Raw genomic sequence first — 57671 nt, 5'->3', positions numbered from 1 at the left:
ATGGACGCCCAGTTCGCCGGCGAGGAGGAGCCCGAACTGCGGGCGACCGTGATGTCCTTCGGCTTCAAGTACGGCCTCCCGGTCGACGCCGACCTGGTCGCGGACATGCGGTTCCTGCCCAACCCGCACTGGGTCCCGGAGCTGCGCCCCTACACCGGCCTCAACGAGGAGGTCGCCGCCTACGTCTTCAACCAGCCCGGCGCGAAGGAGTTCCTCGACCGGTACGCCGAACTGCTGCGGCTCATCGCGGCCGGCTACCGGCGCGAGGGCAAGCGGTATGTGACCATCGCCATCGGCTGTACCGGCGGCAAGCACCGCTCGGTCGCGATGTCGGAGAAGCTCGCCGCGCGCCTCGCGGCCGAGGGCGTGGAGACGGTGGTCGTGCACCGGGACATGGGACGGGAATGACGCAACGTACACCGCGGCTGAGCAGGCTGCGCCGGATGGTGCCCGACGCGCGTGCCGGCCGCCCGGCCGAGGCCCGTGGGGCGCGGCCCCGCCGGCGCGGCGCCCAGCCCAAGGTGGTCGCGCTCGGCGGCGGCATGGGCCTGTCCGCCTCGCTCGCCGCGCTGCGCCGGATCACCGGCGACCTCACCGCCGTCGTCACCGTGGCCGACGACGGCGGCTCCAGCGGCCGGCTCCGGGACGAGCTGGGCGTGCTGCCGCCCGGCGACCTGCGCAAGGCGCTGGCCGCGCTGTGCGGGGACGACGACTGGGGCCAGACCTGGGCCCGGGTCATCCAGCACCGCTTCCAGTCCCAGGGCGAGCTGCACGAGCACGCGGTCGGCAACCTGCTGATCGTCGCCCTGTGGGAGCAGCTCGGCGACCATGTGCAGGCCCTGGACCTGGTCGGCAAGCTGCTCGGCGCGCACGGACGCGTGCTGCCCATGTCGGCCGTGCCGCTGGAGCTGCAGGCCCTGGTCAAGGGGCATGACCCGGAGCGCCCGGACGACGTGGACACGGTGCGCGGGCAGGCCACCGTGGCCCTGACGCCCGGCGAGGTGCAGTCGGTGCACCTCGTGCCCAACGACCCGCCCGCCGTCCCCGAGGCCGTGGCGGCGGTCCTGGACGCGGACTGGGTGGTCCTCGGCCCCGGTTCCTGGTTCTCCTCGGTCATCCCGCACCTGCTCGTCCCCGAGCTGCTGGACGCCCTCACCGAGACCAAGGCGCGCCGGGTGCTCTCGCTGAACCTGGCGCCGCAGCCGGGAGAAACCGAGGGCTTCTCCCCGCAGCGTCATTTGGAGGTTTTGGGGCGACACGCCCCTAAACTCGCCCTGGACGTGGTGCTGGCCGACGTGGCCGCCGTGCCCGACCGCGACTCGCTCACCGAGGCCGCCGAGCGGCTGGGAGCCGCGGTCGAGCTGGCCCCGGTGGCCCGGACCGACGGAACACCCCGGCACGATCCGGAGCTGTTGGCCGCCGCGTACGACCGTATTTTTCGGATGCATGGAAGGATCGGCCCATGGCGATGACGGCAGCGGTGAAGGACGAGATCTCCCGGCTACCCGTCACCCGGACCTGCTGCAGGAAGGCGGAGGTCTCCGCCATCCTGCGGTTCGCCGGAGGCCTCCACCTGGTGAGCGGGCGCATCGTGATCGAGGCGGAGCTGGACACCGCGATGGCGGCGCGCCGGCTCAAGCGGGACATCCTGGAGATCTTCGGGCACAGCTCCGAGCTGATCGTGATGGCGCCCGGCGGCTTGCGCCGAGGCTCACGGTATGTCGTACGGGTCGTCGCGGGCGGTGACCAGCTGGCCCGGCAGACGGGTCTCGTGGACGGCAGAGGCCGCCCGATCCGCGGTCTGCCCCCGCAGGTGGTCTCGGGGGCCACCTGCGACGCTGAGGCGGCCTGGCGCGGGGCCTTCCTGGCGCACGGCTCGCTGACCGAGCCCGGCCGTTCCTCGTCCCTGGAGGTCACCTGCCCGGGCCCGGAGGCGGCGCTCGCGCTGGTCGGTGCCGCCCGCAGGCTGTCGATCGCCGCGAAGGCCCGCGAGGTGCGCGGAGTGGACCGGGTGGTCGTCCGGGACGGTGACGCGATCGGTGCCCTGCTCACCCGGCTGGGTGCGCACGAGTCGGTGCTGGCGTGGGAGGAGCGCCGGATGCGCCGCGAGGTGCGGGCCACGGCCAACCGGCTGGCCAACTTCGACGACGCCAACCTGCGCCGTTCGGCCCGTGCCGCCGTGGCCGCCGGGGCCCGGGTCCAGCGCGCGCTGGAGATCCTGGGCGACGAGGTGCCCGAGCACCTGGCCGCGGCGGGGCGGCTGCGCATGGAGCACAAGCAGGCCTCCCTGGAGGAGCTGGGCGCGCTCGCCGATCCGCCGCTGACGAAGGACGCGGTCGCCGGCCGTATCCGCCGGCTGCTGGCCATGGCCGACAAGCGCGCGGCCGATCTGGGCATCCCGGGCACGGAGGCCAACCTCAGCGAGGAGCTGGCGGACAACCTGGCCGGCTGACCGGACGACGCGTCACACGGGCCGGTGCCGACGGCCGTTCGGGTGGTCGGCACCGGCTTTTGCGTGTCCTTGTGGCCGTCTTGACTGGATCATGAAGTGACATGAGCCTGGCAACCTGTTCGTCGCTGTGGCGGACCACCGCTAGGGGGGTTCATGAGACACAGAGCGAGATCGATCCTCGCTGTCGGCGCGCTTCTGATCGGCGGAGCGAGCCTCGCACCCATCGCCCGGGCACAGAACGCAGGCCCGGTGCCGTCCGGGCCGGAAGAGGTCAGGGTCTACCGCGCCGAGGTCACCAGGCAGCAGGTACCCCTGCTGCTCAAGGCCGGCCAGGACGGCCAGGAGCTCGGGGAGCAGGTGAGCGGACGCGGCCGGACCGAGGTCGAGGTCTACCTCACCGGCAGGCAGGCGGCGCACCTGCGCGAGCAGGGCGTCGGCCTCACCGAGCACGCGCTCTCGGCCAAGGCGCAGGCCAGGGTCGAGGACGCCGGCCAGGGCGTGTTCCGCCCGTACAGCGGACGCGGCGGGCTGAAGGAGGAGATCCTCCGGACCGCCCAGGCCCACCCCGGCCTCACCAAGGTCGAGTCCATCGGCAGGACCCTGGGCGGTCAGGACATCCTCGCGCTCAAACTGACCAGGAACGCGGGGAAGGCGAAGGACGGCTCCCGACCCGCCGTGCTCTACATGTCCAACCAGCACGCGCGTGAGTGGATCACGCCGGAGATGACCCGGCGCCTGATGCACTACTACCTGGACCGCTACACGACCGACCGGCGCGTCAAGAAGATCGTCGACACGACCGAGCTGTGGTTCGTCCTGTCGGCCAACCCGGACGGCTACGACTACACCTTCAAGGACTCCGGCACCCGCCTGTGGCGCAAGAACCTGCGCGACGTCAACGGCGACGGGGTCATCAGCACGGGCGACGGCGTCGACCTCAACCGCAACTTCCCCTACAAGTGGGGCTACGACGACGAGGGTTCGTCGCCCAACCCCACCAGCCAGACCTACCGCGGCGCCGGCCCGGGCTCCGAGCCCGAGACCAAGGCCCTCGACGCCTTCGAGAAGCGCGTCGGCTTCCGGTACGGCATCAACTACCACTCCGCCGCCGAACTCCTCCTCTACGGCGTCGGCTGGCAGGTGGCCACCCCGACCCCCGACGACGTCCTCTACAAGGCGCTCGCCGGCACCCCGGGCAACTCCGCCGTCCCGGGCTACCACCCGCAGGTCTCCTCGGAGCTGTACACCACCAACGGCGAGGCGGACGGCCACGCGTCGAACGTCAACGGGATGGCGATGTTCACCCCGGAGATGTCGACCTGTCAGACCGCGTCGGACGCCGACCCGGACGACGCCTGGAAGAGCCAGGACTGCCAGTCCGTCTTCAACTTCCCCGACGACGAGAAGCTGATCCAGCAGGAGTTCGCCAAGAACGTCCCGTTCGCGCTCTCCGTCGCCGAGACCGCCGTGCACCCCGACGAGCCGGTCTCCTCGGTCGGTCTGAGCGCCGCCGACTTCACCCCGGCCGCGTTCTCCACGTCGTACTCCCGCGGCGCGGACCAGGAGGTCTCGGTCGTCGTGCGCAAGGCGCTCCGGGACAAGCGGCTCAGGTACCGCGTCAACGGCGGCCGTACGCGCGACCGGGCGCTGAAGCACTGGAAGGGCGGAGAGACGTACGGCGGTGAGGACGACCTCTACTTCGACGAGTACCGGGCGAAGGTGCGGGACGGCGAGCCCGGCGACAAGGTCGAGGTGTGGTTCACCGGCCGGACCGGGCGCGGGAAGAAGGTCTCCAGCACCCACTTCACCTACACCGTCGCGAAGCGGGCGACGGCCGACACCCTGGTGGTCGCCGAGGAGGGCACGGCCGCCGCGCGGGCGCGGACGTACGTGGACGCGCTGAAGGGCGCCGGGCACCGGGCGCTGGTGTGGGACGTGGCCACGCAGGGCGCCCCGGACGCGCTCGGCGTGCTGGGGCACTTCCGGACGGTCGTCCACTACTCCGGCGCGGGCGGCCCCGCCAACGCCACCCAGCTCCAGCTGCGCGCCTACCTCAACGAGGGCGGCAGGCTGGTCGAGGCCGGCGAGCTGGCCGGCGGCAGCGTCGACCTAGGCGACGGCACCCTGTCCGACGACTTCAGCCAGTACTACCTGGGCGCCTACAGCCGTACGTCGACCAAGGGGGCCACCGGTTTCACCGGCTCCGGCGCGCTCGACGGCTTCACCGGGGCCCTCGGCGACGCGCCCGGCAACCCGCTCGACAAGGCCGGCACCTACGGCGTCACCTCCGACGAGCTGCCGGTCGCAACCCACCCGCAGTTCAAGAGCGCGGGCGCGGGCACCTTCGCGGGCACCGTCAACCCGTACGGTCCGTACACCGGCGCCTCGATGGCCGCCGCCGTGCACACCGACGACGCCTACAAGCGCCTCTCCCGCACCGTCGACCTCACCGGGGTCACCGCCGCCGACAAGCCGGCCCTGACCACCCGGCTGCTGTGGGACACCGAGCCCGGCTACGACCACGCGGTGTTCGAGGCGCACACCGCCGGCGCGGACGACTGGACGACCCTGCCGGAGACCGGCGGGGCCACGCAGGCGGCCGTGCCGGAGGACTGCGGGGCCGGCTTCCTGATCGGTGAGCACCCGTGGCTGAAGCACTACCTGACGCTCACGGGCAACACCTGCACCGCGACCGGCACCACCGGCGCGTGGCACAGCCTCACCGGCAGCTCCGGCGGCTGGCGGCAGGTGAGCTTCGACCTGAGCGCGTACGCCGGGAAGTCCGTCGAGATCTCCATCAGCTACATCACCGACCCCGGCAGCGGCGGGCACGGTGTCCTCGCCGACGACGCCTCGCTGGTCGTCGGCGGCACGGCACGGGAGACCGAGGGCTTCGAGTCACCCCTCGGCGCTTGGAAGGCGGCCGGACCACCCGCCGGCAGCCCGGCGGTGCTGAAGGACTGGACGCGCACGGGAACCCTGTTCCAGACGTACGGAGCGGTCACCACGGACGACACCGTGCTGCTCGGTTTCGGGCTGGAACAGGTGCCGTCGGCGGCCGATCGGACGGCGCTGCTGCGCAAGGCGTTCGACTCGCTCGACAGGTGAGCGCGCCCCCCTCTCAGGGGTGCGCGCGAGGGGTGCGCATCAAGTGAGCCGACCCGCTCACGAACGAGTGAAAACGGCGTCGGAAGCGCCCCGCGTTCCGTAGCAAATACGGGTGAATCCATTGCCGATCCGAGGCGGTCCGTACCCCTACTGACAGGTACGGACCGCCTGCCCGTGTATGGGACATCTCGATGTCACCTCGGGGCCCGCAGAGAGGTAGGGTCGGTGGTGGTCGGGGACATCCCAAACAGAGCTCGCCGGCACCGCATGGCCGGCGTACCAACGAGGAGATCGGTTCGTGACGATCCGCGTAGGCATCAACGGCTTCGGCCGCATCGGGCGTAACTACTTCCGCGCGCTGCTGGAGCAGGGAGCGGACATCGAGGTCGTGGCTGTCAACGACCTGGGTGACACCGCGACCACCGCTCACCTGCTCAAGTACGACACGATCCTGGGCCGCCTCAAGCAGGAGGTCACCCACACCGCCGACACCATCACGGTCGACGGCCACACCATCAAGGTGCTGTCCGAGCGCAACCCGGCCGACATTCCGTGGGGCGACCTGGGCGTCGACATCGTCATCGAGTCGACCGGCATCTTCACCAAGAAGGAAGACGCCGCCAAGCACATCGCCGGCGGCGCGAAGAAGGTCCTCATCTCGGCTCCGGCCAAGGACGAGGACATCACCATCGTGATGGGCGTCAACCAGGACAAGTACGACGCGGCGAACCACCACGTCATCTCCAACGCCTCCTGCACCACCAACTGTGTGGCGCCGATGGCGAAGGTCCTCGACGAGAACTTCGGCATCGTCCGGGGTCTGATGACCACGGTGCACGCGTACACGAACGACCAGCGCATCCTGGACTTCCCGCACAAGGACCTGCGCCGCGCCCGTGCCGCCGCCGAGAACATCATCCCGACCACCACTGGTGCCGCCAAGGCCACCGCCCTGGTCCTGCCGCAGCTCAAGGGCAAGCTGGACGGCATCGCCATGCGCGTCCCGGTCCCGACCGGCTCCGTCACCGACCTGGTCGTGGAGCTGGGCCGCGAGGTCACCAAGGAAGAGGTCAACGCCGCCTTCCAGAAGGCCGCCGAGGGTGAGCTGAAGGGCCTCCTCGACTACACGGAGGACCCGATCGTCTCCTCCGACATCGTCAACGCCCCGGCCTCCTGCACCTTCGACTCCTCCCTGACCATGGTCCAGGAGGGCAAGAACGTGAAGGTCATCGGCTGGTACGACAACGAGTGGGGCTACTCCAACCGCCTCGTCGACCTCACGGTCTTCGTCGGCAACCAGCTCTGATCGCCGAAGCAGGACCCCGAAGTGGGAGCAGGGCCCGTGCAGCGCACCGCCGCGCTGTCCGGGCCCTGTCCCACGTACTGACCACGTCCTTTTACGATCAGGTGCACCACGAGCCCTCCTGTAGGAGTCCACTCCCATGAAGACGATCGACGAACTTCTCGCCGACGGCGTGAGCGGCAAGCGGGTCTTCGTCCGCGCCGACCTCAACGTGCCGCTCGCCGACGGGACGATCACCGACGACGGCCGCATCCGCGCCGTGCTGCCCACCGTCAAGGCCCTCGCGGACGCGGGCGCCAAGGTGATCGTCGCCTCGCACCTGGGCCGCCCCAAGGGTGCCCCGGACCCCGCCTTCTCGCTGCTGCCCGCCGCCGAGCGCCTCGGTGAACTGCTCGGCGCCCCGGTCGCCTTCGCCCAGGACACCGTCGGTCCCGCCGCCCACGACGCCGTCGACGGCCTCCAGCCCGGCCAGGTCGCGGTCATCGAGAACCTGCGCTTCAACCCCGGCGAGACGTCCAAGGACGACACCGAGCGCGGTGAGTTCGCCGACCGGCTGGCCGCCCTCGCCGACGTCTACGTCGGTGACGGCTTCGGCGCCGTGCACCGCCGGCACGCCTCCGTCTACGACCTCCCGGCCCGGCTGCCGCACTACGCCGGCTACCTGATCGCCACCGAGGTCGGCGTCCTGAAGAAGCTCACCGAGGACGTCAAGCGGCCCTACGTCGTCGCGCTCGGCGGCGCCAAGGTCTCCGACAAGCTCGCCGTCATCGACCAGCTGCTCGGCAAGGCCGACCGGCTCCTGATCGGCGGCGGCATGGCCTACACCTTCCTCAAGGCCAAGGGCTACGAGGTCGGCATCTCCCTCCTCCAGGAGGACCAGGTCCCGGTCGTCGCGGAGTACATGGAGCGCGCCGAGAAGCAGGGCGTCGAGCTGTTGCTCCCCGTCGACGTCGTGGTCTCCCGGACCTTCCCGGACCTGAAGACCAAGGCGCCCACCGAGAACACCGTGGTCGACGCGGACAAGATCCCCGCCGACCAGGAGGGCCTGGACATCGGCCCGAGGACCCGAGAGCTCTACGCCTCGAAGCTCGCCGACGCCGCAACCGTCTTCTGGAACGGTCCCATGGGCGTCTTCGAGCACCCCGACTACGCCGAGGGCACCAAGACGGTCGCCCAGGCACTCGTCGACACGGACGGCTTCACCGTCGTCGGCGGCGGTGACTCCGCCGCGGCCGTGCGCACGCTCGGCTTCGACGAGAACGCATTCGGCCACATCTCGACCGGTGGCGGCGCCTCCCTCGAATACCTCGAGGGCAAGACGCTCCCCGGCCTCGCCGCACTGGAGGACTGACCCTTGAGCACGCGCACGCCGCTGATGGCGGGCAACTGGAAGATGAACCTCAACCACCTGGAGGCCATCGCACACGTCCAGAAGCTCGCGTTCGCCCTGGCCGACAAGGACTACGACGCCGTCGAGGTCGCCGTCCTGCCGCCCTTCACCGACCTGCGCTCCGTGCAGACCCTGGTCGACGGCGACAAGCTCAAGATCAAGTACGGCGCCCAGGACATCTCCCCGCACGACTCCGGCGCCTACACGGGCGAGATCTCCGGCCCGATGCTGGCCAAGCTGAAGTGCACTTACGTGGCGATCGGCCACTCCGAGCGGCGCCAGTACCACAACGAGACCGACGAGCTGGTCAACGCCAAGGTCAAGGCCGCGTACAAGCACGGCCTCACCCCGATCCTGTGCGTCGGCGAGGAGCTGGACGTCCGCGAGGCGGGCGACCACGTCAGCCACACCCTCGCCCAGGTCGAGGGCGGTCTGAAGGACCTGCCGGCCGAGCAGGCCGGGACGATCGTGATCGCCTACGAGCCGGTGTGGGCCATCGGCACCGGCAAGGTCTGCGGAGCCGGGGACGCCCAGGAGGTCTGCGCCGCCATCCGCGCCAAGATCGCCGAGCTGTACTCCCAGGACGTGGCCGACCAGGTCCGCATCCAGTACGGCGGCTCCGTGAAGTCGGGCAACGTCGCCGAGATCATGGGGCAGGCCGACATCGACGGCGCCCTGGTCGGCGGTGCCTCGCTGGACGCCGACGAGTTCGTCAAGATCGTGCGTTTCCGCGACCAGTGATCACGTCCGTGAGTAGGCGGTAGCGGCGATACGTCGTACTCTTGCGGGGGCACAGCCGGGTGCTGTGCCCCCGTCGTCCATCCGAGTCCGAGGAAGTTGGTCCAGCCGTGGTTTTGGGGTTCTCGATCGCCCTGATCATCTTCAGCCTGCTGCTGATGCTGCTGGTGCTGATGCACAAGGGAAAGGGCGGCGGCCTCTCCGACATGTTCGGTGGCGGCATGCAGTCCTCCGTCGGCGGCTCCTCGGTCGCCGAGCGCAACCTCGACCGGATCACCATCGTGGTCGGCCTGCTGTGGTTCGCGTGCATCATCGTCCTCGGCATGCTGATCAAGACGAACAGCTGACACGCGAGCAGTACATTCCGCACGTAAAGCCCCATGTTCGGTACGCGCTCCTGAGCGCGGCCTATCATGGGGCTTGCGTCTTTGTGTGGGGGCCGGTAACTCCAATCACTGGACGCGCGTTGGGCCTTACGTAGACTGAGGCGCTCGCGGCGAAGCGAAACGCCGACTCGCTTCGCGGCACCATCACGCAGGGAGTTACGACCGTGGCAAGTGGCAACGCGATCCGAGGAAGCCGGGTCGGGGCGGGGCCGATGGGCGAGGCCGAGCGCGGCGAGTCCGCGCCGCGTCTGCGCATCTCCTTCTGGTGCTCCAACGGGCACGAGACGCAGCCCAGCTTCGCCAGCGACGCGCAGGTGCCCGAGACCTGGGACTGCCCGCGCTGCGGCTTCCCGGCCGGCCAGGACCGGGACAACCCGCCGGACCCGCCGCGCACCGAGCCGTACAAGACGCACCTGGCGTACGTGCGGGAGCGGCGCAGCGACGCGGACGGCGAGGCGATCCTCGCCGAGGCGCTCGCCAAACTGCGCGGCGAGATCTAGGAGTTGTGACCGGCCGGGTGCCCGCGGGCGCCTGGCCGGAGCCGTTCCCGCCCCGCCGCGGACGGCCCGTTGTCAGTGGTGCCCTCTACGGTGTGCTCATCGGTGCATCGTGAGGGGGCGGGCATGGCTGCGGTCGGGACGGCGAGCAGGGGGGCACCCGCCTGGCGCGGGGGATTCGGCCGGCTGTGGACGGCGGCCGTGGTCTCCCGGTTCGGTGACGCGTTGCGCACGACCGCGCTGCCGTTGCTGGCCGTGAGCCTCACCGACGAGCCCCTCGTCATCGCCTCCGTCACCGCCTCCGTCACCGCCTGCGGCTATCTGCCCTGGCTGCTGTTCGGGCTGTTCGGCGGTGCCGTGGCGGACCGCGTCGACCAGCGGCGGGCGATGTGGCTCGTGGACACGGTGCGGGGTCTGCTCGTCGCCGGTTTCGCCCTCGCCGTGGGCCTCGGGCACGCCGCCGTCCCCCTGCTGATCGCCCTCGCCTTCTCCCTCACCGCGCTCCAGACGCTCTTCGACAACGCCTCCACGGCCCTGTTGCCCTCCCTGGTGGAGCGGGAGGCCCTGGGCGGCGCGAACGCCCGGCTGATGACGGGTCAGCAACTCGCGGGCGGACTGCTCGCGGGCCCGTTCGTGCCGCTGTTGCTGGCGGCCGGGGCGTTCATGCCGTTCGCGGCGGACGCGGGCACGTACCTGGTGGCCGCCGCGCTGGTGGCGTCCCTGCGGATACGGCCGCCGGAGCGGGAGCCCCGCCCGGCCGGGAGCACCCTGCGCACGGAGATCGGGGAGGGCCTGCGCGCGCTGTGGCACGACCGGGTGCTCCGTGCGGTGTGCGCGGCCACACTGCTGTGCAACATCGGGATGGGCGCCCTGATCGCCACGCTGACCCTGCACGTCACCCGTTGGCTGCACGCGGGCGGCACCGGCTACGTCGCCGCCATGACGGCGTACTCGGCCGGCAGCCTGGCCGGCGGTCTCGTCGCCCAGCGGATCGCCCGCCGCACCGGCCGGGTGCGGGCCCTGCTGCTCGGCGGCACGCTCCAGACGGGGTCGCTGCTGCTCATCGGCTCCGTGCGGCACGTCGCCGCCCTGGTCGCCGGGATGCTGATGCTCGGTGCGATGACCATGGTCTGGAACGTCAACCAGGTCACCCTGATGCAGCAGCGCAGCCCCGAGTCCATGGTGGGCCGCATCGCCTCGGCCTTCCGTACGTCCTCCACCTCCGGTGCCCCGCTCGGCGCGTTCCTCGGCGGGGCCGTGGCCGGGCTGTACGGCCTCAACGCCCCCGCCCTGCTCGCGGCCGTCCTGTTCGCCGCGGCCGTCCTCGCGCTGATACCGAAACGCGAGCCGGACGTTTCCGTCGCTGCCCGCGCGGACAGCGTCTCCACCGCTCGTCCCGCGCGCTGATCAATTAGGTTGGAACGGCTGGGACAGGCACGAAAGAAGGCGGAAGTCGGACATGAACGCAGACGGCCGTACCAGGCTCAACCAGACGCCCGAGTGGACCGCTCTCGCCAAGCACCGGGAGGAGCTGGCGGACACCCATCTCAGGGACCTGTTCGCCGCCGATCCGGCGCGCGGCACCGGGTACACGCTCCAGGTCGGCGACCTGTACATCGACTACTCGAAGCACCTGGTCACCGACGAGACCCTGCGCCTGCTGCGCGAGCTGGCCGCGGCGACGGACGTCTTCGGCCTCAGGGACGCCATGTTCCGTGGCGAGAAGATCAACGTCACCGAGAACCGGGCCGTGCTGCACACCGCGCTGCGCGCCCGGCGCGACGCGGTGGTCGAGGTCGACGGCGAGAACGTGGTCCCGGCCGTGCACGCCGTGCTCGACAAGATGGCCGGGTTCGCCGAGCGGGTCCGCTCGGGCGAGTGGACCGGCCACACCGGCAAGCGCATCAAGAACGTGATCAACATCGGCATCGGCGGCTCGGACCTCGGGCCCGCGATGGCCTACGAGGTGCTGCGCTGCTTCGCCGACCGCGACCTCACGGTCCGCTTCGTCTCCAACGTGGACGGCGCCGACCTGCACGAGGCCACCCGGGACCTCGACCCGGCGGAGACGCTGTTCATCGTCGCCTCCAAGACCTTCACCACCATCGAGACCATCACCAACGCCACCTCGGCGCGGAAGTGGCTGCTGGCCGCGCTCGGCGACCAGTCCGCCGTGGCCAGGCACTTCGTCGCCCTGTCCACGAACGCCGAGAAGGTCGCCCAGTTCGGCATCGACACGGCCAACATGTTCGAGTTCTGGGACTGGGTCGGCGGGCGGTACTCGTACGACTCCGCGATCGGGCTCTCCCTGATGATCGCCATCGGCCCGGACCGGTTCCGTGAGATGCTGGACGGCTTCCGGATCGTCGACGACCACTTCCGCACCGCGCCGGCCGAGGACAACGTCCCGCTGCTGCTGGGGCTGTTGGGTATCTGGTACGACAACTTCCACGACGCCCAGTCGCACGCCGTGCTCCCGTACAGCCACTACCTCTCCAGGTTCACCGCGTACCTCCAGCAGCTGGACATGGAGTCCAACGGCAAGTACGTCGCCCGCGACGGCAAGCAGGTGGAGTGGCAGACCGGGCCGGTCGTGTGGGGCACGCCCGGCACCAACGGCCAGCACGCCTACTACCAGTTGATCCACCAGGGCACCAAGCTGATCCCGGCCGACTTCATCGGCTTCGCCCGGCCGGTCGCCGAGCTGAGCGGGGAACTCAAGGCCCAGCACGACCTGCTGATGGCCAACTTCTTCGCCCAGACCCAGGCGCTGGCCTTCGGCAAGACCGCCGAGGAGGTCCGTGCGGAGGGGGTGCCCGAGGAGCTGGTCCCGCACAAGACCTTCCAGGGCGACCGGCCGACCACGACGATCCTCGCCCGTGAGCTGACCCCGTCCGTCCTCGGCCAGCTCGTCGCCCTCTACGAGCACAAGGTGTTCGTGCAGGGCGCGGTGTGGAACATCGACTCCTTCGACCAGTGGGGCGTGGAGCTGGGCAAGGTGCTCGCCAAGCGCGTCGAGCCCGCGCTCACCGAGGGCGCCGACGTGCCCGGCCTGGACGCGTCGACGAAGGCACTGGTCGCCAAGTACCGGGAGCTGCGCGGCCGGAGCTGATCCGCGGCCGGAGCGGGCCCCGGCCGGAGCCGGTCCCGGCCGGGGCCCGTGGCGGCGATGTCCCCGCGCGCCTGGCCGCGCCCGTCCCCTAGGGTTCGGCTGGACCAGGGGAGGGGTGGCGCATGGTGCGCAGGGTGTTGGCCACGGCGGTCGCGGTGGCCGTGGCGGGAGTGGCGGCGGTGGGCTGCGACAGCGGACAGGAGCCGGCCGGGTCCAAGGACGGCCGGCCGCACCCCACGGCGACGGCGACGGCGAGGGCCGTACCGTACACCGGGCCGGCGGACATGCCGGAGCGGCTGGGGAACGACGGCACGACCATCATGGTCGGGGACGAGGCCGCCCCGCTGACCGTGCACCTGTACGAGGATCCGCGGTGCCCGGTGTGCGAGAGGTTCGAGACCACCGGTGGTGCGCCCCGGCTGCGCGAGGCGACCGTCCGGCGTGAGGTGAAGACCCAGTACACCCTCGCCTCCTTCCTGGACGCCCGGCTCGGCGGCACGGGGTCGCGCAAGGCGGTCAACGCCCTGCGGGCCGCGCTGGACAAGGGGAAGTTCGCCGAATACCACGACGTGCTCTACGCCCACCAGCCCGCCGAGAGCGTGGACGGGTTCACCGACACCTACCTGCTCAAGCTGGCGGGGCGGGTCCCGGGGCTGCGCGGACCGGACTTCGACTCGGCCGTCCGGACCATGAAGTACCGGACGTTCGTGACCAACAGCGAGGACGCGTACGAGAGGGCGGGCGGGCCGCGGGATCCCGAGGGCCCCGGCACCCCCACCGCCGAGATCAACGACGTACGCATCCCGGTGCGGTACAACGGCCTGCTGTTCGACGGGACGGCTTTCGGCAGCCTGCTGAAGAAGATCCGCGAAGACCCGGGAAGCTGGCGAGCCGCGTCCCCCTGAGCCGGCTGACGCTCCTGGGCCGGCTCAGGCCACCGCGCTCAGCGTGTCCGCGAGGCGCCGGCGGGCCGCGCGGGACGCGGGCAAGGCGGCCAGGGCCGCCGCCCCCACAACGGCGGCCGAGCCCAACAGGAGAAGCAGGCCGGGGGAGGGGGACTGGGCGATCCCGGCGCCGATGCCGCTGGAGCCGCCCTGGGCGTCGATCAGCCGGCGGGCCAGCGGCAGCCCCAGCGCCGTACCGGTGACGACCGCCGCGAGGGCCGTGCAGCTCGTCGCCGTGACGGTGATCGCGGTGATCTGCCGTGGCGACATGCCGATCGCCCGGAGCGCCAGTACGTCCCGCTCACCCTCGCGGACGCTGCCGCCGATCGCGGTGAGCAGTTCCACCAGCCCGATCAGCGCCAGGACGGCGATCAGTCCGGCGACGACTCCGCGCAGCGGGGACAGTCCGTCGGCGGGGTTCGCCACGGCGTGCACCTCCAGGTGGCCGTGGCCGGCCGAGGCGAGCGCGGCGGCCACGCGGCGTCGGTCCGCACCCGGGCGCAGCCGCAGCTCGTAGAAGGCCGGGGACAGCTCCGGGTCGTTCTCCCGGAGGGTGTCCAGGGAGGTGGTGACGACCCGGCCGGCGTTGCGCGGTTCCAGGGCGCGGCCCACGATGTGCAGGATCTGCGGCCGGTCGCCCACCGTCATGCGCACCCAGTCGCCGACCCGCGCGTCCAGCAGGTCGAGCAGGCCCTGGCCGGCCACCGCCTCGTCCGGACCGCGGGCGGCGCGGCCCTCGGCGAGGGCGTAGGGGTAGGGCTCGGCGCGGGTGCCGACGCCGCGCAGGGCGATGGTCCCGGTCTGGCCGGGGACCAGCGCGGCCACCTCGACGCCCGGATAGGCGGCGGCGACCCGGGGGTCGTGCGCCAGCACGCCGCGTACGCCGGAGGCGTCCAGGGCGCCGTCCGAGCGGACCGTGAGCGCCGTCGGCAGGCCCACCCGCTCGGGGCTGCTGTGGAGGCGGTCGATCGTGGTCCAGGCGCTGAGCGCCACCACGATCAGCAGCAGCGGCAGCGTCAGCCGGGCCACGGTGGCCAGTGACCGGCCGCGCCCCGCGAACGCCTTGTGGCAGCCGAGGACCAGCGCGGCCGGCAGCCGCAGCCCCAGCGCCCGCCGGGCCGCCCCGCTCAGCCGCCCGCCCGCCGGCGCGGCCGGGCGCGGCACCGGGACCGGCGGCACCCGGCCCGCCCGCCAGGCCGCGAGCCCCGTGGTCAGACCGATGAACAGCACCGCCCCCGCGGGCACCGCGCACAGCGCCAGGGTGTGCCCGGGCAGCCCCTGCCACACACCCACCGCGTCCCCGAGCCGCCCCGGGACCCGGTTGCCCAGCCCCTCGGTGAGCGCGGCCGCGGCAACCGCGCCGAGCAGCGCGTACGCCAGGTGCTGGAGCAGGAAGATCCGTACGACCTGGCCGGGTGTGAAGCCGATCGCCTTCAGCACCGACAGGTCCCGCAGGTGCCCGCGGATGCGGGTCGCGATGGCGCCGTGCACCGCGAACCCGGCGGCGGCGAGGGCACCCAGGCCGAACAGCCCGAGCACCTGGCCGAGCAGCCGGTTGTCGCCCTGTGCCTCGGCGCGGGCCTGCTGCCAGGTGGAGACCTCGCCGACCGCGCCGGCGCCCAGCACGGTGACGGCCCGCTGGACGGCGTAGTCGGTGTCGGAGGGGTCGCCGAGCCGCAGCCCGATGACCTGCCCGGCCGGGGCCCGCACGGCGGACGGCAGCGCCCACAGCAGACCGGGCTGCTCGCCGGGGCGGTACGGGGGTTCGGCGCTGTCCGCGATGCCCTCGACGGTGAGCGTGCGCGCCGTGCCGGGCAGGGTCAGGGTGTCGCCCGGCTCGGCCAGCAGGGCCCGCGCCAGGCTGCTCTCCAGCACCACGCCGTCCGGCGCCGCCGGGTCCAGCCAGTGCCCGGAGGTGAGCAGGGGCCGGCCCACGGAGGGCAGGTCGGGAGTGGCGCGCAGTTCGACGGAGGCGCGGGTGCCGCGGACGGCGACGGTGGCGGACTCGGCACGGTAGGGGCCGGCGACGGAGGTGACCCCGTCCAGCCGGGCCAGCGCGCGGGCGTCGGCGGACGGCACGGTGTGCAGCCAGACGTGGGCGCCGTGCGCCTCGGCGAAGGTGCGCTGCCAGGGGTTCGTGGCGTAGCCGAACAGGGCGGCGGCGAGCAGCAGCGAGGCGACGATGCCCGCGGTGGCCAGCACCAGGAACAGCGCCTCGCCGCGGTGGGTGCGCAGGTCGGAGTGGGCCCAGCGCAGGGTGGCCCGCACATCCCTCAGGTCCAGCACGCTCAGTCCCTCAGCTCCAGCACGCCGGATATGCCGCTGCGCCGGGGCGGCGGCGCGCCGTCCAGGGCCGCGTCGTCGGCGATGCGGCCGTCGAAGAAGCTGATCACGCGGTCGGCGGCGCTGGCCAGCCGGGCGTCGTGGGTGACCAGCACGATGGTCTGGCCGCGCCCGTGGAAGCGGGACAGCAGCCGCATCACCTCGCGGGTGCCCTTGCTGTCCAGGCTGCCGGCCGGCTCGTCCGCGAGCAGCAGCGGCGGATGGTTGACCAGCGCCCGGGCGAGCGCGACCCGCTGCTGCTCGCCGCCGGACAGCTCGCCCGGCATGCTGCGCTCCTTGCCCTCCAGGCCCAGCTCGGCGAGCAGCGCCTCCCGCTCGGCGCGGGCCTTCTTCGGCGCGACACCGGCCAGCAGCGCGGGCAGCTCCACGTTGTCGGCGACCGACAGGTTCGAGACCAGGTTGAAGAACTGGAAGACGATCCCGATGGCCTTCCTGCGCTCCACGGCCCAGCGGGCCTCGCTGAAGGAGTCCGTGCACCGGCCGTCGAGCCAGACGCTGCCCTCGTCCGGCCGCTGGAGCCCGCCGAGCAGGTGCAGCAGCGTGGACTTGCCCGCGCCGGACGGCCCGGTGACCGCGACGAACTCGCCGCGGGCCACGGCGAGGTCGACCCCGCGCACGGCGTGCGCGGGCGCGCCCTCGCCGTAGTGGGTCTTCACCAGCCTCTCGGCGCGCAGCACCGGAGCGTGCCCGTCACTCACTCCAGACCCTCCAGTTCCTCCTGGCACCGCTCCAGCCAGTCGAGGTCGGCCTGGAGGTGCAGCATCGCGCCCTCGATCAGCAGCTGGGCGATTCGGTTGTCCCGGCTCTCGGCCGCGGCCAGTCTCGACAGGTTGCGCATGGTGGTGAGGTACTGGCGCCGCTGCCGGTTGATGAGGGCGATCTGGTCGGCGAGACCGGTCTGCGGGGCGAGGGCGAGCTTCATGAAGAACTCGTCCCGCACCCGCGGCTCGTCCTCGGTCTCCTCGAACCAGGCGAGCAGCGCCTCGCGCCCGGCGTCGGTGAGGTGGTAGACCTTCTTGTTCGGCCGGCTGGACTGCTCGACGTCCTCGCCCTCGATCAGCCCGGACTTCTCCAGACGGCCGAGGGTGACGTAGATCTGGCCGACGTTCGGCTGAGGGTACGCGGCGCCCAGCAGTTGCTCAAGGCCCTGCTTCAGCTCGTAGCCGTGGGCCGGGCCGCGGGCGAGGAGTGCCAGGAGGGGCAGGCGCACTCGTGCTGTCCTCCTGTCTGCTCCATGTGCTCCAGGCCCTAGTATCGCGCATACCTAACAGGTATACATGGCCTCTGTCCCCGGGCGAGGGTGCCCGTGGTGCCGGTGTACAGGGAGGAACCTATGCGGTGGATGCGCGCCGCCGGTAGGGGCCTTCTCGTTCTCGTCGTGGTCATGGCCGGGTATGTGGCCTCCGGAGCCCGCGCCGACGAGGGCGCGGGAGGCGGCCGGGGCCCGCTCACGCTGGCCACCGCGGGTGACCTCACCGGCTATCTCGGCCCGCTGCTCCAGGGCTGGAACCGCACCCACCCCGGCGAGATGGTCACCCTGGTCGAGCTGCCGGACTCCGCCGACGAGACGCACGCGCAGATGACGACCGACCTGCGCGGCGGCGACCGGGGCCGGTTCGACGTCCTCAACATCGACGTCGACTGGACCTCCGAGTTCGCGGCGGCCGGCTGGATCCGCCCGCTGCCCCGCGACCGCTTCTCGCTGGCCGGCTTCCTGCCGCCGGTCGTGGACACGGCGACCTACGAGGGACGGCTGTACGCGGTCCCGTACGTCACGAACGCCGGACTCCTGCTGTACCGCAAGGACATCCTCGACCAGGAGGGGGTGTCCCCGCCGCGCACCTGGGCCGAGCTGGAGCACGACGCGAGGACCATCGCGCCGAAGTACGGACTCGGCGGCTACGCGGGCCAGTTCCTGCCCTACGAGGGCCTCACCGTGAACGCGGCCGAGGCCGTGTACTCGGCGGGCGGCACCATCCTCGGCGGCGAGGGCACCCGCGTCACCGTCGACTCGGCCGCCGCCCGCGAGGGCATCGGCTTCCTCGCCCGCGGCATCCGCGAGGGCTGGATCCCGAGGCAGGCGCTGACGTACAAGGAGGAGGAGTCCAAACAGGCCTTCCAGGACGGAAGGCTGCTCTTCCTGCGCAACTGGCCCTACGCCTACGCCGTCGCCTCCGCCCCGGGTTCCAGGGTCGCCGGGAAGATCGGCGCCGTGCCGCTGCCGGGGCCGGACGGGCCGGGGACGAGCGTCCTCGGCGGCTCCAACCTCGCGGTCAACACCCACGCCCGGCACCCGGACTCCGCCGCGCGCCTGATCGCCTACCTCACCAGCGCGCCCGTGCAGCGCCAGGTGCTCACGCGGGGCGCGCTGCCGCCGGTGCGCGCCGGGCTCTACGAGGACCCCGCGCTCATCCGGCGGTTCCCCTATCTGCCGACCCTGCGCACCGCCGTCCTCACCGCCCGGCCGCGCCCCAAGAGCCCGCACTACGACCAGGTCAGCCTGGCCGTGCAGGCGGTCGTGCAGGACGCGCTCACCGGGCGGCAGACGCCCGGGCAGGCCGTGCGCCGGCTGGCGCGCGAACTCGACGCCATCGCCAGCCGATAGCCGGCAGCCGATAGCCGGTCACGAGTCGACCTCTAGTTACTTGTTAGGTAACGCGGACATCTCAACTGGCTGCCGACTGCCCCGGTAAGTCCGAATTTGTGACGCCAACTCCTCGGTAGCTTCTGTTCTTTTCGTTGACACCGTCGCGACACGCCTACCTAACATGCATGCATGTTGAGTAAGGACCACTGGTGGCGGGACGCCGTGATCTACCAGGTCTACGTCCGCAGCTTCCTGGACAGCACCGGCGACGGCATCGGGGATCTGGCCGGCGTCCGGGCCGGGCTGCCGTACCTGAAGAAGCTCGGCGTCGACGGGATCTGGCTGAGCCCCTTCTACCCCTCGCCGCAGCACGACCACGGCTACGACGTGGCCGACTACCGCGGTGTCGACCCGCTCTTCGGCGACCTCGCCGAGTTCGACCTGCTGATGGCCGCGGCCCGGCGCCTCGGCATCAAGGTGCTGCTCGACATCGTCCCCAACCACTGCTCCAGCGAGCACCCGTGGTTCCGCGAGGCCCTGGCCGCCGGGCCCGGCAGCCCGGCCCGCGCCCGCTTCCACTTCGCCGACGGCCGCGGCCCCGACGGCAGCGAGCCGCCCAACAACTGGCACGCCATGTTCGGCGGACCCGCCTGGACCCGGGTCCCCGACGGCCAGTGGTACCTGCACATGTTCACGCCCGAACAGCCCGACTGGAACTGGCGCAACCCCGAGATTCCCGACGAGTTCGACCGGACCCTGCGGTTCTGGCTCGACCGGGGCGTCGACGGCTTCCGCATCGACGTCGCCGCCGGCCTGTTCAAGAACCCCGGACTGCCCGACTCCGACGACCCGGAGGCCGACGCCCGCACCCGCGACTCGGTCAACCCGCTCGCCTGGAACCAGCCCGAGGTGCACGAGGTGTGGCGCCGCTGGCGCTCCCTGTGCGAGGAGTACGCCGACCGGGACGGCCGCGAGCGCCTGCTCGTCGGCGAGGTCTCCGTCCCCACCGCCCGCGAACACGCCCTGTACGTCCGCCCCGACGAACTCCACCAGGCCTTCTTCTTCGACCTGCTTGGCGCCCCCTGGAACGCCGACGCCTTCCGCAAGGTCATCTCCGAGGCCATGCAGGACATCGCCGGCACCGGCTCCACGGTCACCTGGGTCCTCAACAACCACGACCAGGTCCGCACCGTCACCCGCTACGGCGAACCCGCCACCGAGGGCAGCGGTCTGGGCGCCGCCCGCGCCCGCGCCGCCGCGCTGCTGATGCTGGCGCTGCCCGGAGCCGCGTACATCTACCAGGGCGAGGAACTGGGCCTGCCCGAGGTCGTCGACCTGCCCGACGACGTGCTCACCGACCCGATCTTCCGGCGCACCGGCAGCCGCGCCCGCATCCGCGACGGCTGCCGGGTGCCGCTGCCCTGGTCCGGGCAGGCCTCCCCGTTCGGCTTCACCTCCGGTGTGGAGGGCGCCAAGCCCTGGCTGCCGCAGCCCGACTACTTCGCCGAGTACGCCACCGACCGCGCCCTCGCCGACACCCGCTCCTTCTGGCACCTGTACCGCGACGGTCTCCAACTGCGCACATCCCTGCCCCAGTTGGGTGAAGGCACGCTGCGCTGGCTGGACACCCCGCCGGACGTCCTCGCCTTCGTCCGCGGCGACGGCCTGGTCTGCGCCGTCAACTTCGGTACCGCCCCCGCCCCGGCGCCGGCCTCCGGCACCCCCCTGCTGTCCAGCGGCCCCTGCCCGCCCGGCGTCCTGCCCGGCGCCACGGCGGCCTGGTGGCTGAACGACCTGTGATCACCCGTCCCGCGATGAAAGGTCCGTCAACGATGATGCGACGACGCACGACCCTGCTCACCGGCTGCACCGCCCTCGCCCTGGCCCTCGGCGCCACCGCCTGCGGCGGCGGACCCGTCTCGGCGGGCGGCGGCGACAAGGCGCTCGGCGGCCAGACCGTCACCGTGGCCGGCGTCTGGTCCGGCAGCGAGCAGAAGAACTTCCAGAAGGTGCTGGACGCCTTCACCGAGAAGACCGGCGCGAAGACCCAGTTCGTCTCGACCGGCGACAACGTCTCCACGGTCGTCGGCAGCAAGATCGAGGGCGGCAACGCACCCGACGTCGTGATGGTCCCGCAGGTCGGCGTCCTGAACCAGTTCGCGCGGAAGGGCTGGCTCAAGCCGCTCTCGACGGCCGCCCAGCAGACCATCGACGCCGGCTACGCCCCCGTCTGGAAGAAGTACGGCAGCGTCGACGGCACCCTCTACGGCCTCTACTTCAAGGCCGCCCACAAGTCCACCGTCTGGTACAGCCCCGACGCCCTCGCCCAGGCCGGGGTCAAGCCGCCGAAGACGTACGACGAGCTGCTCAAGGCCGGTCACACCGTCTCCGACTCCGGCCTCGCCGCCTTCGCGGTCGCCGGACAGGACGGCTGGACCCTCACCGACTGGTTCGAGAACATCTACCTCTCCGAGGCCGGCCCCGAGAAGTACGACGCCCTCGCCGCGCACAAGCTCAAGTGGACCGACCCCACGGTGGTCAAGGCGCTCACCACCCTCGGCAAGCTCTTCAAGGACAAGCAGCTCATCGCCGGAGGCCGGAACGGAGCCCTGAACACCGACTTCCCCGGCTCCGTGGAGAAGGTGTTCGGACCCAAGCCCCAGGCCGGCATGGTCTACGAGGGCGACTTCGTCGCCGGCGTCGCCCACGACCAGTACGGCAAGGCGATCGGCAAGGACGCCGACTTCTTCCCCTTCCCGGCGGTCGGCGGCGGCACGGCACCCGTCGTCAGCGGCGGTGACGCGGCCGTCGTCCTCAAGGACGGCAAGAACGCAGGGGCCGGCATGAAGCTCGTGGAGTACCTGGCCACCCCCGAGGCCGCGGCCGTGTGGGCGAAGGCGGGCGGCTTCCTGTCCCCGAACCGGAAGCTGAGCCTGTCCGCGTACGGCGACGACGTCACCCGCGCCACCGCCAAGTCCCTCGTGGGCGCCGGGGACTCGGTCCGCTTCGACATGTCCGACCAGGCACCGGCGGCCTTCGGCGGCACCAAGGGCGCCGGCGAGTGGAAGCTCCTCCAGGACTTCCTGCGCGACCCGTCGGACGCGAAGGGCACGGCGGCGAAGCTCGAAGCCGCCGCGGCCAAGGCCTACCGGAACTGAGCGGCCCGCCATGACCGCCACCACTGTCGTCAAACAGCAGGCGGGCCCGCGTCCCGCCGCCGGCCCGGCGCCCGCGCGCCGCGGCCGGCGGCGCGGCCGGCTGATCGCCCTGCTCTTCGTCCTCCCCGCGCTGCTCCTGCTCGGCGCACTCGTCGTCTACCCGGTGCTGTTCTCCGTCGGCCGCAGTTTCTTCGACGCCTCCGGCACCCGGTTCGTCGGCGGCGACAACTACACCGAGATGTTCCGCGACCCGGCCACCCTCAAGGCCATCCGCAACACCACCATCTGGATCGTCGTCGCCCCCGCCCTGCTCACCGGCCTCGGCCTGATCCTGGCCGTCCTGGTGGAGAAGGTCCGCTGGGCGACGGCCTTCAAGCTGCTGCTCTTCATGCCGATGGCGGTGTCCTTCCTCGCCGCCGGCATCATCTTCCGCCTCGCCTACGACGAGGACCCGGACAAGGGCGTGCTCAACGCGGCCGTCGTCTCCGTCCACGACGCCTTCAAGGGCACCTCCACCTACCCGACCGCCCGGGGCCGCACCGGAGTCCTCACCCAGGACCGGGACGGCTCCTACCGCACGACCGCCTCGGCGGGCGACACCGTGGCGCTGCCGATGGTCGGCGTGCTGCCGGGGGACCTGCCCGGCAACGCCTCACCCGCCCGTACGGCCGCGGCACGCAAGGCCGCCCCCGGCGAACTGCGCGGTGTCGTCTACCTGGACTTCACCCCCGGCGGCGGAGGCAGGCAGGGCCAGGTCGACGCCAAGGAGAGCGGCCTGCCCGGCATGAAGGTCGAGGCGGTCCGCGACGGCGAGACGGTCGCGAGCGCGACCACCGCCGCCGACGGCTCCTTCCGCTTCGCCGGGCTCAAGCCGGGCCCGTACACGGTGAAGCTGCCGGAGTCGAACTTCGCCCCGCCCTACCAGGGCGTCTCCTGGCTCGGCCCGACCCTCGTCACCCCCGCGATCATCGGCGCCTACCTGTGGATCTGGACGGGTTTCGCGATGGTCCTGATCGGCGCGGGCCTGTCCACGCTGCCGCGCGACGCCCTGGAGGCCGCCCGGATGGACGGCGCCAACGAGTGGCAGATCTTCCGCCGGATCACCGTTCCGCTGCTCGCGCCCGTGCTCACCGTGGTCTTCGTGACCCTGGTGATCAACGTGATGAAGGTCTTCGACCTCGTCTACATCATCGCGCCCGGCCCGGTGCAGGAGGACGCCACCGTCCTCGCCACCCAGATGTGGCTGGTGTCCTTCGGCGGCGGCAACGACCAGGGCCTCGGCAGCGCCCTCGGCGTGCTCCTGCTGCTCCTGGTGATCCCCGCGATGGTGTTCAACGTCCGCCGTTTCCGCAGCAGTCAACGATGAGGAGTCACCGATGAACGCGATCAGGCGCGGCCTGGGCAGCGGCCTGGTGCAGGCCTTCCTGGTGGTCATCGGCCTGGTCTGGCTTACCCCGCTGGCCGGCCTGTTCCTGTCCTCCCTGCGCTCGGCCCAGGACACGGCGAAGGGCGGCTGGTGGACGGCGCTGGCCAGCCCCGGCCAGCTGTCCTTCGACAACTACTCGGCGCTGCTGAAGAACGCGGGCATCACCCAGGCGTTCTGGAACACCGTGCTGATCTCGGTGCCGGCCACCACCCTGGTCGTCGTCATCGCGGCCCTCGCCGGATACGCCTTCGCCTGGCTGGACTTCCCGCTGCGCGAGCCCGTCTTCCTGCTGGTGGTGGCCCTGCTGGTGGTGCCGGTGCAGATCGGCCTGCTGCCGGTCGCCAAACTCTTCGGCGCGCTGGGCCTGTTCGGCACGATCCCCGGTGTCGTCCTGTTCCACGTCGCCTACGGCCTCCCCTTCGCCGTCTTCCTGCTGCGGAACTACTTCGCGGAGATGCCGAAGGAGATGCTGGAGGCGGCACGGATGGACGGCGGCAGCGAGTGGCGCATCTTCACGCGCCTCGTCCTGCCGGTGGCCCGCCCGGCCATCGCCTCGCTCGCCATCTTCCAGTTCCTGTGGGTCTGGAACGACATGCTGGTCGCCCTGCTCTTCGCCGACAGCTCCTCGCAGCCGCTCACGGTGGAACTCCAGTCCCAGATCCGCCAGTTCGGCAGCAACATCGACGTCCTCGCCCCGGGCGCGTTCCTGTCCCTGATCGTGCCGGTGGTGGTGTTCTTCGCGTTCCAGCGGCACTTCGTGCAGGGCGTGATGGCGGGGTCGGTGAAATAGCGGCGGCGGGGGCCGCAGCCCCCGCCGCCGCTACACGGGCACCAGCGTCACGGAGACGCCGGCGGGTACAGCGACCTCGGCAGCTGCGCGGCCGCCGCCGAGTCCAGCAGCCACAGCGTGCGCGTACGGCCGTACGCGCCCGCCGCCGGGGCCTGGATCTCGCCGGCGCCGGACAGGGCGATGGCCACGGCCTCCGCCTTGTCCTCGCCGGCCGCGAGGAGCCAGACCTCGCGGGCCGCGCGGATCGCCGGGAGGGTGAGGGAGATCCGGGTGGGCGGCGGCTTGGGGGCGCCGTGCACGCCGACCACCGTGCGCTCGGTCTCCCGGACCGCGGGCAGCTCGGGGAAGAGCGAGGCCACGTGGGTGTCCGGGCCGACGCCCAGCATGAGGACGTCGAAGGTGGGCACCGCGCCGTGGTTCTCCGGTCCGGCCGCCTTCGCCAGCTCCGCCGCGTACGCCTCGGCCGCCGCCTCCACGTCCGCGCCGTGCGGGCCGTCGGAGGCGGGCATGGCGTGCACGCGCTCCGGGTCCACCGGCACCGAGTCCAGCAGCGCCGCGCGGGCCTGCGTGACATTGCGCTCGGGGTCGCCCTCGGGGAGGTAGCGCTCGTCGCCCCACCACAGGTCGAGGCGGCCCCAGTCGATGGCGTCCCGGGCGGGGGCCGCCGCCAGCGCGGCCAGCAGGCCGTTGCCGTTGCGGCCGCCGGTGAGGACCACGGACGCGGTGCCCCGGGAGGTCTGCGCGTCCACGATCTTCGTGATCAGGCGCGCCGCGGCGGCCTGCGCCATCAGTTCCTTGTCGTGGTGGACGACCAGCTGCGGAGTGCTCACTTCGCCGTCGCCTTCCTCGCCGGTGCCTTCTTCGCCGGTGCCTTCTTCGCGGTCTTGGCCGCCGCCTTCTTCGCGGGGGCCTTGGCCGCTTCCTCGACCGGTTCCGGTACGGCGGCCGGCTCGGCCGCGGACTCGGCGCCCGCGTCCCCGGCCGGCGCCTCGGACGCCTGCCGCGGCACCGTGTCCAGCCGCTCCACGCCGTAGCGCAGCGCCGACGCGTAGGTGTCGTCCGGGTCCAGCCGGCGCAGCTCCTCCGCGATCAGCTCGGCGGTGTCCCGCCGCTTCAGCGCCACCGCGCGGGCCGGCTGGCCCTCGATGGACAGCGTCGCCAGCGAGCCGTCGGCCCGGTCCAGCACGATCGGCCCGCAGTCGGTGTCCATGCGGACGGCCGTGAGCCCCGGGCCGGAGGACAGGGAGCGCTTCACCGGCACGTCCAGCCGGTCCGCGAGCCACATCGCCAGCAGCTCACAGCTCGGGTTGAACTCCTCGCCCTCCACCTCGACGGCCTTCACCTCGCAGGTGACCTGGTCGAGCGCCGCCGCGAGCATGGAACGCCACGGGGTGATCCTCGTCCAGGACAGGTCGGTGTCGCCCGGCGTGTACGCCTCGGCGCGGGCCGCCAGCTCCCGCACCGGCTGCTCCGCCGCGTAGGTGTCGGTGACCCGGCGCTGGGCGAGCGCGCCCAGCGGGTCCTTCGCCGGGTCGAGCGGGGCGTTCACCGGCCACCACACGACGACCGGCGCGTCCGGCAGCAGCAGCGGCAGGACCACCGAGTCGGCGTGGTCGGCGGCCTCGCCGTACAGGCGCAGGACGACCGTCTCGCCGGTGCCCGCCTCCGCGCCCACCCGCACCTCGGCGTCCAGACGCGAGGACGTACGGTCGCGCGGGGAGCGGGAGACCCGCCTGATGACCACCAGCGTGCGCGAGGGGTGCTCGCGCGAGGCGTCGTTGGCGGCCTTCAGGGCGTCGTAGGCGTTCTCCTCGTCGGTGACGATGACGAGGGTCAGCACCATGCCGACGGCGGGCGTGCCGATGGCACGGCGGCCCCGCACGAGCGCCTTGTTGATGGCGCCGGCGGTGGTGTCGGTCAGGTCTATCTTCATGGCCGGCGCCAGCTCCGTCCGTCTCGTGCGAGCATCTCGTCCGCCTCCACGGGACCCCAGGTGCCCGACTTGTACTGCGCGGGCCTGCCGTGCGTGTCCCAGTACTCCTCGATCGGGTCGAGGATCTTCCAGGACAGCTCCACCTCCTCCGTGCGCGGGAAGAGGTTGGCGTCGCCCAGCAGCACGTCCAGGATGAGCCGCTCGTACGCCTCCGGGCTGGACTCCGTGAACGACTCGCCGTAGGCGAAGTCCATGGAGACGTCCCGGATCTCCATCGAGGTGCCCGGCACCTTGGAGCCGAAGCGGACGGTGACGCCCTCGTCGGGCTGGACGCGGATGACGATCGCGTTCTGGCCCAGCTCCTCGGTCGCCGTCGTGTCGAACGGCGAGTGCGGGGCGCGCTGGAAGACGACCGCGATCTCGGTCACCCGGCGGCCCAGGCGCTTGCCGGTGCGCAGGTAGAAGGGGACACCCGCCCAGCGGCGGTTGTCGATCTCCAGCTTGACCGCGGCGTAGGTGTCGGTCTTCGACTTCGCGTCGATGCCCTCCTCTTCGAGGTAGCCGATGACCTTCTCACCGCCCTGCCAGCCCGCCGCGTACTGCCCGCGCACGGTGTCGGCGCCCAGGTCCTTCGGCAGCCGGACGGCGCCGAGCACCTTCTCCTTCTCCGCGGCCAGCGCGTCCGCGCCGAAGGAGGCGGGCTCCTCCATGGCCGTGAGGGCCATCAGCTGGAGCAGGTGGTTCTGGATGACGTCCCGGGCGGCGCCGATGCCGTCGTAGTAGCCGGCCCGGCCGCCGATGCCGATGTCCTCGGCCATCGTGATCTGCACGTGGTCCACGAAGGACCGGTTCCAGATCGGCTCGAACATCGTGTTGGCGAAGCGCAGCGCCAGGATGTTCTGGACGGTCTCCTTGCCGAGGTAGTGGTCGATCCGGAACACCTGGTCCGGCTCGAACACCTCGTGCACGACCTTGTTCAGCTCCTCGGCCGACGCCAGGTCGTGCCCGAACGGCTTCTCGATGACCGCCCGCCGCCAGGAACCGCCGCTCTGGTCGGCCAGACCGTGCTTCTTCAGCTGCTGGATGACCACCGGGAAGGAGCGCGGCGGCACGGACAGGTAGAAGGCGAAGTTGCCGCCCGTGCCCTGTGCCTTGTCCAGCTCCTCGATGGTGGCGCGCAGCCGCTCGAATGCCTCGTCGTCGTCGAAGGTGCCCTGGACGAAGCGCATCCCCTGGATGAGCTGCTGCCAGACCTCCTCGCGGAACGGAGTGCGCGAGTGCTCCTTGACCGCGTCGTGGACGACCTCGGCGAAGTCCTCGTGCTCCCAGTCGCGGCGGGCGAAGCCCACCAGCGAGAAGCCCGGCGGCAGCAGACCCCGGTTGGCGAGGTCGTACACCGCGGGCATCAGCTTCTTGCGCGAAAGGTCGCCGGTGACGCCGAAGATGACCAGGCCGGACGGCCCCGCGATACGCGGGAGCCGTCGGTCGGCCGGGTCACGAAGCGGGTTCGCTCCGGAACCGGAAACGCGTGACAAGTCAGCCCTCCGAGGGGGCGAGGCGCTCAAGCTCCGCCTGGGTGGACTTCAGCAGGTCGGTCCAGGACGCCTCGAACTTCTCGACGCCCTCGTCCTCCAGCACCCGCACGACGTCGTCGTACGAGATGCCGAGCTTCTCCAATGCGTCGAGGTCGGCGCGCGCCTGCTCGTAGGTGCCGGTGACGGCGTCGCCGGTGATCTCACCGTGGTCCTCGGTGGCCTCCAGCGTGGCCTCCGGCATGGTGTTGACCGTGTTCGGGGCGACCAGCTCGGTGACGTACAGGGTGTCCTGGTACGCCGGGTCCTTCACACCGGTCGACGCCCACAGCGGACGCTGCTTGTTGGCGCCCGCGTTCTCCAGCGCGCTCCACCGGTCCGAGGAGAAGACCTCCTCGTAGGCCTGGTAGGCGAGGCGCGCGTTGGCGACGGCGGCCTTGCCGCGCAGCGCCTTGGCCTCGTCGGTGCCGATGCCGTCCAGCCGCTTGTCGATCTCGGTGTCCACGCGGGACACGAAGAAGGACGCCACCGAGTGGATCTCCGACAGGTCGAGACCCCGCTCCTTCGCCTTCTCCAGGCCGGTCAGGTAGGCGTCCATGACCTTGCGGTAGCGCTCCAGCGAGAAGATCAGCGTGACGTTGACGCTGATGCCGAGGCCGATCGTCTCGGCGATCGCCGGCAGACCCGCCTCGGTGGCCGGGATCTTGATCAGGGTGTTGGGGCGGTCCACCAGCCAGGCCAGCTGCTTGGCCTCGGCGACGGTCGCCTTGGTGTTGTGCGCGAGGCGCGGGTCGACCTCGATGGAGACCCGGCCGTCCTGGCCGTTCGTCGCGTCGAAGACCGGCCGCAGGATGTCGGCGGCGTCGCGGACGTCCGCCGTCGTGATCATGCGGATGGCCTCTTCGACGGTGACCTTGCGGGCGGCGAGGTCCGACAGCTGCTGGTCGTAGCCGTCGCCCTGGGAGATCGCCTTCTGGAAGATCGTCGGGTTGGTGGTGACGCCCACGACGTGCTGCTGGTCGATCAGCTCGGCGAGGTTGCCGGAGGTGATCCGCTTGCGCGACAGGTCGTCCAGCCAGATCGCGACGCCTTCGTCGGAGAGGCGCTTGAGTGCGTCTGTCATGGAATTACATCTCCTACGTGTCGTATATGAGCGTCAGCGCTGAGCGTCGGCGAGGGATTCCCGCGCCTTCGCGGCCACGTTCTCCGCGGTGAAGCCGAACTCCTTGAAGAGCAGCTTGCCGTCGGCGGAAGCACCGAAGTGCTCCAGCGAGACGATGCGGCCGGCGTCCCCCACGTACTTGTGCCAGGTCAGACCGATGCCCGCCTCGACGGACACCCGGGCCTTGACGGACGGCGGCAGCACGGAGTCCCGGTACCCCTGGTCCTGCTGCTCGAACCACTCGACGCACGGCATCGAGACGACACGCGTGGGCACGCCCTCGGCCTGGAGCTGCTCACGGGCCTCCACGGCCACGTGCACCTCGGACCCGGTGGCGACCAGGATCACCTGCGGCTCGGTGCTCTGCCCCTCGGGCCCTTCGGCCTCGAACAGCACGTAGCCGCCCTTGGCCGCGTCCTCGTTCGGCTCGTACACCGGCACGCCCTGGCGGGTGAGCGCCAGGCCGTGCGGCTGGCCCTTGCCGAACTCCTTGGTCCAGCGCCGCAGGATCTCGCGCCAGGCGACGGCGGTCTCGTTGGCGTCCGCCGGACGCACGACGTTCAGACCCGGGATGGCGCGCAGCGAGGCCAGGTGCTCGACCGGCTGGTGGGTGGGGCCGTCCTCGCCGAGGCCGATGGAGTCGTGCGTCCACACGAACGTCACCGGCAGGTGCATCAGGGCCGACAGGCGCACCGCGTTGCGCATGTAGTCGGAGAAGACGAGGAAGGTGCCGCCGTAGACGCGGGTGTTGCCGTGCAGCGTGATGCCGTTCAGCTCCGCGCCCATCGAGTGCTCGCGGATGCCGAAGTGGATCGTGCGGCCGTACGGGCTGGCCTCGGGCAGCGGGTTGCCCTCGGGCAGGAAGGAGCTGTCCTTGTCGATGGTCGTGTTGTTCGACCCGGCGAGGTCGGCGGAGCCGCCCCACAGCTCGGGGATCACCGCGCCGAGCGCCTGGAGCACCTTGCCGGACGCGGCACGCGTCGCGACGCCCTTGCCGGGCTCGAAGACCGGGAGCTTCTCCTCCCAGCCGGTGGGCAGCTCGCCCTTGCTGATCCGGTCGAACTCGGCGGCCCGCTCCGGGTTGGCCTCACGCCACTCCTGGAGGGACTTCTCCCACTCGGACTTCGCCTGGGCACCGCGCTCCAGCGCCTTGCGGGTGTGGGCGATGACCTCGTCGGCGACGTCGAACGACTTCTCCGGGTCGAAGCCGAGGACGCGCTTGGTGGCCGCGACCTCGTCCTCGCCCAGCGCCGAGCCGTGCGCGGCCTCGGTGTTCTGGGCGTTCGGGGCCGGCCAGGCGATGATGGAGCGCATCGCGATGAAGGACGGCCGGTCGGTGACCTTCTTCGCCTCCTGGATCGCGGCGAAGATCGCCTGCGGGTCCAGGTCGCCGCTCTCCTTGGCCTCCACGCGCTGCACGTGCCAGCCGTAGGCCTCGTACCGCTTGACGGTGTCCTCGGAGACGGCCGTCTCGGTGTCGCCCTCGATCGAGATGTGGTTGTCGTCCCACAGCAGGATCAGGTTGCCGAGCTTCTGGTGGCCGGCCAGCGAGGACGCCTCGGCGGAGATGCCCTCCTGGAGGCAGCCGTCACCGGCGATGCAGTAGATGAAGTGGTCGAAGGGGGACTCGCCGGCCGGGGCCTGGGGGTCGAACAGACCGCGCTCGTAGCGGGCGGCCATCGCCATGCCCACCGCGTTGGCGACACCCTGGCCCAGCGGGCCCGTGGTGGTCTCGACGCCCTTGGTGTGCCCGTACTCCGGGTGACCGGGGGTCTTGGAGCCCCAGGTCCGGAACGACTCCAGATCGTCCAGCTCCAGGCCGAAGCCGGCCAGGTAGAGCTGGGTGTAGAGGGTCAGGGACGAGTGTCCGGCGGACAGCACGAAGCGGTCGCGGCCGACCCACTCCGGATCCGCCGGGTCGTGCCGCATCACCTTCTGGAAGAGGGTGTAAGCGGCCGGGGCCAGGCTCATCGCCGTACCGGGATGGCCGTTGCCGACCTTCTGTACGGCGTCTGCGGCCAGGACCCGGGCGGTGTCCACGGCCCGCTGGTCCAGCTCGGTCCACTCAAGGTCTGTGGTGGTCGGCTTGGTGCTCACCCTGGGTCAGGGCTCCTCTCCACATGTCGGTCGCCGGTCTCCGGGGCATGCGCCCACCCGGCCGCCGACGGGCTTGCCGCCCGCCGGCCGCTGTCGAGCCTACCCCCGTGAGGACGTGCGTTTTTTCGAGTGTTTCCAGACTGCCGGGAGTCCGCGCGATCCGCCTCCCGACCGGCCGGGAACGGCATGTGGCACATGAATACGGAGCCGGTCATCTGAGCGCTCAATCGAGTACCCGGACCCCTCTTATGGGGCGTGCGTCAACACGACCCCACCCCCGCGAAGGGCGGGGTATGGGCAACGTCTAAAGTGGCGTGGTACGCGCGAGCCTTTGCCGGGACTTCATACGGGGGGCTTGCTGGGATGTCTCTGTCAGGGGTGTGCGTGACGGCCGTCGAATCCCGTCCAGCGGCTTTGCTCGATGGTGCGAGCCAGGGCCCGGCTCATCGGCCGTTCGGGGCCCGTGTCAAGGCTTTCGTGGCGCTGACCAAGCCGCGGATCATCGAACTGCTGCTCATCACCACCGTTCCGGTGATGTTCCTGGCGCAGCAGGGCGTGCCCGACCTCAAGCTGGTGCTGCTCACCTGTGTCGGCGGCTATCTGTCGGCGGGCGGCGCCAACGCGCTGAACATGTACATCGACCGGGACATCGACGCCCTGATGGACCGCACCTCGCAGCGGCCCCTGGTGACGGGCATGGTCAGTCCGGCCGAGTGCCTGGTCTTCGGCATCACCCTCGCGGTCGTGTCGACCCTGCTGTTCGGCCTCACCGTCAACTGGCTGAGCGCCTGGCTCTCGCTCGGGGCGCTCCTCTTCTACGTCGTCGTCTACACGATGCTCCTCAAACGGCGTACGTCGCAGAACATCGTGTGGGGCGGCATCGCGGGCTGCATGCCCGTGCTGATCGGCTGGTCGGCCGTGACGAACTCGCTCTCCTGGGCGCCGGTCATCCTGTTCCTGGTGATCTTCTTCTGGACCCCGCCGCACTACTGGCCGCTGTCCATGAAGGTGAAGGACGACTACGCCCGCGTGGGCGTGCCGATGCTGCCGGTCATCGCCTCCAACAAGGTCGTGGCCCGGCAGATCGTCCTCTACAGCTGGGTCATGGTCGCCGTCTCCCTGCTCCTCACCCCTCTCGGCTACACCGGCTGGTTCTACACGGCCGTCGCGCTGGCCGCCGGCGGATGGTGGCTGTGGGAGGCGCACGCGCTGCAGAACCGGGCCAAGGCCGAGGTCACGGGCGGGAAGCTCAAGGAGATGCGGCTGTTCCACTGGTCGATCACCTATGTGTCGCTGCTGTTCGTCGCGATCGCGGTGGACCCGTTCCTGCGCTGAGCGCGCCCGGGCGCACGTCACAGCGCCCTGACCTCGCCAGCCGGGCTACCCGTCGGTAGCATCCTGGGCATGGCAGACACGCAGCAGGTTGACGCACGGGCCGAGCGCAAGGTGGCGCGGCTCGCCCGGGAGATCAGCGCCTTCTCCAAGGCCCACGGCGGCGCCGAGGGCCAGGTGGCCCACATCGGCGAACGCGGCGCCCGGATCGTCCTCGTCGGCGAGGACGGCGGCTGGGGCGACCTGGTGGCTCCCACGTACGAGATCGCCGAGAAGGCCGTCGAGAAGGCGGGCATCACGGTCCACGAGTCCTTCGACGGCGAGTTCGCCGCGAAGGTGACGACGGGGCCGTACGAGTGGAAGCGGATGGCCGGTATCCAGATCGGCGGCTAGGGCCTGTCTGACAATTCGCGTCGTCGCCCGGAGGGCGGCCGCGCGGCGTCAGGTGCGTGCTCTCGGGGCGCCGGCCCCAGGCCCTCGTACTGGACGTACTTGGGTCTGGGGCCGGTGCGGCGAGAGTGCGTGCATGGCGTCGCGCGGCAGGCGCGAATTGTCAGACAGGCCCTAGGTCTGGGCGCGGCGGGCGGTGGCGAACCGGCGCTGGTAGGCGGCGGGGGAGATGGCCAACTCCCGTGCGAAGACGCGCCGGAGACTCTCGTAACTCGGGAAGCCGGCCAAGGACGCCGCCTGCGTCGCGGTGTACCCCTGGTCGAGCAGCGACTTCGCGATGTCGAACCGGATCGACTCCACGTACCGGGCCGGCGTGGTGCCCAGTTCCTCCCGGAACAGCCGGGTGAGGTGACGCGTGCTGAGGTTGAGGTGTCCGGCGAGTTCGGTGAGGGAGTGGTTGCCGGCGGGGTCCGCCGTGACCAGGCCGACGATCCTGCGCAGGGCGGGCGACCGGGGCGGCGGTCCTTGCAGGGGAGCGGAGAACTGGGACTGGCCGCCCGCCCGTTGCAGGTAGACCACCAGGGAGCGGGCCACCTCCCGGCTGACGTCGGGACCGTGGTCCTCCTCGACGAGGGCGAGCGCCAGGTCGATGCCGGCGGTGACCCCCGCCGACGTGTACGTCGTGCCGTCGCGGACGTAGATGGCGTCGGGTTCGACGCGGGTCCTGGGGTGCCGGGCGGCGAGTTCGCCCACGATCTTCCAGTGGGTGGTCGCCCGCTTGCCGTCCAGGAGACCCGTCGCGCCGAGGACGAAGGCACCGGAGCACACGGAGGCGACCCGGCCGGACCGGCCCGCCAGATCCCTGGCGGCTTCGACCAGATCGCGCGTGACCGGAGTCCTCGGGTAGATGTCCGCGCCCGGCACCAGGAAGGTGCCCGGGTCCGCCTCCGCCGCGGCACCGCCGTCGACGGCGATCCGCATGCCCATCGAGGAGGCGACATCGGCGCCCGTCGTCGACACCAGGCCGACGCTGTAGTCGGCACCGAGGAGGTTCGCCTCCCCGAAGACCTCGGCGGGGCCGACGACGTCCAGCAGTTTGACCCCGTCGTAGACGAGGATCGCTACGCGATGCGTGTCGGAGCTCACAGAGCCATCCTGAGGTGACTGGATTCGAGTGGTTCATGGCCGGACCGAGGCGGCGCCGCAGGCCGCGTGGTCGGCACCGTGGAGAACGGACGCACGGTCCACTCGTAGCACATCGCACCGGAAAGCACGGACATCATGACCGACATCATCGCAGGCGTGGAAATACCGGAGACATCGGCTGTCGCGGAGGCCACGGAATTCCTCCGGGAGCGGACGAATCCCCTGATCTTCCACCACTCGCGGCGGGTGTTTCTCCTCGGTTCCCTCCACGCGCGGAAGCTGGACCTCCGGCCCGATCCCGAATTGCTCTACATCTCCGCGATGTTCCACGACACGGGCCTGCTGATCCCGTTCTCCGACACACAACAGCGTTTCGAGGTGGACGGCGCCGACCACGCGCGGAAGTTCCTGCTCGACCGCGGGTTCTCCGAGAGCGCCGCCGAGGTGGTCTGGATGGCGATCGCCCTGCACACGACGCCGGAGATCCCCGGCCGCCTGGGCCCCGAGATCGCCGCCACCAACTACGGCGTGCTCACCGACGCGATCGGCTGGGGGTTGGACGGACTGGAAGGCGACCAACTGGACGAGATCGTCGCCGCTCATCCGCGCGGGAATTTCAAGGAGGAATTCCTGCAGGCATTCGTCGACGGCCTCAAAGACCGTCCGGACACCACGTACGGCACCGTCAACTCGGACGTCCTGGAACACTTCGTCCCCGGATTCCGCCGCACGTCCATGGTCGAACGCGTCAACAATGCTCCCTGGCCGCGGTGACCCCTCGCCGTCTGAGCCGACGCGCCGCCTTCGGCGTGCCGACGGTCACCACCGTCGTGATGGTGACCGCGGGGACGCCGTCCCGTGCCGCTCGCCACGCTCCCGCCGGCGGCGGCCCGGCGATGCCCTGTCCCCGGTGATCACACGGACGGTGCAGGGCGTCGCCACCGGTACCGCCGTCGGAGGGCTCGCCCGGACCTCGGCGCCACCGTCGGGATGGTCGCCGCACCCGCGAACGCCGGATTCCGCGCCGCAGCCCTGACGACGGCGGGCACGCTCGTGATGCCGGGCAGGCAGGGACGGGCGCCGGCCGTGCTGCCGGCGGGCGCCACTGCGGCCACGATCGCCGGGGTGCCGGGGGGAGCGGTCCTCGGCACGCCGCTCGGCTGGCGGGCGTCGTTCTGGGCCGTCGCCGCTCGCTGCCTGCCCGCAGCCATCGGCCGTCGGCGTCACCGCTGCCGGGCGGCTGTCCGGCCAGCGCCCCGGCCTCGTCCTCGCGGCCGGCGGGCCGCTGCTGCTCATCGGCTGGCCGGCCCCGGCCCCGCCGGCCGACGAGCGGGCCGCCCTGCCGGCTCTCGTGTTCCTGCAAGGCGCCCTACGCGACGGCCGCACTCGACCTTGCCGCAGCCGCCGGACCACTCGTCGTCGCGACCACCCTCGGCACCACGGCCGGGCACCTCGGACCGCTGCGGGCAGGCGGGCGACCGGTCACGGTGGCGCTGCTCATCACGTCGCCCGTCCGCACCGCGGGCCCGGACGACGGTTGAGCGTCGGGGCGGAGCGAGTCGGTCCTGCCACCGTGACGGTGCGGACGCCTGGCAGAGCGGGCGCATAGGATCGCCGGCATGGCTTTGCGACCCGCTCACGTGATCCTCAAGGCCGTCGACGCCCCGGCGGTCGGCCGGTTCTGGGCGGAGGCGCTCGGCTGGAGCGCGTACAGCCCCGGCGTGACCACCTACGTCGGCCCCGCCGGCGGACTGGTCTGGCCCGACCCGGTCGCCGTGGGCGTCGACGTCGTTCCCGTCCCGGAACCCAGGACAGCGGCGAAGAACCGCCTGCACCTGGATCTCGCCACCACCTCCACGTCCCATCAGGCCGAGTTGGTCGCGCGCCTGAAGTCTCTCGGCGCGACGCCCGCCGACGTGGGCCAGGGCGACGTGCCGTGGACGGTCCTCGCCGACCCGGAGGGCAACGAGTTCTGCGTGCTGGAACCTCGGGAGGCCTACCGGGACACCGGGCCGATCGCCCGGATGGCGGTCGACTGCGCGGATCCGCGGGCCATGGCCCGGTTCTGGGGTGAGGCGATGGACTGGACCCTGCACGAAGTGACCGGCGAACGTGCGGTGCTGCGCTCCGCCAAGGGTGTCGGCCCGTACCTCGAGTTCCTGCGCACGCCCGGTGTGAAGAGCGCGCCGGACCGCGTCCATCTCGACCTGCTGCCGTACCCCGGGGACGACGAGGCGGCGGAGGTGGCCCGGCTGCGCGCCCTCGGCGCCACCGACCTCGACGTCGGCCAGGGGGATGTGCCGTGGACGTGCCTGACCGACCCGGAGGGCCACGAGTTCTGCGTGCTCGCCCCGTCCTGATGCCCAGCCGGTCCAGCGGCCTGAAGACGGTGGCCGGTCCGAGCCGTAGGGGGCCTTGCGATAGGTTGCCCGTCATGACCGGACTCGGACCCGTCGCCTGGCCGCCTGCCCCGATCAGGACCGAACGGCTCGTGCTCCGCGAGTCCGAGGCACGGGACCGCACGGCGTTCATCGAGCTGTTCGCCTCGCCCGAGGTCGGCACCTATATCGGTGGCCCCGACCGGGTGAGGGGCTCGGGCGTATGGTGCCCGAGGTGCCCGGGCGGCGACCCGGCTCCTTCGTGGTGGATCGCGACGGAGCGATGATCGGGATGGTGACGCTCGACAGGCTCGACGCGGCACGTCCGGGTCACGCCCGCCCCGGTGCCGGGAAGGCCGCGCTCGGCTACATGTTCCTGCCGCAGGCGTGGGGACGCGGCTATGCGGCGGAGGCGTGCGCAGCGGTACTCGACTGGTTCGCCGCCGCGTTCCCCGGCGAGCCGGTGGTGCTCCGCACCCAGACCGCCAACGCCCGCTCGCTGCGCCTCGCGGTGAAGCTGGGGTTCACGGAGGTCGAGCGGTTCGAGGAGTACGGCGCTGAGCAGTGGTTCGGTATGCGGTCCTAAGGGGACGGGTCACGGCACGGTCACCGGGACCGTCGACCGCGTCCCACCGCCTCGCCCGCACCCTCTGTGCCGGCACGGGCCACGAGCAGCGGCTGGAAGAAGCCCGTCTCCTCCGGCATCCGCCACCCGGGCTCGACGAACCCGGCGTCGGCCGCCAAGTCGGCCAGCCGGTCCTGGCCGAGCGCCCAGTAGGTGGTCCGGCGCACCTTGACGCGCCATTCCCCGCCTTCCGGGAGGAGCTGGAAGTGCTCCATGTCGTAGTGCTGGCCGTCGTCGTGCCAGCGCCAGAGCTGGAAGGTGACGGACCGTTCTCCGCCGGCGGCCCGGTGCACCTGCGGAGGCGTCGAAGAGGGGCGGTCGCGCAGCAGGGCTTCGTAGGGGCGCGTGCTGACCATCAGCAGACCAGCCGGACGCAACACGCGGCGCATCTCGGTCAGGGCGGCGCGCACATCCTGCTCGGTCAGCAGGTGAGGCAGCGCGTTGTCGGCGCAGACGACGGTGTCGAACCGGCCGTCAAGAAAGGGGAGACGGCGCATGTCGGCGGCGGCCGTGCGCACGCTCAGGCCCCGGTGGGCGGCCTCACGGGACGCGCGGGCGGCTGAGCGGGGGCTGATGTCGGTCCCGGTGACGCCGTGCCCGTGCAGCGCAAGGCCGATGGCCTGCGTGCCGATGCCGCAGGAGCAGTCGAGCACCGCCGCGCGGTCCTGGCCGATCAGGGCGTCCAGAGCCGCCCCCTGCCGGCGGATGCTCGCATCCCAGTCCGGGTAGATCAGGTGGTAGTCGTCGGCCAGTTCGTCGTAGAAGTGCGCCACCGATGTCTCGGGCATGACGCGACCTTACTGCGGCCGGCCTCACGAAGGCGCATGCCGAGTCGAGGGCTTGGGGGAGTGGGATGCTGACCGGGATCGTGATCGACGCGCTGGACGTGGCGCGCATGGAGCGCTTCTGGTCCGACGCGACACGGGGCCGGACGGGCGGCCTGCACCTGCGGTTCGTCCCGGCCACGACACCGAAGACGGCGCTCAAGAACCGGCTCCACCTCGACTTGGCCGCGGGACCGGACTGGGAGGCCGAGGTGGCGCGCCTGCTCACCCTCGGTGCGACGCGGATCGACATCGGCCAGGGGGACGTCCCGTGGGACGTGCTGGCCGATCCGGAGGGCAACGAGTTCTGTGTGCTGCGTCCCGGTCACCCCGGTGTGCTCGCCGGCTCCGGGCTCGTCGCGATCTGCCTCGACGTGGCGGAGGAGGAGCGTTGCGCGCAGCGGGCCTTCTGGCAGTCCCGGGCCGACTGGCACGCGGTCGAGTCCCATGACGGGGGTGTCCGGCTGCGCCGGAGTCCGACCAGTACGGTCTCGCTGGTGATGGGGCCGCCCGCGGCGCCGAAGGAGACGCGGAACAGGCTGCGGCTGGAGGTCACCCAACGCGACGGGGAACCCGGCGAGTTCCTCGACATCGGCGGGAACGAGTTCCACGTCACGGGGTGACCCGTCCGTTCGGGCGGCTACGTCACCGCGGTCAGCGTCGCGTAGACCACGACGTTGCCCAGGTAGCCCGTGCGCTTGGTGTAACCGCCGCCGCAGGTGATCAACCGGAGCTCGGGGCGGCCCGAACCGCCGTAGACCTTCTTGCTGGGGAACTCCTCCCTGTCGTAGAGCTCGACGGCGCTGACGGTGAACACCGCCGTCCGCCGGTCGGCCCGGCGGATCTCGACGGTGGCTCCCCGGGTCAGGGCGCCGAGGTCGTAGAAGACACCGGGGTCGCCGGCGGGTGTGTCCACATGCCCCGTGGCGACGGCGGTGCCCGCCGAGCCGGGAGGAGTGCCGTCGCCGTACCAGCCGGCGAGGGCGGGTTGGTCGGCCGGGGGAGTCCGCGGTGCCCCTGCCGCGTCGAGGCCCACCCGTGTCATCGGGGCGTCCACCCCGATCTCGGCGATGCGGAGCCGGACCGGATCGGCGGGGGGCAACGGGTGGACGGTGGGGCCGGTGGGATGCGCGGAAGTCGAGGAGGGCTGCGCCGCCGATGGCCGCGGGGGTGAGTCCCTGTCGTGCACGGCGCTGATCAGCAGCACCACACCGGCCGTCATCGTGCAGATCAGAAGGAGCACCGCGAGGACGAACGGAGCTCGGGACGGGCTGATGGGGTGTCTGAGTGCCATCGCGTTGCGTCTCTGCTGCACGGCGGTGCGTCGCAGCGGGTGGTAGGGGGCCACACGGGGCGGCCGGCGGAGCGGGACGATCAGGTGGCGACCGGGTTCGGCGGTCAGACGCGGTCGTGGTGCGGGCGGCGGCACAACCAGACCGCGCCCCCGGCGGCGGCCGTGACGAGCAGCCCTCCCCCCAGGGCGAGCCCCACACCCGTGTCGTCGGCCGGTCCGAAACCGGCGTTGACCGAGCCGTTCGGAGTGCGTCCGGTGACCCGGTACGTCTCCGTGACCTTGGTCAGAGGCGGACACTTCACGGTGACCGTGTCGTCGCCCGGCCGGGCTCCCTCCGGGATCCGGAACTCGCCCGTGAGCACCCCCTCCTCCTCACCTGCGAACAGGTGGAAATCCCCGGCCACCTCCGACCGGCCCTTGCCGTAGTCCGCGTCGGCGTCGCAGGCACTCGTACTGACCGTGACCGTCGAACCCGGTGGTGCGTTCCACGGGTCGATACGCAGGTCCGGGTCGTCAGCGGCGGCAGCGGCCGGGATCTGCAGCCCGAGGGCACCGAGAGCCAGGCCGATACCCGCACCCATGTGTCTGTAGCGCATGCGCTTCCTCCAAAGGAACCGTGACCGGCCTGCTGCGCGGCACATCTCCTGTGTTCCGCTCACGAGGCAACCGACAGTCCGTCAGTTCCGCAACCCGGCGAGTCGCCGAACGTGTCACCCGGTCAGGCGCACGTGCCCTCGCTCGTGATCGCTTGCGCAGGTCACCGACACGGAGATCATCCGTACGCGTCACCCGCCGCCCCGTCCCCATCACGGTGAACGTCGGCCAGGCCGCCCCGCACGGTGCGGTCCGCCGCGCGCGCCCGTCAGTCCGTTGCGGCGGGTGACGCGGTGAGGCGCTGGTACAGCTCCCAGCCAGACCGTTCCACCCAGTTGTGCAGGAGCTTGCCGTCCTCGCGGACCGCCCAGATGGCGGTCCCGGTGAAGGAGACCGGTCGCCCGTCGGCCTCGGTGCCCAGGACGCCGTTGTTCCGGCCGTGAACGCGCCAGCGCGAAGCGACCCGGCTCCCGTCCTGGTTCTGGAAGGTTTCGATCACCTCCAGCCGGAGGTCGCCCACCTGGTCGAGGAAGCCCCTGATCCAGTTCTTGAAGTCGTCCCGGCCCTCGATGCGCTCGCCGCCGGTGGTGATGACGAAGTCCTCGACCACGAAGTCGTCTGCCTTCTCCGGGTCGTGTGCGTTCCACACGTGTGTCCAGAACGCCTCCACGATCTCGACGGAGCTCGCGTGTGCCATGACTTCTCCCTGCGTTCGGTGTGCCGTGCCGCCGGAACCGGCCCGACGGCTCAAGCAATACGGCATCCCTCGGGCTCAGGCACCCCGCGCGCGTCGCTGGTCGCTGGGAGTCGGTCAGGGCAGCGTGTACCACCACGTCACGGGCAAACCCGAACGGGTGCCGGCCGCCGAGCGGCGGATCGTCGCCCACGACGCGCCGCGTACGCCGGTCCGGGAGACCTTCGCCGTTCTCGTCGACTGCCTGACCGCGGCCATGACCGAGGCCCAGCGGGCCGGGTGAACTGGACGCGCGCCTGCGGCCGGAGCGGGCCGCCACCGCCCTGGCGGCCGTCGTCCAGGGCGCGTACGCGCCGGCGCGTGCCGAACAGTCCGCCGAGCCCTGCGACCGTGCGGTCCAGGGCGCCCTGGACCTGCTGGGCGTCCCCGCGGACGGCGACACCACCGGCACCGGCCGAAGGGCTTCGTGACCGGCCGTCCCGCCTGCGGCCCACGCCGCACCGCCGACGGGACCAGGCCCAGGTGCGAGGTTCAGGCCGGCGGCGAGGTCTGTGCGCCGACGGGGATGTCCAGCCGCCCGGCCACCGTGGTGAGGGCCTCCCCCAGCGGGAGCGCGACCCTGGTCAGGGCGTGCCGGTCGCCCCGGGTCTGGTCGCGGTTGACGATGAGCACCGGCTTCCCGGCCCCGGCCGCCTGGCGGACGAACCGCAGTCCGGACATCACCGTCAGCGACGAACCGAGGACCAGCAGTGAGGCCGCCTCACGGACCAGCTCGCGGCAGTGCTCGACGCGCTGCGACGGAACCGCCTCGCCGAAGAACACGACGTCCGGTTTGAGGATGCCGCCGCATATCAGGCAGGGCAGGACGCGGAAGTCCTCGACCTGCTCGTCGGTGAGGTCCGCGTCACCGTCCGGGTTGATTCCCGCGGCCACCGGCGCGAAGCCCGGATTGGCCGCTTCCAGCCGCTGGGCGAGTTCGCGGCGCGGACTGAAGGCGCCGCACCCGAGGCAGACGACCCGGTCCAGGCTCCCGTGCAGTTCCACGACGCCCTCGCTGCCGGCGGCCTGGTGCAGGCTGTCGACGTTCTGGGTGATCACCCCGGTGAGCAGGCCGTGCCGCCCGAACGCGGCCACGGCCAGGTGCCCGGCATTGGGGCGGGCACGGCCGAAGGTGCGCCATCCGAGGTGGCTGCGCGCCCAGTACCGGCGCCGGGCCTGGGCGCTCGCGGTGAACTCCTGGTAGGTCATCGGGGTGTGCCGGCTCAGGCTCCCGCCCTCGCCCCGGTAGTCGGGGATGCCCGACTCCGTGGAGATGCCCGCCCCACTGAGCACCAGCACGCCGCCGGCACTCAGCGCATCGGCGACCGGCTCCGGATCCGTGGTGCCGGGCGGCAGGTCCTCGGTAGGGGTCCAGCTGAGAGTGGGGCGCATACGCATGCCGCAAGGGTACGGAACGGGCTGTCGCCGGGGAGTCCGGTACGGCGCCCTGGCCCTCGCGAGCCGCGCTGGACAGACCGTTCCCGCCCCCTCACGGACGGGTACGGACGCCGGCGGGCCCACGGGCGTACCGGACCACGAGGGGAGGGCTGAGCCCCGTAGACCCTGGTGCAGGGGCTCAGCAGCGCACGATGCCCCTCTTCCCTCAGGTCACGCGCGCTTGTCCGGGCCGCATCGCCCCGGACCCTCACCCGTCATTCCGGTACGCCGGCGCCATCGGATGCGCGGTCGTGGCCGGACGGACAGCGGAGCAGGGTGTCACCGAGGACGGCACGGCCCGGCCGCACCCGTACCGCGACGGCGACGCAGGGCCGAAACGATCAATGAGACGCCTGGTCCAGAAAGTGGGACACCCTTTGCGGGGACCGGGTACTGCTGTAGAAATAGGCGCATGATTCACGGGTTCCTGGTGCGACGCCTGGTCATCGACCTGTGCCGACGCCCGGCTTCGTGTTGTCGCTGACTCGGCGTTCCTGACGTTTTCCCCTCCCGCTGTCCGGTCGTCTCACCCGGCGGGAGTCGTTCCCCCGTGTACCCGGCGGTGCCCGCTCCGCGGCCGTCAGCTCCGCTGACCCCTGCCGCCCGTGCGTGGCGCCCTTGGAGGCTGCCCCATGCCCACGACATCCCGTCCGCCAGAAACCGGTCCCACCCCCATAGCCGTCGGACCGCCGGTCCGCAGGCCCCCGCGGGGCGCTTGGGCGCGCGTGCGCCGTGCCGCCCTGCCGTTCGGTTCGCTCCTGCTGTTCCTCGCGCTGTGGCAGTCGCTCGCGGCGAGCGGGACGTGGAGCGAGACGCTGGTTCCGCCGCCGGCGCAGGTGTGGGACGCGTTCGTCGACGTCTCCACGACACACGACGGCGTACGGGGCTACAACGGGACCTATCTCATCGAGCACCTGGGCATCAGCCTGCGGCGCATCGCCATCGGCTCGGGCGCCGGCATCGCCCTCGGGGTCCTCTTCGGGCTCGCGATGGGCACCGTCGGCTGGCTGCGCTCGCTGTTCGAACCCTGGATCACCTTCCTGCGGACGCTGCCGCCGCTGGCGTACTTCTCCCTGCTCATCATCTGGCTGGGCATCAACGAGGAGCCGAAGGTCACCCTGCTGGCCGTGGCCGCCTTCCCGCCGGTGGCGGTGTCCACCACCACGGCCGTCGCGGCCGTACCCCGGAGCCTGCTGGAGGCCGCGCGTGCCCTCGGCGCCTCCCGGTGGGACGTCGTCAGGGACGTCGTCCTGCCGTCCGCCCTGCCGGAGACACTCACCGGCGTCCGGCTCGCCGTGGGAGTCGCCTACTCCTCCCTCGTCGCCGCCGAGTTGGTCAACGGACTGCCCGGCATCGGCGGCATGGTCAAGGACGCCGCCAACTACAACAACACGCCCGTGGTGCTCGTCGGCATCATCGCCATCGGAGTCTCCGGACTGGTCATCGACGGCCTGCTGCTGCGGCTGGAACGCACCGCGGTGCCCTGGCGCGGACGCTCCTAGCCGAGCCGACCCCCCTCCTCCCCACCTCCCCTCCTCCTCTCGCACAGAAACGGCTGCACCATGTCTCGCTCACTGCCCGGAGTTCCCGTCGGCTCCCCGGCGCGGGGACCGTCCCGCCGGCTCCTGCTCGCCGGTGCCCTGGCCGCCGTGTCCGCGGCCGTGACCGGCTGCTCCTCGGACAGTGAGGCGTCGACCTCGGGCGGATCCAGGCAGTTGCGCATCGGCTACTTCGCCTTCCCCAGCGGCGATCTGATCGTGAAGAACAACCGGCTGCTCGAGAAGGCCCTGCCGGACCACAGGATCACGTGGATCAAGTTCGACTCGGGTGCCTCCGTCAACCAGGCGTTCATCGGCAAGTCCCTCGACATCGCCGCCCTGGGCTCCAGCCCGTTCGCCCGCGGGGTGTCCGGCGCCTCGCCGATCCCGTACAAGGTCGCCTGGGTCCTCGACGTCGCGGGCGAGAACGAGGCCCTCGTGGCCCGCAAGGCCACCGGCGTCGTCGACGTCGCCGGCCTCAAGGGCAGGACCGTCGCGACGCCGTTCGCCTCCACCTCGCACTACAGCCTGCTGGCGGCGCTGACGAAGGCAGGTCTCAAGACGTCCGACGTCAAGCTCGTCGACCTCCAGCCGCAGGCGATCCTCGCCGCCTGGCAGCGGGGGGACATCGACGCCGCCTACGTCTGGCTGCCGACCCTGGACGAACTGCGCAAGACCGGCACCCAGCTCACCAGCAGCAAGGAGATCGGCGCGGGGGGCAAGCCGACCCTGGACCTCGCCGTGGTGTCGGACGAACTGATCACCGGGGACCCGCGGGCGATCGACGCCTGGCGCGCGGCACAGGCGAAAGCGCTCCGCCTGCTCAAGTCCGACCCCGACGGCTCCGTCAAGGCCGTCGCGGCCGAGCTCGGCATCAGCACCACGGACGCCCGGGCCCAGCTCGCGCAAGGCGTGTTCCTCACCCCGGAGCAGGTGGCGTCCGCCGACTGGCTGGGCACTGACGGCAACCCCGGCAGGCTGCTGTCGTACGTCACCGACACGGGCCGGTTCCTGGCCGGCCAGAAGCAGATCGACGCCGCACCGTCCGAGGACGTCGTCCGCAAGGCGTTCTACCTCAAGGGGCTGCCCGATGTCCTCAAGTGAAGCCGTACACGAGGCAGTCGAGGGCGAGGATGCCGTCGCCCCGCGTGCCGGGACCGTGCGCCTCGAACACGTCACCCACCAGTACCGCCGGGGCGGGCAGAGCGTCACCGCGGTCGGACCGGTCGACCTGACCGTGCCCGCCGGCGAGTTCCTGGTCCTGGTGGGCGCCTCCGGCTGCGGCAAGAGCACACTGTTGCGGCTGATCGCCGGATTCGAGCGGCCCACCCACGGCTCGGTGCGGGTGTCCGGCGCCGAGCCGCGGCCCGGCGAGTCGGCCGGTGTCGTGTTCCAGACGCCCCGGCTGTTCCCGTGGCGTACCGTGCGGGGCAACATCGACCTGGCCCTGCGGTACGCGGGGGTGGACCGCGGCCAATGGCCCGAGCGGCGGGCGGAGTTGCTGGCACGCGTGGGTCTCGAGGGCACGGACAGGCGGCGCACCTGGGAGATCTCCGGCGGCCAGCAGCAGCGGGTCGCCATCGCCCGCGCCCTGGCCGCCGAGAACCCGCTCCTCCTGCTCGACGAGCCGTTCGCGGCGCTGGACGCGCTGACCCGGGAACGGCTCCAGGAGGACGTCCGCCAGGTGACCGCCGAGACCGGGCGGACCACGGTGTTCGTGACGCACTCGGCGGACGAGGCGGTGTTCCTGGGCTCCCGCATCGTGGTGCTCACGAAGGGTCCGGGCACCGTGGCCCTCGACCTCCCGATCCCCCTGCCGCGTGGCGGTGCCGACGCCGAAGAGCTCCGCGATTCGGCCGAGTTCGCCGAGCTGCGCGCGGAGGTCTCCCACGCCGTCAAGGCCGCCGCCGCGGCCTGACCCCGCATCGCCCGCATCCAGAGAGGAAACACCGACAGATGAGCGTCCTCAGCGAACGGCCCGCAGCGGCACGGCTGCCGGTCACCGAACTCGGCCCGCACTTCGGAGCCGAGATCCACGGCATCGACCTCGGTCGCCTCGGAGACGACGAGGTCCTCGCGCTCCGGCAAGCACTCGTGCGGTACAAGGTGCTCTTCGTGCGCGGCCAGCACGGCCTCGACGACGCCCAGCAGATCGAGTTCGGCAGACGCCTGGGCGAGGTCACCGTCGGGCACCCGATCCACGACTCCGGTGACGTGGCCCCCGAGGTCTACTCGCTCGACAGCCAGGACAACGGGTTCGCCGACGTCTGGCACACGGACGTGACGTTCGTACGGCGACCGCCCGCGATCTCCGTCCTGCGGGCCGTGGTGCTGCCGCCCAACGGCGGCGACACGAACTGGGCCGACAGCCAACTCGCCTACGAGTCGCTGTCGCCGGGCCTGCGGGCGCTGATCGACCCGCTCACCGCGGTCCACGACGGCACCCGCGAGTTCGGGTACTACCTCGCCCAGCGTCGCGAGGGCCGCGGCAACCTCTGGGAGGGCCAGGTGTTCACCGACCTGACACCGGTCGAGCATCCGGTGGTGCGCGTCCACCCCGAGAGCGGACGCAAGGGCCTCTTCGTGAACCCCGGATTCACCTCGCACATCGTGGGCGTCTCGGAGCACGAGAGCCGGGGCATCCTCGACATCCTGTACGCCCACCTCACCAAGCCGGAACACGTCGTACGCCATCGCTGGCAGCCCGGTGACGTCGCCCTGTGGGACAACCGCAGCACGGCCCACTACGCCAACCGCGACTACGGCGACCGTCACCGGGTCATGCACCGCATCACGCTGCGCGGGGACACCCCCGTGGGTCCCGCGGACGCGCGCTGACCTCCGCGCCGCCCCCCTTCCCGGGGACCTGGGGGAGCGGGTGGCTGCCGCCGCCACCCGCCCCCGACGGCGGCATCGTCCACCACGCGAGCCGCCGGCCGGCGAGACCCCCGTCGTCCATGACGTTCCCGCATACCGGCCGTGCCGGACTCTCGTTGGACGCACCGTCGTGCGCTTCCTAGCGTGGCAGGCATGAACGCACCCCGTATCGCCCTGGTCACGGGCGCCAACCAAGGACTCGGCCGCGCCCTCGTCGACGGACTGGCGGCCCGCATGGACGCGGACGACCTGGTCCTGCTCACCGGCCGCAGCCGCCGGCGCGTGACGGACGCCGCACGCGAGGCCGGCCGGCTGCCCGGCACCCGCGCCCGGGTCGAGGGCCGGGTCCTGGACGTCACCGACACCGACGCCATCGCGCGCCTCGCCGAGGAGCTCCGGGTCCGGTACGGAGGCGTCGACGTCGTCGTCTCCAACGCGGTGACCCGCGTACTGCCCGAGGAGTCACAGGCCGACCGGGCCGACGAGTTCATCGCCGTCTCCAACACCGCCACCCACGCGATCCTGCGTTCCTTCGGTCCCGTCCTGCGTCCGGGCGGACGGCTGCTCGTCGTCGCCAGCGGTCTCGGCACCCTCGGCCACCTCGACCCCCGGCTGCAGCACCTCTTCGACGGCGCGAGTCTCGACCAGGTCGAAGACGCCGTCGCGTCCTGGCGCGGCGCCGTCCACCAGCGGACCGCGCGGGAGGCCGGCTGGCCCGTCTGGCTGAACGTCCCCTCGAAGGTGGCTCAGGTCGCCGCCGTCCGCGCCGTCGCCGCCGAACGCCGCGAGAGCGACCTCGCCGACGGCACACTGATCGCCGCCGTGTGTCCCGGCATGGTCGACACGGCCACCTCCCGCCCCTGGTTCAGCGACTACAGCCAGGCCCAGTCACCGGCCGAGGCCGCCGAGGCCGTGCTCGACCTGGTCCTCGCCGACCACGTCGATCCCGCCCTCTACGGCCAGCTCGTCCGCTTCGGCGAACCCCTGGACTGGTACGACGGCACACCCCCGGTGGAGCAGGACCGCATGCTCACGCCCTGAGTGAGCAGGACCGCCGAGCGCCGGCCGACGGCTCACGAGGTCAACGCGCCTCCGGTGAACAGGGCGAACAGACCGTGGGGCGTGTCGGCGCCGAAGAGGAGCTCATAGAGCCGGGCGCCTTCGGCGGCTGCCTCGGCGCCGCGCGGGAACATGGCCCGCTCGTACTCGACGAGGGCGGCTTCCGTGTCGCCGGGGTGCGCGGCCAGGGCCTCGCCGAGTTGCGCGCCGTCGTACAGGGCCAGGTTGGCGCCTTCACCGTTGGGAGCCGACAAGTGGGCTGCGTCGCCGATCAGGGTCACGCCTCGCACCCGGTCCCAGCGGTGCCCCATCGGCAGGGCGTACAGGGGGCGCAGGGTCGGCGCAGTGTCACTGTCGGTGATCAGTGCGGTGAGCTCCGGAGCCCATCCGTCGAACTCCCGGGCGATCCGCGCCGCGGCCGCGGTGGCGTCGGTGACGTCGATGGCGGCGAACCAGTCCAGCGGCCCGGTGAGCGCCACATACGTGTGCAGGGTGTCGCCCTTCTCGCGGTGGGCCTGGATGCCCTTGCCCGGGGCGAGCGCGAACATCGACCCGCCGCCGACCGCCTTCGCGGCGGCAGGGTGCCGGGTGTCGCTGTCGAACAGGTAGGTCTCGACGAACGACCTGCCGGTGTACTCGGGCACCGCATCGGAGAGCAGCGGCCGCACGCGTGACCAGGCGCCGTCCGCGCCGACCAGCAGGCTGGTGACGGCCACCGTCCCGTCGGTGAAGGCGACCTCGTGGCGCCCCTCACCGCAAGGACGGACGCCGCGGACCTTGTGCCCCCACCGGACGGTGCCGGCCGGGAGCGAGTCGAGCAGGATCTGGCGCAGCTCGCCGCGCTGCACCTCGGGGCGGCCGCCCGTACCGTCGTCGGCCTCGTCGAACAGGACGGTCCCGTCCGGGTCGAGGATCCGCGTCGCCTGGCGGCCCTCCAGGACCAGGCCGCGGAACTCGTCGGTCAGACCGGCCGCCCGCAAGGCGACTTGGCCGTTGTAGTCGTGGATGTCGAGCATCCCGCCCTGCGCGCGGGCCATCGGTGAGGCCTCCGCCTCGTAGACCGTGGACGGGATGCCGTGGACGTGGAGGACGCGGGCGAGGGTCAGTCCGGCAAGCCCGGCGCCGATGATCGTGACGTCAGTGGTCATGGTGGTTCCTTGCCTTTCCGCACGTCTGCCGGATGGGCACCCGGCAGGATGGGGGAAAGGTCTCAGACGCCGCCGACGTCTCGCCGACACGCCGCCGACAGAGGACCGACAGCCCCGGCAGCGGAACGGCACCGGCCCCGTCACCGGCCAGCCGGGGCACCGCCGGCCGACGTCCCGCCCTCACCGCGTCAGCGGGTGGCGAGGAGCTCCAGGGTGTCGATCACCCGGTTCGAGAAACCCCACTCGTTGTCGTACCACGCGACCACCTTGATGTGGCGGCCGTCGACGCGGGTGAGGGCCGAGTCGAAGATCGACGACGCGGGGTTGCCCGTGATGTCGGACGACACGAGCGGGTCGTCCGAGTACTCGAGGACGCCGGCGAGCGGTCCCTCCGCCGCGGCGCGGTAGGCGGCCAGCACCTCGTCGCGCGTCACGTCGCGGGCGACGGCCGTGTTCAGCTCGACGATCGAGCCCACCGGCACCGGTACCCGGATCGAGTCGCCCGACAGCTTGCCTTCGAGGCTGGGCAGCACCAGGCCGATCGCCTTGGCGGCGCCGGTCGTGGTCGGCACGATGTTGATGCCGGCGGCCCGGGCCCGACGGGCGTCACGGTGCGGGCCGTCCTGGAGGTTCTGCTCCTGCGTGTAGGCGTGCACGGTCGTCATGAACCCGTGCTCGATACCGGCGAGTTCGTCGAGGACCGCGGCCAGCGGCGCGAGCGCGTTGGTGGTGCAGGAGGCGTTCGAGACGATCGTGTGCACGGCCGGGTCGTAGGCGTCGGTGTTGACCCCGAACGCGAGCGTGACATCGGCGCCGTCCGACGGCGCGCCGACCAATACCTTCTTCGCACCGGCGTCGAGGTGGGCGCCGGCGGCCTTGGCCGAGGTGAAGCGGCCGGTGGCCTCCAGGACGATGTCGACACCGAGTTCGGCCCAGGGCAGCCGCGCCGGTTCCCGTTCGGCCAGCACCGTGATCCGCCGGCCGTCGACGACGAGGGCGTCGCCGTCGACGGTCACCGGGCGGCCGAGCCGGCCGGCCGTGCTGTCGAAGGCGAGCAGCCGGGCGAGTGCGGCGGGCTCCGTCAGGTCGTTGACGGCGACGATCTCCAGGGCGCTGTCGCGCTCCAGCAGGGCGCGCAGCACATTGCGTCCGATGCGGCCGAATCCGTTGATGGCGATGCGAGTCATGTGTGGTGTCCCTTCCTTTCGCCACCAGCCTCGTCCGCGGGCCCTGCCGCCGACAGTGGCGGGATCGCCACGGTTCACAAGGATCCCGCCACGACGCGCCGGCGGGCACGGTGCCCGGTGGGTCACTCGCCCCGGGTGAAGGTGCGCCGGTATTCGCTCGGAGTGGTGCCGAGGATGCGCTGGAAGTGCAGCCGCAGGTTTGCGCCGGTGCCGAGCCCGACGTCGGCGGCGATCTGCTCGACGCTGCGTTGCGAGCGTTCGAGCAGTTCGCGGGCCAGGTCGATGCGGGCGCGCATCACCCACTGCATCGGCGTGTAGCCGGTCTCCTCGACGAAGCGCCGGGAGAACGTGCGGGGCGAGACCCCCGCCTGCCGTGCCATGGTGTCGAGGGTGAGGGTCTCACCGAGCCGGTGCAGCGCCCACTCGCGGGTGGCGGTGAACCGCTCGCCGAGCGGCTCGGGGACGCTGCGCGGCACGTACTGCGCCTGGCCGCCGCTGCGGTAGGGGGCCGCGACCAGGCGCCGGGCCGCGTGGTTGGACGCGGCCACACCGAGGTCGCCGCGCAGGATGTGCAGGCACAGGTCGATGCCGGAGGCGGCGCCCGCCGAGGTGAGGACGCTGCCCTCGTCGACGAACAGCACGTTCTCGTCGACCCGGACGAGCGGGTGCCTGGCCGCGAGCGCCCGCGTGTAGTGCCAGTGCGTCGTGGCCCGCTTGCCCGCGAGCAGACCCGTGGCGGCGAGGGCGAAGGCGCCGGTCGAGATGGCGGCGAGCCGCGCGCCCCGGTCGTGAGCGGCGATCAGCGCGTCGATCACGGCTCGCGGGGGGTCCTCGCGGTCCGGGGACCGGTAGCCGGGGACGAAGACGATGTCGGCCCACGCGAGCGCGTCGAGGCCGTGGGCGACGTGGTACGCGAGGCCGTCGCCGCCGGTCACGAGACCGGGTGCCGCCCCGCACACCCGCACCTCGTACGGCATGCTCGCGCGGGTGGTGAAGACCTGCGCGGGAATGCCGACGTCGAGCGGCTTCGCGCCCCCGAGCACGAGGACGGCGACGCGACGAAGGCGGGAGGGCGGCACAGCAAGAGGTTACGCCGAGCGGCACACGTGCCCGCCACCTGTGCCGCGGGCGTCAGGCCGCTCGCCTCACAGCTGGAGGGGCAGGTGGCGGGGGCCGCGGAGCATGGCGTTCTGACGGTAGGGCGGCGGGTCCTGGACCAGCCGCGCGGTGCCGAGGCGGGGGAGCAGGGCGCCGAGCGCGGAATAGGCCTCGATGCGGGCCAGGGGGCCGCCGTAGCAGAGGTGGATGCCGCTGCCGAAGCCGAAGTGCTGGTTGTCCGGACGGGTGGGGTCGAACCGGTCGGGCTCGTCGAACCGCTTGGGGTCGCGGTTGCCGGAGGCCAGCACCAGGACGACGGACGCGCCTTCCGGCAGGGTGGTGCCGGCGATGCCGACGTCGGCGCGCGGGAGGCGCTCGCGCATGTGGACCGGGGGCTCGAAACGCAGCAGCTCCTCCACCGCGCGGGGCAGCAGGTTCGGTTCACGGCGCAGCAGGTCGAGCTGGTCGGGCCGGCGCAGCAGGGTGAGCGCACCGTTGGTGATGAGGTTGACCGTGGTCTCGTGCCCGGCGATGAGCAGCAGGATCGCCGTTTCCGCGAGTTCCTCCCGGCTGAGCCGCAGCGCCGGGTCGGGCTCGTTGACGAAGGCGGAGAGCATGTCGTCGCCGGGTGTGCCGCGGCGCTGTTCGGCGAGGTTCACCAAGTAGCCGCCCATCTCCGTCTGCGCCTGTTCACCGGCCTTGTCGGTGTCGGTGGTGTCCGTGCCGGGCCTGACGTCGGCGGCGGCGACGAGGGCGTCGGACCAGGCCCGGAACAGGGGCTCGTCCTCCCGGGGCACGCCGAGCAGACGGCAGATGACCGTCACGGGCAGCGGGTAGGCGAAGTCGTCGACGAGGTCGATCTGCTCGCCCGCCCGCAAGGAGGCCAGCAGTTCCTGGGTGATCCGGTCGATCTCCTCGCGCATGCCGTCGACGCGGTGCGGGCTGTGGGGTGGGCCGAAGGGCCGCATGGCCAGGGTGCGCAGTCTGTGGTGTTCGGGGTCGTCGAGCCGCAGGAACGGCAGTTGCCGCGCCTCCGCGCCGGGGGTGCGGGGGTCGACGCTCATCCGCGGGTCGTGCAGCAGGGCGGCGATCTCGTGGTAGGTGCCGACCAGGTAGCTGCCGTCGGCCTGCGGGACCACGGGACCGGCCTCGCGGAGTTCCGCGTACAGCGGGTACGGGTCGGGGCGGCTGGAGTAGTCGGTGATGCGTGCCAGGAGGGTCTCGGAGGCCATGGCGGCTCCTCGTGGTCGAGCGGGACGTGGGCTGCACCACGGTCGGAGTGGGCTACACCACGGTCAGCCGGCGGTCGGGCAGGTGACCGGTGAGCGCGACGGTCGGGCCGTGGGACAGCACCGATGGGTCGGGCACGTCGGAAGGGATCGTGACGTCGGCCGCGATCGCGCGGTCCGCGGCGCCGGGCGGGGGCGGGAACGCGGCGGCCGTCTCGATCAGGTGCCGGTAGTAGTCGAGCGACTTGGCCATGTCCACGGTGACGGCCGCGGTGACCCGGCCCTTGTACCCGTAGACCATGGCGAGACGGCGCGCCTCCAGCGAGCCCTGGGCGATGACCACGTGGTCGGAGTAGGTGGGCACACCCACGGACTTGATGTTGAGTCCGAACTGGGTCGACCAGAACACCGGGACGGCCAGGTGCGGGCGTTGCAGGGGGCCCGGGTTGACCATGTTGTGGGCCGCCACCTCGGCCTGCTCGACCGCGTTGCCCCAGTGTTCCAGGGACAGCAGCTGGTAGCCGAACAGCGGGTGCGGGAAGCGGGAGACGTCGCCCGCCACGAAGACGTCGTCGGTGACGATCCCGTACATGTTGAAGGCGCGGCACCCGGCGTCGCACGCGATCCCGCGCGGGCCCGCCGCGAGCCCCGAGTCCGCCAGCCATTCGACGTTGCGGATCGCTCCCAACGCCGCGACGCACACGTCCGCGTCGACCCGGCTGCCGTCGGACAGCTCCGCACCGGTGAAGGCCCCGTTGCCGTTCAGGGCGGTGACCGTCACGCCGGTGCGCAGGTCCACGCCGTTGTTGCGCTGCATGACGGCCGCGAGCTTCGACAGGGTGCCGCCGAGTGCGCCGACCAGCGGAGCGGGGCCGCGCTCGGTCACCGTCACCTGCACCCCCAGCTCCCGGCAGGCCGAGGCGATCTCCGAGCCCGTGAAGCCGCCGCCGATGACCAGCACGCGCTCCGGCCCCTCGGCGAGCCGCTCGGCCAGCCCCGCGCCGTCCTCACGGGAACGCAGGGTGAACACCCCGTCCAGCGCGGCCTCCTCCTTGTGGGGCCAGGGCCGCGCGCGGGTTCCCGTGGCGATCAGCACCCGGTCGTACGGCAGTGACTCCCCGTCTTCCAGCAGTACCCGCTTCCCCAGCAGGTCCAGGCCCGTCGCGCGGACGCCCAGCCGCCACTCGGCGTCCGGATCCCGGCGCATCGGCAGCTCGGTGGTCTCCGCCGTCGCCTGCCCGAGCAGCACCTGCTTGGACAGCGGCGGACGGTCGTAGGGTACGTGGGGTTCGTCCCCGACCACGGTCAGTGAACCGGTGAAGCCTTCCTCACGCAGCGCTTCCGCGGCCCGCAGGCCGGCCAGCGACGCACCGACGACGACGATGCGGCCGTCCTTGAGGTCAGCGGGCACCGCTGCTCACCTCTTCGCCCACGAGTATGGCCTGGACCGGGCAGGCCGCCGCGGCCTGGCGCACGCGTTCCTCCTGGTCCTCGGGTACGGCCGTGGCGTAGAGAAGGCCTTCCTCGCCGTGCAGCTCGAACACGCCGGGTGCGAGGAACACACACTGTGCGTATCCCTGGCAGCGCGTGAGATCGACAACGGTCCGCATCTTCACTACCTCCTCCGCCGTCCCAACCCCCCTCACCTCCAGCATGGGCGGAGACCCGTCGGCCCGCACGGTGACCACTTCGGGGGCGCCGCCGGTGTGACGTCACTCCAGGACGCAGGGCGGCGCTGACCGCGACGCGTCGGGTGAACTCCCGGCGAGCAGTGCCCAGTTGGGTGCCCGTGCGACTGATCTCCCCGGCGCACAGGGCGACATGGCCGGCGCACGGCCGACGGCTCCGGTCGGTCCGCCGACCGGCAGACGCGGGTACGCGCCGGGCGCTGCCGCGAGTCCGCGGCTGCTGAGCGTTTCGACCCCCCTCGGCGGGCGGGGGACCGGGCCGCGCCGCCGGCCGGCCACCGGGGTGGTCCGATCGGGTGGCTACGGGGGCGGTCAGGTCCCACGGGAGCGCCCGCTGTGCCGCCGGTGGCCCGAACGGCCCTGTCGGGAACCCGGGCGTCGGTGGAAGGTGGTCGTGCAGAGGCCGAGACGCACGAAGCCCCCGAACGCCGTCCCGACACGAAAGGCATCCGGATGTCCGCCGACACGCACACGGCGCCCGCCGAACTCTCGGACGAGGAGCTCGCCTCCCTGGACGCCCACTGGCGCGCCGCGAACTACCTCGCCGTCGGCCAGATCTATCTCATGGCCAACCCCCTGCTGAGCGAGCCGCTCCAGCCCGAGCACGTCAAACCGCGGCTGCTCGGCCACTGGGGCACCTCACCCGGCCTGAACCTGGTGCACACCCACCTCAACCGCCTCATCAAGGCCCGCCGCCTGGACGCGCTGTGCATCTGGGGCCCCGGACACGGCGGCCCGGCCGTGCTCGCCAACTCCTGGCTGGAGGGGTCGTACACCGAGACCTACCCGGACGTCACCCGGGACGCGGCCGGCATGGCCCGGCTGTTCAAGCAGTTCTCCTTCCCGGGCGGGGTGCCCAGCCACGTGGCCCCCGAGACCCCCGGCTCCATCCACGAGGGCGGTGAACTCGGCTACTCCCTGTCGCACGCCTACGGCGCGGCCTTCGACAACCCGGACCTGCTGGTCGCCTGCGTGATCGGCGACGGCGAGGCCGAGACCGGGCCGCTGGCCGCCTCCTGGCACTCCAACAAGTTCCTCGACCCGGTCCGCGACGGCGCCGTACTGCCGATCCTGCACCTGAACGGCTACAAGATCGCCAATCCGACGGTGCCGGCCCGGATCCCGGAAGCCGAACTCGACGAACTCCTGCGCGGCTACGGCCACGACCCCGTCCATGTCACCGGTGACGACCCGGCGGCCGTCCACCGCGCCATGGCCGCGGCGATGGACCACGCGGTCGACCGCATCGCCGGCTTCCAGCGTGCCGCCCGCGAGGACGGGGCCACGGACCGGCCCCGCTGGCCCGTGATCGTGCTGCGCACGCCCAAGGGCTGGACCGGTCCCGCCGAGGTGGACGGAGTGCCGGTCGAGGGCACCTGGCGCGCCCACCAGGTGCCGCTGGCCGCCGTGCGGGACAACCCCGAGCACCTGCGGCAGCTGGAACAGTGGCTGCGCTCCTACCGCCCTGAGGAACTGTTCGACGAGCACGGCACCCCCCGCGCACACGTGGTGGCGTGCATCCCGGAGGGTGCCCGGCGGCTCGGTGCCACTCCGCACGCCAACGGCGGCCTCCTCGTGCGGGAACTGCCGCTTCCGCCCCTGGAGAGGTACGCCGTCGAGGTGGACAAGCACGGCGCCACCCTGCACGAACCCACACGTGTCCTCGGCGACATGCTGGAGGACGTCATGCGGGCGACCACCGACCGCCGCGACTTCCGGCTCGTCGGCCCCGACGAGACCGCCTCCAACCGGCTCCAGGCCGTCTACGCGGCCAGCGGCAAGGCCTGGCAGGCCGCCGTCCTCGACGTGGACGAGCACCTCGACCGCCACGGCCGGGTGATGGAGATCCTCTCCGAGCACACCTGCCAGGGCTGGCTGGAGGGCTACCTCCTCACGGGCCGGCACGGGTTGTTCTCCTGCTACGAGGCCTTCGTGCACATCGTGGACTCGATGGTCAACCAGCACATCAAGTGGCTGCGCACCACCCGCCGCCTGTCCTGGCGCGCTCCCGTCGCCTCCCTGAACTACCTCCTCACCTCCCATGTGTGGCGGCAGGACCACAACGGCTTCTCCCACCAGGACCCCGGGTTCGTGGACCACATCATGAACAAGAGTCCCGAGGCCGTACGGGTCTACTTCCCGCCGGACGCGAACACCCTGCTGTCCGTGGCCGACCACGCCCTGCGCAGCCGCGACTACGTCAACGTGATCGTGGCGGGCAAGCAGCCCTGCTTCGACTGGCTGTCGATGGAGGAGGCGAAGGTCCACTGTGCCCGGGGCGCCGGCATCTGGGAGTGGGCCGGCAGCGAGGACGGCACGCGCGAACCGGACGTGGTGCTCGCGTGCGCGGGTGACGTGCCGACCCAGGAGGTTCTCGCCGCGGCCCAGTTGCTGCGCCGGCACCTGCCCGGCCTGGCCGTGCGCGTGGTCAACGTGGTCGACATCGCCCGGCTGCTGCCGAGCGAGGAACACCCGCACGGCATGAGCGACTTCGAGTACGACGGACTCTTCACGGCCGACAAGCCGGTGATCTTCGCGTACCACGGCTACCCCTGGCTCATCCACCGCCTGGCCTACCGCCGTACCGGGCACCGCCACCTGCACGTGCGCGGCTACAAGGAGATCGGCACGACGACCACCCCCTTCGACATGGTGGTCCGCAACGACCTGGACCGCTACCGCCTGGTCATGGACGTCGTCGACCGCGTCCCCGGCCTCGCCGTCCGCGCGGCCGCCGTACGCCAGCGCATGGAGGACGCCCGCCAGCGCCACCACGTCCACATCCGGGAACACGGCATGGACCTGCCCGAGGTCGCCGACTGGACGTGGGACGGCTGAGCCGCCTCGCGACAGGGCCCCGGCGCAGCGTCGCCGGGGCCCTCTTCCGGTACGTCACCGGTGTGCCGCCGGCCGGCGCACGGCTCCCCGTCGCCCCCGGAGGCGGTGCGGGCAGCCGTGGAGCGGGTGAGGGACCATGAGGTTGTGGCACGGCGCCCTCGCGGTGTGCCGGGCGACAGGCGGCCCCGGGAAAGGCGGTGGGGACGATGACCCTCCCTCTGGTCGTGGGCGTCGACGGATCGGAGCCGGGCCTCGTCGCGGTCGACTGGGCCGTGGACGAAGCCGCCCGCCACGGTCTGCCGCTCAGGCTGGTCCACGCCTCCCTCTGGGAGCGCTACGAGGCCGGCCTGTCCCCGGCGGGTCCGGACCGGCCCTCCGAGCAGGTGATGGCCGAGGACGTCCTGGCCTCGGCGGCCGACCGGGCGCAACGACGCAACCCGGATGTGAAGATCACCACCGACATCGTTCCGGAGGAGGCGACGGCGGCCCTGGTGCGCGAGGGCGGCGCGGCCTTCGCTCTGGTGACCGGTTCGCGGGGCCACGGCGAACTGAGGGGACTGCTGCTCGGGTCGGTGGGTGTGGCCGTGGCGGCCCGGGCCCCCTGCCCGACGATCGTGGTCCGCGGCGACCGGGTGGGCCTGGCCGGTGCGCACGGGCGGATCCTGCTCGGCCTCGGCGAAGCCGGCACCGGCGCGGAAGCGGTCCGTTTCGCCTTCCGGGAGGCCGAGGTGCGCGGCTGTGTCCTCGACGTCGTGCGTGCCGGGCGCAGGCCAGGCCATGACGAGAGCGCGGACCGGCCCTGGGCCGAAGGACCGCTCGACGCGTCCCAGGAGCGCGCCTCGGCCGTCGTCGACGCCCGGCTCACGGCCGCGACCGCCGAGTATCCGCGGGTCCGGACGCGCCCGGCGGCTGCCGAGGGACCGCCCGGCAAGGTCCTCGTGGACCGGTCGGCCGCGGCGGACCTCGTGATCGTCGGGGCCCGACGCGGGAAGGGGCACTTCGGACTCCAGGTCGGCCGTGTGGGCCATGCCCTCCTCCACCACGCCCAGTGCCCGGTCGCGGTCGTGCCCGAACGGCGGTGAACGGCCCGGCCCGGCACGCCCCGGATCGATGGTGGGAGGGGGCCGCGCGGCCCGTCCTCAGCCGAACAGGCTTCGCACCCTGATCGTCTCGACGCGCCGCCATGTGCCGCCGGGCAGCAGCATCCGCTCGCCGTCGGCGCTGTGGGCGCTCAGCCGGCCCGAACCGGCCGGCCGGGCCGCCCGCCGCCGCGTCTTCCGCGCCGAGGGCAGCGCGGG

51 protein-coding genes and 2 pseudogenes (2 of these 53 cut by a window edge) are annotated in these 57671 nt (G+C 72.0%); 32 read left to right on the top strand and 21 right to left on the bottom strand.

Features of this window, described 5'->3' with window-relative positions; translation table 11 throughout:
* The 12 genes from rapZ to AB0947_RS18005 form a co-directional block, all read left to right on the top strand.
* Positions 1–408, top strand: the final stretch of a protein-coding gene (rapZ, locus tag AB0947_RS18060; RefSeq protein WP_366751306.1) for an RNase adapter RapZ. It extends 696 nt beyond the left edge of the window; the window shows 408 of its 1104 coding nt (coding positions 697–1104); its start codon lies off the left edge, out of view; it ends in the stop codon at positions 406–408.
* Complete coding sequence (yvcK, locus tag AB0947_RS18055; RefSeq protein WP_366751305.1) at positions 405–1472, top strand: uridine diphosphate-N-acetylglucosamine-binding protein YvcK; 1068 nt, start codon at positions 405–407, stop codon at positions 1470–1472. Before rapZ ends, yvcK begins: the two co-directional genes overlap by 4 nt.
* A complete protein-coding gene (gene whiA / locus AB0947_RS18050; protein ID WP_030583311.1) occupies positions 1463–2452 on the top strand; it encodes a DNA-binding protein WhiA in 990 nt (329 codons plus the stop codon). The genes yvcK and whiA overlap by 10 nt, the downstream gene beginning before the upstream one ends.
* A 153-nt stretch (positions 2453–2605) precedes the next feature.
* Positions 2606–5560, top strand: a complete 2955-nt coding sequence (locus AB0947_RS18045) for a M14 family zinc carboxypeptidase (RefSeq protein ID WP_366751304.1) — start codon at positions 2606–2608, stop codon at positions 5558–5560.
* A 298-nt stretch (positions 5561–5858) separates the two neighbouring features.
* Entirely contained in the window at positions 5859–6866 is a 1008-nt protein-coding gene (gap, locus tag AB0947_RS18040) for a type I glyceraldehyde-3-phosphate dehydrogenase (protein ID WP_366751303.1), read from the top strand.
* A gap of 136 nt (positions 6867–7002) precedes the next feature.
* Positions 7003–8214, top strand: coding sequence for a phosphoglycerate kinase (locus AB0947_RS18035; protein WP_366751302.1), 1212 nt, complete (start codon positions 7003–7005; stop codon positions 8212–8214).
* 3 nt (positions 8215–8217) lie between these two features.
* Positions 8218–8994 (top strand): triose-phosphate isomerase, encoded by a 777-nt coding sequence (gene tpiA, locus AB0947_RS18030; protein WP_366751301.1) that lies wholly within the window; start codon positions 8218–8220, stop codon positions 8992–8994.
* 107 nt (positions 8995–9101) lie between these two features.
* Positions 9102–9338, top strand: coding sequence for a preprotein translocase subunit SecG (gene secG, locus AB0947_RS18025; RefSeq protein WP_014672006.1), 237 nt, complete (start codon positions 9102–9104; stop codon positions 9336–9338).
* 203 nt (positions 9339–9541) lie between these two features.
* The gene (locus AB0947_RS18020; protein ID WP_003976875.1) at positions 9542–9877 is read left to right on the top strand and encodes an RNA polymerase-binding protein RbpA; all 336 of its coding nucleotides are present in this window, start codon (positions 9542–9544) and stop codon (positions 9875–9877) included.
* Between the two features lie 198 nt (positions 9878–10075).
* Positions 10076–11281 (top strand): MFS transporter, encoded by a 1206-nt coding sequence (locus tag AB0947_RS18015; RefSeq protein WP_366751495.1) that lies wholly within the window; start codon positions 10076–10078, stop codon positions 11279–11281.
* Positions 11282–11333: 52 nt separating this feature from the next.
* Complete coding sequence (gene pgi, locus AB0947_RS18010) at positions 11334–12986, top strand: glucose-6-phosphate isomerase (protein WP_366751300.1); 1653 nt, start codon at positions 11334–11336, stop codon at positions 12984–12986.
* A gap of 122 nt (positions 12987–13108) precedes the next feature.
* Entirely contained in the window at positions 13109–13891 is a 783-nt protein-coding gene (locus AB0947_RS18005; RefSeq protein WP_366751299.1) for a thioredoxin domain-containing protein, read from the top strand.
* Between the two features lie 24 nt (positions 13892–13915).
* Here AB0947_RS18005 and AB0947_RS18000 read toward each other — a convergent pair whose 3' ends face one another.
* The 3 genes from AB0947_RS18000 to AB0947_RS17990 are packed head-to-tail and all read right to left on the bottom strand — an operon-like array spanning position 13916 to position 17483.
* The gene (locus AB0947_RS18000) at positions 13916–16198 is read right to left on the bottom strand and encodes an FtsX-like permease family protein (RefSeq protein ID WP_366751494.1); all 2283 of its coding nucleotides are present in this window, start codon (positions 16196–16198) and stop codon (positions 13916–13918) included.
* 20 nt (positions 16199–16218) lie between these two features.
* The gene (locus AB0947_RS17995) at positions 16219–16971 is read right to left on the bottom strand and encodes an ABC transporter ATP-binding protein (RefSeq protein ID WP_366751298.1); all 753 of its coding nucleotides are present in this window, start codon (positions 16969–16971) and stop codon (positions 16219–16221) included.
* On the bottom strand, positions 16968–17483 hold the full coding sequence (locus tag AB0947_RS17990; protein WP_366751297.1) for a PadR family transcriptional regulator: 516 nt from the start codon (positions 17481–17483) through the stop codon (positions 16968–16970). The genes AB0947_RS17995 and AB0947_RS17990 overlap by 4 nt, the downstream gene beginning before the upstream one ends.
* 123 nt (positions 17484–17606) lie before the next feature.
* On the opposite strand from AB0947_RS17990, the gene AB0947_RS17985 reads away from it, so the two are divergent.
* The 5 genes from AB0947_RS17985 to AB0947_RS17965 all read left to right on the top strand — a co-directional run bounded on the left by AB0947_RS17985 (position 17607) and on the right by AB0947_RS17965 (position 24234).
* On the top strand, positions 17607–18878 hold the full coding sequence (locus AB0947_RS17985) for an ABC transporter substrate-binding protein (protein WP_366751296.1): 1272 nt from the start codon (positions 17607–17609) through the stop codon (positions 18876–18878).
* A gap of 171 nt (positions 18879–19049) precedes the next feature.
* Positions 19050–20660, top strand: coding sequence for a glycoside hydrolase family 13 protein (locus AB0947_RS17980; RefSeq protein ID WP_366751295.1), 1611 nt, complete (start codon positions 19050–19052; stop codon positions 20658–20660).
* Positions 20661–20692: 32 nt separating this feature from the next.
* Positions 20693–22018: an ABC transporter substrate-binding protein gene (locus AB0947_RS17975; protein ID WP_366751294.1), complete on the top strand. Its 1326-nt coding sequence runs from the start codon at positions 20693–20695 to the stop codon at positions 22016–22018.
* 10 nt (positions 22019–22028) lie between these two features.
* Positions 22029–23384: an ABC transporter permease subunit gene (locus AB0947_RS17970; protein ID WP_366751293.1), complete on the top strand. Its 1356-nt coding sequence runs from the start codon at positions 22029–22031 to the stop codon at positions 23382–23384.
* 10 nt (positions 23385–23394) lie between these two features.
* Complete coding sequence (locus AB0947_RS17965) at positions 23395–24234, top strand: carbohydrate ABC transporter permease (protein WP_366751292.1); 840 nt, start codon at positions 23395–23397, stop codon at positions 24232–24234.
* Between the two features lie 47 nt (positions 24235–24281).
* Here the strand turns inward: AB0947_RS17965 and pgl are convergent, their stop codons facing one another.
* The 5 genes from pgl to tkt are packed head-to-tail and all read right to left on the bottom strand — an operon-like array spanning position 24282 to position 30958.
* Positions 24282–25064 (bottom strand): 6-phosphogluconolactonase, encoded by a 783-nt coding sequence (pgl, locus tag AB0947_RS17960; protein WP_366751291.1) that lies wholly within the window; start codon positions 25062–25064, stop codon positions 24282–24284.
* A complete protein-coding gene (gene opcA / locus AB0947_RS17955; RefSeq protein ID WP_366751290.1) occupies positions 25061–26167 on the bottom strand; it encodes a glucose-6-phosphate dehydrogenase assembly protein OpcA in 1107 nt (368 codons plus the stop codon). Before opcA ends, pgl begins: the two co-directional genes overlap by 4 nt.
* Positions 26164–27702 carry a glucose-6-phosphate dehydrogenase gene (gene zwf, locus AB0947_RS17950; protein WP_366751289.1) on the bottom strand — a complete coding sequence of 513 codons (1539 nt, stop codon included), beginning with the start codon at positions 27700–27702 and terminating at the stop codon, positions 26164–26166. Before zwf ends, opcA begins: the two co-directional genes overlap by 4 nt.
* 1 nt (position 27703) lies before the next feature.
* Positions 27704–28822 carry a transaldolase gene (gene tal, locus AB0947_RS17945; RefSeq protein WP_366751288.1) on the bottom strand — a complete coding sequence of 373 codons (1119 nt, stop codon included), beginning with the start codon at positions 28820–28822 and terminating at the stop codon, positions 27704–27706.
* A gap of 33 nt (positions 28823–28855) precedes the next feature.
* Complete coding sequence (tkt, locus tag AB0947_RS17940) at positions 28856–30958, bottom strand: transketolase (RefSeq protein WP_366751287.1); 2103 nt, start codon at positions 30956–30958, stop codon at positions 28856–28858.
* Between the two features lie 363 nt (positions 30959–31321).
* On the opposite strand from tkt, the gene AB0947_RS17935 reads away from it, so the two are divergent.
* Positions 31322–32293: a heme o synthase gene (locus AB0947_RS17935; RefSeq protein ID WP_366751286.1), complete on the top strand. Its 972-nt coding sequence runs from the start codon at positions 31322–31324 to the stop codon at positions 32291–32293.
* A gap of 69 nt (positions 32294–32362) precedes the next feature.
* A complete protein-coding gene (locus AB0947_RS17930) occupies positions 32363–32683 on the top strand; it encodes a hypothetical protein (RefSeq protein ID WP_366751285.1) in 321 nt (106 codons plus the stop codon).
* Between the two features lie 171 nt (positions 32684–32854).
* Here AB0947_RS17930 and AB0947_RS17925 read toward each other — a convergent pair whose 3' ends face one another.
* Positions 32855–33826, bottom strand: a complete 972-nt coding sequence (locus AB0947_RS17925; RefSeq protein ID WP_366751284.1) for a DJ-1/PfpI family protein — start codon at positions 33824–33826, stop codon at positions 32855–32857.
* Positions 33827–33961: 135 nt separating this feature from the next.
* On the opposite strand from AB0947_RS17925, the gene AB0947_RS17920 reads away from it, so the two are divergent.
* The 4 genes and pseudogenes from AB0947_RS17920 to AB0947_RS17905 all read left to right on the top strand — a co-directional run bounded on the left by AB0947_RS17920 (position 33962) and on the right by AB0947_RS17905 (position 36790).
* Positions 33962–34600, top strand: a complete 639-nt coding sequence (locus tag AB0947_RS17920; RefSeq protein ID WP_366751283.1) for an HD domain-containing protein — start codon at positions 33962–33964, stop codon at positions 34598–34600.
* A 216-nt stretch (positions 34601–34816) separates the two neighbouring features.
* Positions 34817–35367: pseudogene (locus AB0947_RS17915) on the top strand (chloramphenicol efflux MFS transporter); the annotation flags it as partial.
* A 78-nt stretch (positions 35368–35445) separates the two neighbouring features.
* Entirely contained in the window at positions 35446–36186 is a 741-nt protein-coding gene (locus AB0947_RS17910) for a VOC family protein (protein ID WP_366751282.1), read from the top strand.
* Between the two features lie 74 nt (positions 36187–36260).
* A pseudogene (locus AB0947_RS17905) lies at positions 36261–36790 on the top strand (GNAT family N-acetyltransferase).
* Positions 36791–36810: 20 nt separating this feature from the next.
* Here AB0947_RS17905 and AB0947_RS17900 read toward each other — a convergent pair.
* Positions 36811–37617: a class I SAM-dependent methyltransferase gene (locus AB0947_RS17900; protein ID WP_366751281.1), complete on the bottom strand. Its 807-nt coding sequence runs from the start codon at positions 37615–37617 to the stop codon at positions 36811–36813.
* 65 nt (positions 37618–37682) lie between these two features.
* On the opposite strand from AB0947_RS17900, the gene AB0947_RS17895 reads away from it, so the two are divergent.
* Entirely contained in the window at positions 37683–38276 is a 594-nt protein-coding gene (locus AB0947_RS17895) for a VOC family protein (RefSeq protein ID WP_366751280.1), read from the top strand.
* A 17-nt stretch (positions 38277–38293) separates the two neighbouring features.
* On the opposite strand, the gene AB0947_RS17890 is transcribed toward AB0947_RS17895, so the two are convergent.
* From AB0947_RS17890 to AB0947_RS17880, 3 genes are all read right to left on the bottom strand, one after another.
* A complete protein-coding gene (locus AB0947_RS17890) occupies positions 38294–38875 on the bottom strand; it encodes a class F sortase (RefSeq protein WP_366751493.1) in 582 nt (193 codons plus the stop codon).
* Positions 38876–39051: 176 nt separating this feature from the next.
* Entirely contained in the window at positions 39052–39543 is a 492-nt protein-coding gene (locus AB0947_RS17885) for a sortase (protein WP_366751279.1), read from the bottom strand.
* A gap of 266 nt (positions 39544–39809) precedes the next feature.
* Positions 39810–40238, bottom strand: coding sequence for a nuclear transport factor 2 family protein (locus AB0947_RS17880; protein WP_366751278.1), 429 nt, complete (start codon positions 40236–40238; stop codon positions 39810–39812).
* 124 nt (positions 40239–40362) lie between these two features.
* On the opposite strand from AB0947_RS17880, the gene AB0947_RS17875 reads away from it, so the two are divergent.
* Positions 40363–40518 carry a hypothetical protein gene (locus tag AB0947_RS17875; protein WP_366751277.1) on the top strand — a complete coding sequence of 52 codons (156 nt, stop codon included), beginning with the start codon at positions 40363–40365 and terminating at the stop codon, positions 40516–40518.
* 248 nt (positions 40519–40766) lie between these two features.
* Here AB0947_RS17875 and AB0947_RS17870 read toward each other — a convergent pair whose 3' ends face one another.
* Positions 40767–41672, bottom strand: coding sequence for an NAD-dependent protein deacetylase (locus tag AB0947_RS17870; RefSeq protein WP_366751276.1), 906 nt, complete (start codon positions 41670–41672; stop codon positions 40767–40769).
* Positions 41673–42436: 764 nt separating this feature from the next.
* Here AB0947_RS17870 and AB0947_RS17865 point away from each other — a divergent pair.
* The 5 genes from AB0947_RS17865 (at position 42437) to AB0947_RS17845 (ending at position 47167) form a co-directional block, all read left to right on the top strand.
* Positions 42437–43213, top strand: a complete 777-nt coding sequence (locus AB0947_RS17865) for an ABC transporter permease (RefSeq protein WP_366751275.1) — start codon at positions 42437–42439, stop codon at positions 43211–43213.
* 123 nt (positions 43214–43336) lie between these two features.
* A complete protein-coding gene (locus tag AB0947_RS17860) occupies positions 43337–44353 on the top strand; it encodes an ABC transporter substrate-binding protein (protein ID WP_366751492.1) in 1017 nt (338 codons plus the stop codon).
* Positions 44340–45167 carry an ABC transporter ATP-binding protein gene (locus AB0947_RS17855; protein WP_366751274.1) on the top strand — a complete coding sequence of 276 codons (828 nt, stop codon included), beginning with the start codon at positions 44340–44342 and terminating at the stop codon, positions 45165–45167. The genes AB0947_RS17860 and AB0947_RS17855 overlap by 14 nt, the downstream gene beginning before the upstream one ends.
* 38 nt (positions 45168–45205) lie before the next feature.
* Positions 45206–46087, top strand: coding sequence for a TauD/TfdA family dioxygenase (locus tag AB0947_RS17850; RefSeq protein WP_366751273.1), 882 nt, complete (start codon positions 45206–45208; stop codon positions 46085–46087).
* A 192-nt stretch (positions 46088–46279) separates the two neighbouring features.
* Entirely contained in the window at positions 46280–47167 is an 888-nt protein-coding gene (locus AB0947_RS17845) for an SDR family NAD(P)-dependent oxidoreductase (protein WP_366751272.1), read from the top strand.
* A 32-nt stretch (positions 47168–47199) separates the two neighbouring features.
* On the opposite strand, the gene AB0947_RS17840 is transcribed toward AB0947_RS17845, so the two are convergent.
* The 6 genes from AB0947_RS17840 to AB0947_RS17815 form a co-directional block, all read right to left on the bottom strand.
* Positions 47200–48333: an NAD(P)/FAD-dependent oxidoreductase gene (locus AB0947_RS17840; RefSeq protein WP_366751271.1), complete on the bottom strand. Its 1134-nt coding sequence runs from the start codon at positions 48331–48333 to the stop codon at positions 47200–47202.
* 188 nt (positions 48334–48521) lie between these two features.
* On the bottom strand, positions 48522–49520 hold the full coding sequence (gene gap / locus AB0947_RS17835; RefSeq protein WP_366751270.1) for a type I glyceraldehyde-3-phosphate dehydrogenase: 999 nt from the start codon (positions 49518–49520) through the stop codon (positions 48522–48524).
* 122 nt (positions 49521–49642) lie between these two features.
* Complete coding sequence (locus tag AB0947_RS17830) at positions 49643–50599, bottom strand: helix-turn-helix domain-containing protein (protein WP_366751269.1); 957 nt, start codon at positions 50597–50599, stop codon at positions 49643–49645.
* Between the two features lie 66 nt (positions 50600–50665).
* Positions 50666–51850 carry a cytochrome P450 gene (locus tag AB0947_RS17825; RefSeq protein WP_366751268.1) on the bottom strand — a complete coding sequence of 395 codons (1185 nt, stop codon included), beginning with the start codon at positions 51848–51850 and terminating at the stop codon, positions 50666–50668.
* A 52-nt stretch (positions 51851–51902) separates the two neighbouring features.
* Positions 51903–53258, bottom strand: a complete 1356-nt coding sequence (locus tag AB0947_RS17820; RefSeq protein ID WP_366751267.1) for an FAD-dependent oxidoreductase — start codon at positions 53256–53258, stop codon at positions 51903–51905.
* Positions 53248–53457, bottom strand: a complete 210-nt coding sequence (locus AB0947_RS17815; protein WP_366751266.1) for a ferredoxin — start codon at positions 53455–53457, stop codon at positions 53248–53250. Before AB0947_RS17815 ends, AB0947_RS17820 begins: the two co-directional genes overlap by 11 nt.
* A 531-nt stretch (positions 53458–53988) precedes the next feature.
* On the opposite strand from AB0947_RS17815, the gene AB0947_RS17810 reads away from it, so the two are divergent.
* Both AB0947_RS17810 and AB0947_RS17805 read left to right on the top strand, forming a co-directional pair.
* Positions 53989–56373 carry a phosphoketolase family protein gene (locus tag AB0947_RS17810; protein ID WP_366751265.1) on the top strand — a complete coding sequence of 795 codons (2385 nt, stop codon included), beginning with the start codon at positions 53989–53991 and terminating at the stop codon, positions 56371–56373.
* Between the two features lie 206 nt (positions 56374–56579).
* A complete protein-coding gene (locus AB0947_RS17805) occupies positions 56580–57455 on the top strand; it encodes a universal stress protein (protein ID WP_366751264.1) in 876 nt (291 codons plus the stop codon).
* Positions 57456–57512: 57 nt separating this feature from the next.
* Here AB0947_RS17805 and AB0947_RS17800 read toward each other — a convergent pair whose 3' ends face one another.
* On the bottom strand, positions 57513–57671 hold the 3' portion of the coding sequence (locus tag AB0947_RS17800; protein WP_366751263.1) for a hypothetical protein. The gene runs 51 nt beyond the window's last position; the window shows 159 of its 210 coding nt (coding positions 52–210); its start codon lies beyond the right edge, outside the window; it ends in the stop codon at positions 57513–57515.

The sequence above is a fragment of the Streptomyces sp. NPDC047841 genome (genome assembly GCF_040704085.1).
Taxonomy (GTDB): domain Bacteria; phylum Actinomycetota; class Actinomycetes; order Streptomycetales; family Streptomycetaceae; genus Streptomyces; species Streptomyces argyrophylli.
This window is presented reverse-complemented; position numbering and strand designations above follow the sequence as displayed.

Excerpts from the sequence above, each read along its gene's own strand:
- AB0947_RS17825 (WP_366751268.1), bottom strand. The coding sequence starts at position 51,850 with ATGGCCTCCGAGACCCTCCTGGCACGCATCACCGACTACTCCAGCCGC.
- AB0947_RS17850 (WP_366751273.1), top strand. The coding sequence starts at position 45,206 with ATGAGCGTCCTCAGCGAACGGCCCGCAGCGGCACGGCTGCCGGTCACC.
- AB0947_RS17870 (WP_366751276.1), bottom strand. The coding sequence starts at position 41,672 with ATGCGTATGCGCCCCACTCTCAGCTGGACCCCTACCGAGGACCTGCCG.
- AB0947_RS18045 (WP_366751304.1), top strand. The coding sequence starts at position 2,606 with ATGAGACACAGAGCGAGATCGATCCTCGCTGTCGGCGCGCTTCTGATC.
- AB0947_RS17810 (WP_366751265.1), top strand. The coding sequence starts at position 53,989 with ATGTCCGCCGACACGCACACGGCGCCCGCCGAACTCTCGGACGAGGAG.
- AB0947_RS17980 (WP_366751295.1), top strand. The coding sequence starts at position 19,050 with ATGTTGAGTAAGGACCACTGGTGGCGGGACGCCGTGATCTACCAGGTC.
- AB0947_RS17935 (WP_366751286.1), top strand. The coding sequence starts at position 31,322 with ATGTCTCTGTCAGGGGTGTGCGTGACGGCCGTCGAATCCCGTCCAGCG.
- AB0947_RS17805 (WP_366751264.1), top strand. The coding sequence starts at position 56,580 with ATGACCCTCCCTCTGGTCGTGGGCGTCGACGGATCGGAGCCGGGCCTC.
- AB0947_RS17910 (WP_366751282.1), top strand. The coding sequence starts at position 35,446 with ATGGCTTTGCGACCCGCTCACGTGATCCTCAAGGCCGTCGACGCCCCG.
- AB0947_RS17815 (WP_366751266.1), bottom strand. The coding sequence starts at position 53,457 with ATGCGGACCGTTGTCGATCTCACGCGCTGCCAGGGATACGCACAGTGT.
- AB0947_RS17895 (WP_366751280.1), top strand. The coding sequence starts at position 37,683 with ATGCTGACCGGGATCGTGATCGACGCGCTGGACGTGGCGCGCATGGAG.
- pgi (WP_366751300.1), top strand. The coding sequence starts at position 11,334 with ATGAACGCAGACGGCCGTACCAGGCTCAACCAGACGCCCGAGTGGACC.
- AB0947_RS17985 (WP_366751296.1), top strand. The coding sequence starts at position 17,607 with ATGCGGTGGATGCGCGCCGCCGGTAGGGGCCTTCTCGTTCTCGTCGTG.
- tal (WP_366751288.1), bottom strand. The coding sequence starts at position 28,822 with ATGACAGACGCACTCAAGCGCCTCTCCGACGAAGGCGTCGCGATCTGG.
- opcA (WP_366751290.1), bottom strand. The coding sequence starts at position 26,167 with ATGAAGATAGACCTGACCGACACCACCGCCGGCGCCATCAACAAGGCG.
- AB0947_RS17885 (WP_366751279.1), bottom strand. The coding sequence starts at position 39,543 with ATGCGCTACAGACACATGGGTGCGGGTATCGGCCTGGCTCTCGGTGCC.
- AB0947_RS17880 (WP_366751278.1), bottom strand. The coding sequence starts at position 40,238 with ATGGCACACGCGAGCTCCGTCGAGATCGTGGAGGCGTTCTGGACACAC.
- AB0947_RS17920 (WP_366751283.1), top strand. The coding sequence starts at position 33,962 with ATGACCGACATCATCGCAGGCGTGGAAATACCGGAGACATCGGCTGTC.
- yvcK (WP_366751305.1), top strand. The coding sequence starts at position 405 with ATGACGCAACGTACACCGCGGCTGAGCAGGCTGCGCCGGATGGTGCCC.
- AB0947_RS18005 (WP_366751299.1), top strand. The coding sequence starts at position 13,109 with ATGGTGCGCAGGGTGTTGGCCACGGCGGTCGCGGTGGCCGTGGCGGGA.
- gap (WP_366751270.1), bottom strand. The coding sequence starts at position 49,520 with ATGACTCGCATCGCCATCAACGGATTCGGCCGCATCGGACGCAATGTG.
- AB0947_RS17975 (WP_366751294.1), top strand. The coding sequence starts at position 20,693 with ATGATGCGACGACGCACGACCCTGCTCACCGGCTGCACCGCCCTCGCC.
- AB0947_RS18035 (WP_366751302.1), top strand. The coding sequence starts at position 7,003 with ATGAAGACGATCGACGAACTTCTCGCCGACGGCGTGAGCGGCAAGCGG.
- AB0947_RS17970 (WP_366751293.1), top strand. The coding sequence starts at position 22,029 with ATGACCGCCACCACTGTCGTCAAACAGCAGGCGGGCCCGCGTCCCGCC.
- AB0947_RS17855 (WP_366751274.1), top strand. The coding sequence starts at position 44,340 with ATGTCCTCAAGTGAAGCCGTACACGAGGCAGTCGAGGGCGAGGATGCC.
- AB0947_RS17845 (WP_366751272.1), top strand. The coding sequence starts at position 46,280 with ATGAACGCACCCCGTATCGCCCTGGTCACGGGCGCCAACCAAGGACTC.
- AB0947_RS17900 (WP_366751281.1), bottom strand. The coding sequence starts at position 37,617 with ATGCCCGAGACATCGGTGGCGCACTTCTACGACGAACTGGCCGACGAC.
- AB0947_RS17840 (WP_366751271.1), bottom strand. The coding sequence starts at position 48,333 with ATGACCACTGACGTCACGATCATCGGCGCCGGGCTTGCCGGACTGACC.
- AB0947_RS17930 (WP_366751285.1), top strand. The coding sequence starts at position 32,363 with ATGGCAGACACGCAGCAGGTTGACGCACGGGCCGAGCGCAAGGTGGCG.
- whiA (WP_030583311.1), top strand. The coding sequence starts at position 1,463 with ATGGCGATGACGGCAGCGGTGAAGGACGAGATCTCCCGGCTACCCGTC.
- AB0947_RS17965 (WP_366751292.1), top strand. The coding sequence starts at position 23,395 with ATGAACGCGATCAGGCGCGGCCTGGGCAGCGGCCTGGTGCAGGCCTTC.
- AB0947_RS17890 (WP_366751493.1), bottom strand. The coding sequence starts at position 38,875 with ATGACGGCCGGTGTGGTGCTGCTGATCAGCGCCGTGCACGACAGGGAC.